The organism is Amycolatopsis melonis (genome assembly GCF_040064235.1).
GTDB lineage: Bacteria > Actinomycetota > Actinomycetes > Mycobacteriales > Pseudonocardiaceae > Amycolatopsis > Amycolatopsis melonis.
The window spans coordinates 197,298-254,754 of sequence record NZ_JBDZYD010000009.1 but is presented as its reverse complement, the minus strand read 5'-3'; the positions used below and the strand labels follow the sequence as shown (position 1 = coordinate 254,754).

47 protein-coding genes (1 of these 47 running past the window's edge) are annotated in these 57,457 nt (G+C 71.4%); 29 read left to right on the top strand and 18 right to left on the bottom strand.

All coding sequences use genetic code 11. The features are described from left to right. The 8 genes in view from ABJI51_RS24965 to ABJI51_RS24930 are tightly spaced (at most 15 nt apart) and all read left to right on the top strand, a layout consistent with a single transcriptional unit that may run on beyond the window. Positions 1-721, top strand: partial view of a hypothetical protein gene (locus ABJI51_RS24965; RefSeq protein ID WP_348953828.1) — the 3' portion only. The gene continues 1,322 nt to the left of window position 1, outside the view; only the last 721 of its 2,043 coding nucleotides appear in the window; its start codon lies beyond the left edge, outside the window; the stop codon is at positions 719-721. Positions 722-734: 13 nt separating this feature from the next. Next, positions 735-2,177, top strand: a complete 1,443-nt coding sequence (pelF, locus tag ABJI51_RS24960) for a GT4 family glycosyltransferase PelF (protein ID WP_348953827.1) — start codon at positions 735-737, stop codon at positions 2,175-2,177. Next, positions 2,174-3,595 carry a hypothetical protein gene (locus tag ABJI51_RS24955; protein WP_348953826.1) on the top strand — a complete coding sequence of 474 codons (1,422 nt, stop codon included), beginning with the start codon at positions 2,174-2,176 and terminating at the stop codon, positions 3,593-3,595. Before pelF ends, ABJI51_RS24955 begins: the two co-directional genes overlap by 4 nt. Before the next feature lie 15 nt (positions 3,596-3,610). Then, complete coding sequence (locus ABJI51_RS24950) at positions 3,611-4,606, top strand: GDP-mannose 4,6-dehydratase (protein ID WP_348953825.1); 996 nt, start codon at positions 3,611-3,613, stop codon at positions 4,604-4,606. A gap of 15 nt (positions 4,607-4,621) precedes the next feature. After that, positions 4,622-5,350 (top strand): nucleotidyltransferase family protein, encoded by a 729-nt coding sequence (locus ABJI51_RS24945; RefSeq protein WP_348953824.1) that lies wholly within the window; start codon positions 4,622-4,624, stop codon positions 5,348-5,350. Beyond that, entirely contained in the window at positions 5,335-6,192 is an 858-nt protein-coding gene (locus tag ABJI51_RS24940) for an NAD-dependent epimerase/dehydratase family protein (protein ID WP_348953823.1), read from the top strand. Before ABJI51_RS24945 ends, ABJI51_RS24940 begins: the two co-directional genes overlap by 16 nt. Further along, positions 6,189-6,842 carry a spherulation-specific family 4 protein gene (locus ABJI51_RS24935; RefSeq protein ID WP_348953822.1) on the top strand — a complete coding sequence of 218 codons (654 nt, stop codon included), beginning with the start codon at positions 6,189-6,191 and terminating at the stop codon, positions 6,840-6,842. The genes ABJI51_RS24940 and ABJI51_RS24935 overlap by 4 nt, the downstream gene beginning before the upstream one ends. After that, positions 6,809-7,606: an endo alpha-1,4 polygalactosaminidase gene (locus ABJI51_RS24930; protein ID WP_348953821.1), complete on the top strand. Its 798-nt coding sequence runs from the start codon at positions 6,809-6,811 to the stop codon at positions 7,604-7,606. Before ABJI51_RS24935 ends, ABJI51_RS24930 begins: the two co-directional genes overlap by 34 nt. A 9-nt stretch (positions 7,607-7,615) precedes the next feature. Here the strand turns inward: ABJI51_RS24930 and ABJI51_RS24925 are convergent, their stop codons facing one another. After that, positions 7,616-9,349 (bottom strand): ArnT family glycosyltransferase, encoded by a 1,734-nt coding sequence (locus ABJI51_RS24925; RefSeq protein ID WP_348953820.1) that lies wholly within the window; start codon positions 9,347-9,349, stop codon positions 7,616-7,618. 100 nt (positions 9,350-9,449) lie between these two features. On the opposite strand from ABJI51_RS24925, the gene ABJI51_RS24920 reads away from it, so the two are divergent. After that, a complete protein-coding gene (locus ABJI51_RS24920) occupies positions 9,450-9,806 on the top strand; it encodes a BlaI/MecI/CopY family transcriptional regulator (RefSeq protein WP_348953819.1) in 357 nt (118 codons plus the stop codon). Further along, positions 9,803-10,840: a M56 family metallopeptidase gene (locus ABJI51_RS24915; RefSeq protein WP_348953818.1), complete on the top strand. Its 1,038-nt coding sequence runs from the start codon at positions 9,803-9,805 to the stop codon at positions 10,838-10,840. Before ABJI51_RS24920 ends, ABJI51_RS24915 begins: the two co-directional genes overlap by 4 nt. A 9-nt stretch (positions 10,841-10,849) precedes the next feature. On the opposite strand, the gene ABJI51_RS24910 is transcribed toward ABJI51_RS24915, so the two are convergent. Further along, positions 10,850-14,083 carry an alpha-L-rhamnosidase gene (locus tag ABJI51_RS24910; protein ID WP_348953817.1) on the bottom strand — a complete coding sequence of 1,078 codons (3,234 nt, stop codon included), beginning with the start codon at positions 14,081-14,083 and terminating at the stop codon, positions 10,850-10,852. Positions 14,084-14,287: 204 nt separating this feature from the next. On the opposite strand from ABJI51_RS24910, the gene ABJI51_RS24905 reads away from it, so the two are divergent. After that, a complete protein-coding gene (locus tag ABJI51_RS24905; RefSeq protein ID WP_348953816.1) occupies positions 14,288-14,518 on the top strand; it encodes a hypothetical protein in 231 nt (76 codons plus the stop codon). Here the strand turns inward: ABJI51_RS24905 and ABJI51_RS24900 are convergent. Further along, entirely contained in the window at positions 14,508-15,989 is a 1,482-nt protein-coding gene (locus ABJI51_RS24900) for an amidase (RefSeq protein ID WP_348953815.1), read from the bottom strand. The genes ABJI51_RS24905 and ABJI51_RS24900 overlap by 11 nt on opposite strands. 87 nt (positions 15,990-16,076) lie before the next feature. Further along, positions 16,077-16,931, bottom strand: coding sequence for a DUF72 domain-containing protein (locus tag ABJI51_RS24895; RefSeq protein WP_489617905.1), 855 nt, complete (start codon positions 16,929-16,931; stop codon positions 16,077-16,079). A gap of 150 nt (positions 16,932-17,081) precedes the next feature. Between ABJI51_RS24895 and ABJI51_RS24890 the strand changes: the two genes are divergently transcribed. The 4 genes from ABJI51_RS24890 (at position 17,082) to ABJI51_RS24875 (ending at position 21,489) form a co-directional block, all read left to right on the top strand. After that, positions 17,082-18,809, top strand: a complete 1,728-nt coding sequence (locus tag ABJI51_RS24890) for a hydrogenase maturation protein (protein ID WP_348953814.1) — start codon at positions 17,082-17,084, stop codon at positions 18,807-18,809. A 102-nt stretch (positions 18,810-18,911) separates the two neighbouring features. Then, entirely contained in the window at positions 18,912-20,351 is a 1,440-nt protein-coding gene (locus ABJI51_RS24885) for a non-reducing end alpha-L-arabinofuranosidase family hydrolase (RefSeq protein WP_348953813.1), read from the top strand. A gap of 210 nt (positions 20,352-20,561) precedes the next feature. Next, positions 20,562-20,933 (top strand): hypothetical protein, encoded by a 372-nt coding sequence (locus tag ABJI51_RS24880; RefSeq protein WP_348953812.1) that lies wholly within the window; start codon positions 20,562-20,564, stop codon positions 20,931-20,933. Between the two features lie 52 nt (positions 20,934-20,985). Beyond that, positions 20,986-21,489, top strand: a complete 504-nt coding sequence (locus ABJI51_RS24875; RefSeq protein ID WP_348953811.1) for a DUF305 domain-containing protein — start codon at positions 20,986-20,988, stop codon at positions 21,487-21,489. A 43-nt stretch (positions 21,490-21,532) separates the two neighbouring features. Here ABJI51_RS24875 and ABJI51_RS24870 read toward each other — a convergent pair whose 3' ends face one another. Genes ABJI51_RS24870 through ABJI51_RS24860 form a run of 3 tightly spaced genes read right to left on the bottom strand, consistent with a single transcriptional unit; the run spans position 21,533 to position 24,840 of the window. Beyond that, positions 21,533-23,755: a heavy metal translocating P-type ATPase gene (locus ABJI51_RS24870; protein ID WP_348953810.1), complete on the bottom strand. Its 2,223-nt coding sequence runs from the start codon at positions 23,753-23,755 to the stop codon at positions 21,533-21,535. Continuing rightward, positions 23,755-24,606 (bottom strand): DUF8832 domain-containing protein, encoded by an 852-nt coding sequence (locus ABJI51_RS24865; RefSeq protein ID WP_348953809.1) that lies wholly within the window; start codon positions 24,604-24,606, stop codon positions 23,755-23,757. The genes ABJI51_RS24870 and ABJI51_RS24865 overlap by 1 nt, the downstream gene beginning before the upstream one ends. Before the next feature lie 27 nt (positions 24,607-24,633). Beyond that, the gene (locus tag ABJI51_RS24860) at positions 24,634-24,840 is read right to left on the bottom strand and encodes a heavy-metal-associated domain-containing protein (RefSeq protein ID WP_348953808.1); all 207 of its coding nucleotides are present in this window, start codon (positions 24,838-24,840) and stop codon (positions 24,634-24,636) included. A gap of 262 nt (positions 24,841-25,102) precedes the next feature. On the opposite strand from ABJI51_RS24860, the gene ABJI51_RS24855 reads away from it, so the two are divergent. Continuing rightward, positions 25,103-26,044, top strand: a complete 942-nt coding sequence (locus ABJI51_RS24855) for a hypothetical protein (RefSeq protein WP_348953807.1) — start codon at positions 25,103-25,105, stop codon at positions 26,042-26,044. A 224-nt stretch (positions 26,045-26,268) separates the two neighbouring features. On the opposite strand, the gene ABJI51_RS24850 is transcribed toward ABJI51_RS24855, so the two are convergent. Further along, complete coding sequence (locus ABJI51_RS24850; protein ID WP_348953806.1) at positions 26,269-27,633, bottom strand: MFS transporter; 1,365 nt, start codon at positions 27,631-27,633, stop codon at positions 26,269-26,271. Further along, positions 27,633-28,028 carry a hypothetical protein gene (locus ABJI51_RS24845; protein ID WP_348953805.1) on the bottom strand — a complete coding sequence of 132 codons (396 nt, stop codon included), beginning with the start codon at positions 28,026-28,028 and terminating at the stop codon, positions 27,633-27,635. The genes ABJI51_RS24850 and ABJI51_RS24845 overlap by 1 nt, the downstream gene beginning before the upstream one ends. A 93-nt stretch (positions 28,029-28,121) precedes the next feature. Between ABJI51_RS24845 and ABJI51_RS24840 the strand changes: the two genes are divergently transcribed. From ABJI51_RS24840 to ABJI51_RS24825, 4 genes are read left to right on the top strand one after another with little or no spacing between them, the layout of a single operon-like run. Continuing rightward, positions 28,122-29,138, top strand: a complete 1,017-nt coding sequence (locus tag ABJI51_RS24840) for a D-isomer specific 2-hydroxyacid dehydrogenase family protein (RefSeq protein WP_431605660.1) — start codon at positions 28,122-28,124, stop codon at positions 29,136-29,138. Beyond that, positions 29,131-30,165: a D-alanine--(R)-lactate ligase gene (vanA, locus tag ABJI51_RS24835; RefSeq protein ID WP_348953804.1), complete on the top strand. Its 1,035-nt coding sequence runs from the start codon at positions 29,131-29,133 to the stop codon at positions 30,163-30,165. The genes ABJI51_RS24840 and vanA overlap by 8 nt, the downstream gene beginning before the upstream one ends. A gap of 2 nt (positions 30,166-30,167) precedes the next feature. Further along, entirely contained in the window at positions 30,168-30,776 is a 609-nt protein-coding gene (gene vanX / locus ABJI51_RS24830) for a D-Ala-D-Ala dipeptidase VanX (protein WP_348953803.1), read from the top strand. Beyond that, positions 30,773-31,219: a GNAT family N-acetyltransferase gene (locus ABJI51_RS24825; RefSeq protein WP_348953802.1), complete on the top strand. Its 447-nt coding sequence runs from the start codon at positions 30,773-30,775 to the stop codon at positions 31,217-31,219. The genes vanX and ABJI51_RS24825 overlap by 4 nt, the downstream gene beginning before the upstream one ends. Here the strand turns inward: ABJI51_RS24825 and ABJI51_RS24820 are convergent. Next, positions 31,197-32,270 carry a sensor histidine kinase gene (locus tag ABJI51_RS24820; RefSeq protein ID WP_348953801.1) on the bottom strand — a complete coding sequence of 358 codons (1,074 nt, stop codon included), beginning with the start codon at positions 32,268-32,270 and terminating at the stop codon, positions 31,197-31,199. The two genes, ABJI51_RS24825 and ABJI51_RS24820, sit on opposite strands and share 23 nt — an antisense overlap. Continuing rightward, positions 32,263-32,943 carry a response regulator transcription factor gene (locus ABJI51_RS24815; protein WP_348953800.1) on the bottom strand — a complete coding sequence of 227 codons (681 nt, stop codon included), beginning with the start codon at positions 32,941-32,943 and terminating at the stop codon, positions 32,263-32,265. Before ABJI51_RS24815 ends, ABJI51_RS24820 begins: the two co-directional genes overlap by 8 nt. Positions 32,944-33,029: 86 nt before the next feature. Here ABJI51_RS24815 and ABJI51_RS24810 point away from each other — a divergent pair, with 86 nt between their 5' ends. Further along, complete coding sequence (locus ABJI51_RS24810) at positions 33,030-33,497, top strand: M15 family metallopeptidase (protein ID WP_348953799.1); 468 nt, start codon at positions 33,030-33,032, stop codon at positions 33,495-33,497. A 48-nt stretch (positions 33,498-33,545) separates the two neighbouring features. Here the strand turns inward: ABJI51_RS24810 and ABJI51_RS24805 are convergent, their stop codons facing one another. After that, on the bottom strand, positions 33,546-34,022 hold the full coding sequence (locus ABJI51_RS24805; protein ID WP_348953798.1) for a DUF2690 domain-containing protein: 477 nt from the start codon (positions 34,020-34,022) through the stop codon (positions 33,546-33,548). A 220-nt stretch (positions 34,023-34,242) separates the two neighbouring features. On the opposite strand from ABJI51_RS24805, the gene ABJI51_RS24800 reads away from it, so the two are divergent. The 4 genes from ABJI51_RS24800 (at position 34,243) to ABJI51_RS24785 (ending at position 42,298) form a co-directional block, all read left to right on the top strand. Next, a complete protein-coding gene (locus ABJI51_RS24800) occupies positions 34,243-40,845 on the top strand; it encodes an RHS repeat-associated core domain-containing protein (RefSeq protein ID WP_348953797.1) in 6,603 nt (2,200 codons plus the stop codon). A gap of 1 nt (position 40,846) precedes the next feature. After that, complete coding sequence (locus tag ABJI51_RS24795; protein WP_348953796.1) at positions 40,847-41,146, top strand: hypothetical protein; 300 nt, start codon at positions 40,847-40,849, stop codon at positions 41,144-41,146. Between the two features lie 120 nt (positions 41,147-41,266). After that, positions 41,267-41,929: a lytic polysaccharide monooxygenase auxiliary activity family 9 protein gene (locus tag ABJI51_RS24790; RefSeq protein ID WP_348953795.1), complete on the top strand. Its 663-nt coding sequence runs from the start codon at positions 41,267-41,269 to the stop codon at positions 41,927-41,929. A gap of 69 nt (positions 41,930-41,998) precedes the next feature. Then, a complete protein-coding gene (locus ABJI51_RS24785; RefSeq protein ID WP_348953794.1) occupies positions 41,999-42,298 on the top strand; it encodes a hypothetical protein in 300 nt (99 codons plus the stop codon). Between the two features lie 4 nt (positions 42,299-42,302). Here ABJI51_RS24785 and ABJI51_RS24780 read toward each other — a convergent pair whose 3' ends face one another. Further along, complete coding sequence (locus ABJI51_RS24780) at positions 42,303-42,863, bottom strand: hypothetical protein (protein WP_348953793.1); 561 nt, start codon at positions 42,861-42,863, stop codon at positions 42,303-42,305. 176 nt (positions 42,864-43,039) lie between these two features. Between ABJI51_RS24780 and ABJI51_RS24775 the strand changes: the two genes are divergently transcribed. Continuing rightward, positions 43,040-44,119 carry an epoxide hydrolase family protein gene (locus tag ABJI51_RS24775; protein ID WP_348953792.1) on the top strand — a complete coding sequence of 360 codons (1,080 nt, stop codon included), beginning with the start codon at positions 43,040-43,042 and terminating at the stop codon, positions 44,117-44,119. A 36-nt stretch (positions 44,120-44,155) separates the two neighbouring features. On the opposite strand, the gene ABJI51_RS24770 is transcribed toward ABJI51_RS24775, so the two are convergent. The 3 genes from ABJI51_RS24770 to ABJI51_RS24760 all read right to left on the bottom strand — a co-directional run bounded on the left by ABJI51_RS24770 (position 44,156) and on the right by ABJI51_RS24760 (position 49,234). Continuing rightward, complete coding sequence (locus tag ABJI51_RS24770) at positions 44,156-46,951, bottom strand: beta-galactosidase (RefSeq protein WP_348953791.1); 2,796 nt, start codon at positions 46,949-46,951, stop codon at positions 44,156-44,158. A 193-nt stretch (positions 46,952-47,144) separates the two neighbouring features. Then, positions 47,145-47,933, bottom strand: coding sequence for a hypothetical protein (locus ABJI51_RS24765; protein WP_348953790.1), 789 nt, complete (start codon positions 47,931-47,933; stop codon positions 47,145-47,147). After that, positions 47,930-49,234: a right-handed parallel beta-helix repeat-containing protein gene (locus ABJI51_RS24760; RefSeq protein WP_348953789.1), complete on the bottom strand. Its 1,305-nt coding sequence runs from the start codon at positions 49,232-49,234 to the stop codon at positions 47,930-47,932. Before ABJI51_RS24760 ends, ABJI51_RS24765 begins: the two co-directional genes overlap by 4 nt. A gap of 108 nt (positions 49,235-49,342) precedes the next feature. On the opposite strand from ABJI51_RS24760, the gene ABJI51_RS24755 reads away from it, so the two are divergent. After that, positions 49,343-50,404 (top strand): Dyp-type peroxidase, encoded by a 1,062-nt coding sequence (locus tag ABJI51_RS24755; protein ID WP_348953788.1) that lies wholly within the window; start codon positions 49,343-49,345, stop codon positions 50,402-50,404. Between the two features lie 117 nt (positions 50,405-50,521). Here ABJI51_RS24755 and ABJI51_RS24750 read toward each other — a convergent pair whose 3' ends face one another. After that, positions 50,522-55,384: an SdrD B-like domain-containing protein gene (locus ABJI51_RS24750; RefSeq protein WP_348953787.1), complete on the bottom strand. Its 4,863-nt coding sequence runs from the start codon at positions 55,382-55,384 to the stop codon at positions 50,522-50,524. Between the two features lie 295 nt (positions 55,385-55,679). Here ABJI51_RS24750 and ABJI51_RS24745 point away from each other — a divergent pair, with 295 nt between their 5' ends. Beyond that, on the top strand, positions 55,680-55,856 hold the full coding sequence (locus tag ABJI51_RS24745) for a hypothetical protein (protein ID WP_348953786.1): 177 nt from the start codon (positions 55,680-55,682) through the stop codon (positions 55,854-55,856). Here the strand turns inward: ABJI51_RS24745 and ABJI51_RS24740 are convergent. Next, positions 55,846-56,499 (bottom strand): response regulator, encoded by a 654-nt coding sequence (locus ABJI51_RS24740; protein WP_348953785.1) that lies wholly within the window; start codon positions 56,497-56,499, stop codon positions 55,846-55,848. The genes ABJI51_RS24745 and ABJI51_RS24740 overlap by 11 nt on opposite strands. Before the next feature lie 35 nt (positions 56,500-56,534). Between ABJI51_RS24740 and ABJI51_RS24735 the strand changes: the two genes are divergently transcribed. Then, positions 56,535-57,215, top strand: coding sequence for a hypothetical protein (locus ABJI51_RS24735; RefSeq protein ID WP_348953784.1), 681 nt, complete (start codon positions 56,535-56,537; stop codon positions 57,213-57,215). Positions 57,216-57,457 lie beyond the last annotated feature (242 nt).

The window sequence follows — 57,457 nt, the reverse complement described above, 5'->3', positions numbered from 1 at the left end:
CCCGAACTTCGTCAACGCGCTGGGTCCCGACGGGGTGAAGTGGCTGGGTCTCGACGCCTCGCGCGAAGCGGCTCAGCGGCCGGTCGGCGCCGCGCTCGGCGTGCCGAGGCACCCGATCAACGTGTTCTACAACGTGGCCACGAAACGCGACGAGGTGTCGGAATACAACTGGCTCTACACCTCGGCGGCCAACGGCGGCAGCGGAATCTGCGAAAGCAGCTCGACGACGACGTGCATCGCGCCGCTCGACCCGAACACCGGATGGGATTCCTACATCCTGCCGCAGCAGATCCAGATCACGCTCGGCTACGTGCTGCAGAACGACCCGCGGCCGTTCTACATGCACCAGTCGAACCTGGTCCAGGACCGGCTGGCCTACCCGGTGATGGGCGGGGTGCTGTCGGCCTACCGCGGCGTGTTCGCCACGAACACGCCGGTCGTCAACGCGACGCTCACCCAGGAAGGCCAGGCCCTGCAGGCCCAGGACCGCTGGACGGCCACGCAGGGCGCCGGCACCGTGTCGGGGTACGTCCAGGGCACGACGGTGGTCGTCACCGGGCCGTCCGGGACTTCGGTGCCGCTGACGGCGCCTGCCCAGACGAAGCTCGGCAACGCCACCTTCGGCTCGCAGTACGCCGGGGAGCGGTCGGACTACACGACGCTGGGAACGGCCGGGGCGAAGCTGACGCTGCCCGCCGCCCTGTTCCCGACGTCGCCGTGATCCGGGTGGACCGATGAAGGTCGCGCTGATGACCGAGGGCACCTACCCGCACCAGTTCGGCGGGGTGAGTGTCTGGTGCGACCAGCTGGTCCGTGGGATGCCGGGACACGACTTCCACGTGGTCGCGCTCGTCGCCACCGGCGCCGAGCGGCCCGCGTGGGAACTGCCGGCGAACGTCGCTTCGCTGGTCGGGGTGCCCCTGTGGGGCGCGGGTCCGGCCGGGCGCAGGCCCGGCCGGACGGCCCGCCGCCGGTTCGCGCCGCTGCTGGCCGAGCTGACCGGCGTCCTGGCGGACGGCTCCGCCGGGGCGGCCGGCCGGTTCGGTGAGATCCTGCGGGCGCTTTTCGAGTACGCGCAACAGGAATGCCTCACCGGGGCGTTCGGGACGGACGAGGCGTTCGAGCTGTTCACCCGCCTGTGGTGCGGGAGCAGGGCGGACACCGGTCCGGTGCGCCCGAGCCTCCAGGACGCCTTGACCGCCATGCAGCTGCTGGAGCACTCCCTGCGCCCGCTGTCCCATCCGCCGGAGTACGCCGACGTGGCGCATGCGGTGACCAACGGGCTCGGCGTGCTGCCCGCGCTCACCGTGAAGTGGCGGCACGGCAGGCCGGTGATCGTCACCGAGCACGGGATCTACCTGCGGGAGCAGTACCTGCACGCCCGCCGTGGCCCGTACCGGTGGCCGGTGAAGGCGCTGTACCTGAGGTTCCTGCACCACCTCTGCGCGCTCGGCTACCGGGAAGCGGCGGTCATCACGCCGGGGAACGTCTACAACACGCGGTGGGAGCAGCGGCTCGGTGCCTCCGGCGCGGTGATCAAGACCGTCTACAACGGAGTCGACCCGCAGAACTTCCCGGCGTTCGAAGGAGAACCGGACGTCCCGACGATCTCGTGGGTGGGCCGCATCGATCCGATCAAGGACCTCGAGACGCTGATCCGCGCGTTCGCCCTGGTGCACGAGGCGATGCCGGCGGCGCGGCTGCGCCTGTTCGGGTCGCCGCCCGGCGGCCGCGAAGGCTATCTGCGGCAGTGCAAGGACCTCGCGGCCGAACTCGGCGTCGGCGAGGTCACCGGCTTCGAAGGGCGGGTCGAGAACATCCGGGACGCCTACGAGGCCGGGCACGTCGTCGTGCTGTCCAGTCTCTCCGAGGGTTTCCCGTACAGCGTGCTCGAAGCGATGACGTGTGGCAGGCCGTGCGTGGCGACCGACGTCGGCGGCGTCACCGAAGCCATCGCGGACACCGGGCTGGTGGTCCCGCCCCGCAATCCGCGGGCCATGGCCGAGGCGTGCCTGCGGCTGCTCGGCGACGGCGAACTCCGCCGCCGCCTCGGCTCCGGCGCCCGCGCGCGGGCACTGGAGTACTTCACCGTGGACCAGGCCGTCGAGACGTTCGACGAACTCTACGAGCGGATCGGCTCCGGGCTTCCGCTGCACTACGCGGAGGTGGCCGGATGAGCGCGGGCACCCTGTCCGGCCTGCAGCAGGCCGCGCCGCCGTCCGGCCTGCCGGGTCACCCGGCCCCGGCGGACGGGATCACCGGGCTCTGCGAGCAGTTCGCCGACGTCTGCCGCTCAGCGGCCGACGCGCTGGAGATCGCCGCGGCACTGGAGTTCGACGGGCTCAACGACCAAGCCGTCAAGGCGAAGTACGGCTACGCCGACGTGTTCGACCTGGCCGAGGAGCTGCACCGGCGTGTCCCGCTCGACCCGGCCGAACCCCCGGCGGAGCCGGACCCCTGGCGGCTCGGCCCGGGCCGGCCCACCCTGCACGGACTGCTCTACAGCCTGCCCGCGCTGTTCTTCCCCGCGGCGGCGGGACTGCTGAGCGGGCCCGCGTCGATCACCGTGCTGCTGGTGTCGATGCTGGTCTCGTGGTCCGCCAGCCAGGGCCTGGCCTACCTCGGCTACGTGCGGCTCGGCCGGGGCGACGACGCCGCGACCAAGCGGACGCTGCGCTACGGCTTCGCCGTCGCCGCGCTGGGTGTCGCGGTCGCGCTGGCGGTCGCGGGGCTGGTGACCGGGGCGCGGACGACGGCGCTGGTCTTCGGTCTCGGCCAAGGGCTGTACCTGCTGGGCGCGACCGTGCTTATGGTGCTGCGGGCCGAACGGCTGCTCCTGCTGGTGCTGGCCCCGGGTTGCCTGGCGGGCGCGGGATTCCTGGCGCTCGGACGGCCCGCGGGCCTCGCCGCGGCCGTCGGGTGGGTCCTCGTGGTGACGCCGCTGCTGGGCACCGCGCTGGCCTTCCGGCTGACCCGAGGCGGCGGCGGACGGCCGTTCGTGCGGACGGAACTCGCCGCGGCCGTGCCGAGTGCGGTGTTCGGCCTGCTCGCCGCCGCGCTGATCGCGTTCCCGGTCGTGCCGTCGTGGGGTGCCGGGCCGGGCGGGGTGAACACCGGCGCGCTGCTGGCCGCGGTCCCGCTGTCGCTGTCCATGGGCGCGGCCGAATGGACGCTGTTCTGGTATCGGCGCCGCAGCAGGCGGCTGCTGCGGTCCACCGGCCGCCTGCGGGTGTTCGGCCGCCGCGTCCGGCTCGTCCTGCTCGCCGCCCTGACCCAGTACCTCGTGGCGACCGTGCTGCTGATCGCGGCGGCGACGGCGCTCGCGTGGACGTCCGGGCTGGCGGGGCCGGACCGCGGCACCGCCGGCCAGATCGGGGCCTACCTGGCGCTGGGCGGGGCGATGTTCCTGGCACTGCTGCTGCAGACCATGGGGTCCCGGATCGTGCCGCCCGCCGCCTGCGCTGCCGCGTTCGCGGTGGAGCTGGCCTGCCGCGGGTTCGGGGTGCGGGCGCAGCTGGCCGCCATGGCCGGGCTCCTGTTGTTCCTCTGTGTGTACGCATTGGCCGTCCTGGGCAAGGCGTCGAGGCACTTCTAGAGAAGGGATCGATCCATGACGGGACTGGCCGTCGTCACCGGCGCCGAGGGCTTCATCGGTTCGCACCTGGTGGAAGCGCTGGTGCGGCGCGGGCACCGGGTCCGTGCCATGGTGCTCTACAACATGTACAGCTCGCAGGGCTGGCTGGACACCGTCGATCCCGGGATCCGCGAGCAGGTCGACGTCGTGTTCGGCGACGTCCGCGACCCGGCGAGCGTGCTGCGGCTCGTCGAGGGCGCCGAAGTCGTCTACCACCTGGCCGCGCTCGGCTCGATCCCGTACTCCTACGCCGCGCCACGGTCCTTTGTGGACACCAACACGATCGGCACCCTGCACGTGCTGGAGGCGGTGCGCGCGTGCCGGACGCCCCGGCTCGTGCACACCTCGACCAGCGAGACCTACGGCACCGCGCGGACGGTGCCGATCACCGAGCAGCACCCGCTGCAGGCGCAGTCCCCGTACGCCGCGTCCAAGATCGCCGCGGACAAGCTGGTCGAGTCCTACCACCTGAGCTTCGAGGTGCCCGCGGTCACGCTCCGGCCGTTCAACACCTTCGGCCCGCGGCAGTCGGCGCGGGCGGTGATCCCGGCGGTCATCACGCAGCTGGCGGCCGGTGCCCGGCAGCTGCGGCTCGGCGCGCTCGCGCCGACGCGGGACTTCACCTACGTGACCGACACGGCCGAGGCGTTCGTCGCGCTCGGCACCGCGCCGGCGTCCGCGGTGCTCGGCGAGCAGTTCAACGCGGGCACCGGCGCCGAGGTGGCGATCGGCACGCTCGCGGCGGACATCGCGCGGCTGATGGGCCGCCAGGCGGACATCGTCGAGGACACGCAACGCCTGCGCCCCAAGGACTCCGAGGTCATGCGGCTGGTCTGCGACGCGTCGAAGCTGACGCAGCGCACCGGCTGGCGCCCGCGGCAGACCCGCGACGAGGGCCTGCGCAAGACGATCGAGTGGTTCTGCGAGCCGGGCAACCTGGCGCGGTACCGGCCCGGCGAATACAACCAGTGACACGAGGAGGCGACCATGCACGCGGTGATCCTGGCCGGCGGCAAAGGCATCAGGCTGCGTCCCTACACGACGCGCCTGCCGAAACCACTCGTGCCCATCGGGGACGAGTTCTCCATTCTCGACATCGTCCTGAGCCAGCTGGCGCACTGCGGGTTCGACCGGGTGACGCTGGCGATCGGGCACCTCGGCGAGCTGGTCCGCTCCTACGTGGGCGACGGCAGGCGGTGGGGCCTGGACATCGGCTACCACCAGCAGGGTTCCGCGCTGGGCACGATGGGCCCGGTCCTGGAGCTGCTCGACCAGCTGCCCGAGGAGTTCCTGGTGATGAACGGCGACGTGCTGACCGACATCTCCTACCTCGACCTGCTGCACCGGCACCGTGAAAGCGGCGCGCCGCTGACCGTGGCGACCTACCAGCGGCAGGTACAGGTCGACTTCGGCGTCCTGTCCACAGAGGACGGTGTGGTGGTCGACTTCGTCGAGAAGCCCAAGCTGGACTACCGGGTCAGCATGGGTGTCTACGGGCTGAGCCGCCGGACCCTCCTGCCCTACACACCCGGGCTGCCGTTCGGCTTCGACGAGCTGGTCCTCGACCTGCTGGCCCGGCACACCCCGCCGCACGAGTACGCGTTCAGCGGCTACTGGCTCGACATCGGCCGTCCCGACGACTACGACCGCGCCAACGCCGAGTTCGACCTCATCAAGGAGTCCCTGCTGAAAGGCGCGCGATGCGCGTCCTGGTGATCGGGGCCGCAGGCTTCCTCGGCGGGCACGTCCGGCGCGCGGCGGCGGCGCGGGGCTTCGAGGTGGTCGCGCCCGGACGCCGTCACCTCGACCTCGCGACCGGCAGGGCGGAGCTGGCCGGGCTGGTCGCGGCGATCGCGCCACGGGCCGTCGTCAACTGCGCGGGCGCGGTGACCGGCGACGCCGCGGCGTTGAACGCGGCGAACGTCGCCGGCACGGAGAACCTCGTGCGGGCGCTCGGCCCGGGCGTCCGGCTGGTCCACCTCGGTTCGGCCGCGGAGTACGGCCGGGGCTCGCCGGGCGTGCCGGTCACCGAAGCCGCGGAGCCCCGGCCGCTGAACCCCTACGGCGTGACCAAGCTGGCCGGGACGCGGATCGTCACGCAGGCCCGCGCGTCCGGGCTCGACGGCGTCGTGCTCCGCGTCTTCAACCCGGTCGGGGCCGGCGCGCCCGCCAGCGGGCTGCCGGGCCGGGCGGCCGCCGCCCTGCGGAAGGCCCTGGCCGACGGCGGTGACCTGCGGCTCGGCCCGCTCGACGCGGTCCGGGACTTCGTCGACGCCCGCGACGTCGCCGACGCGGTGCTGGCGGCGCTGACGGCACCGGACCTGCCGCCGGTGCTGAACATCGGCAGCGGCCATGGCGTGCCCGCGCGGGCGCTGGTGAAGGAACTGCTGGAAGTCAGCGGCGCGGGCTGCGCGGTGTACGAGGACGCGCCGGGGTCGGCACGGTCGGCGGACGTGCCCTGGCAGCAGGCGGACATCACCCTGGCCACGCGGGTCCTGGCGTGGCGGCCCCGGCGCGGGCTCGCGGACGCGGCCGCCGACCTGTGGCGGGCATCGTGACCAGGCTGGTCGTCCCGGCCTACTTCCACCCGGCCGTCCGCCGGGACGACTGGGCGGAGCTGGCCCGCAACCCGGCCCGGATCCGGCTCGTCGTGCTCAACCCGGCCAGCGGCACGGGCCCGCTGCTCGACGACGTGTTCCTGGGACCGCTGGAACGGCTGGGCGAAGCCGGGATCGAGGTCGCCGGCTATGTCGACACCGGCTACGGGAGCAGGCCGGCCGCCGAGGTGGTCGCCGAGGCGGGCCGTTACGCCGACTGGTACGGCGTCGACGGGGTGATGTTCGACCGCGTTTCGGCGTCCTTCGACGATCTCGGCCACTACGCGTCGCTCGCCAGGGCCGTGCGGGCGATCGGCGTCCGCACGCTCGCGTTCAACCACGGCGCACACCCCGCGGAGGCGTACGCGGAGCACGCCGACCTCCTCGGCACGTTCGAGGGCCCGTTCACGTCCTATGTGGACGCCGGCATCCCCCGCTGGGTCCGGCGCTGGCCTGCGGAGCGGTTCGCCCACCTCGTGCATTCGGTGCCACCGGGGTACTTCGCGGAGGTGCAGCGGCTCGCGAGCCGCCGGAACGCGGCCAACGTCTTCGTCACCGACCAGGGGGGACCCAACCCATGGCACTGCCTGCCCGCCTCACTCGTTTCGTAGCGGGCTGCGCCCTGCTCACCGTCCTGTCCGGCGCATGCGCGGCAGCACGGCCCGCAACCGGCCGCTGGGTCCCGGCGCCGGGCACGACGTGGCAGTGGCAGCTCGGCGGCAAGGTCGACACGGGCGTAGACGCGGAGGTCTACGACATCGACGGAGTGGACAACGACGCCGAGGTGGTCGCCACCCTGCACGCGGCCGGGCGCCGAGTCGTCTGCTACGTCAACACCGGCGCGGCCGAGGACTTCCGGCCCGACGCCGCGGCGTTTCCCCCTGCGGTGAAAGGGAAGCCCGACGGCTGGCCGGGCGAGCAGTGGCTGGACATCCGCCGCCAGGACATCCTCCGCCCGATCATGGCGGCCCGGTTCGCGCAGTGCCGGGAGAAGGGCTTCGACGGAATCGAAGCCGACAACGACGACGGTTACGCGGCGGACACGGGCTTCCCGCTGACGGCCGCGGACCAGTTGTCCTACAACCGGTTGCTGGCCGGGCTGGCCCACGGGCTCGGCCTTTCGATCGGGCTCAAGAACGACTTGGGCCAGGTGGAGGACCTGCTGCCGGACTTCGACTTCGCGGTCGACGAGCAGTGCGCCGAATTCACCGAGTGCGAGCGGCTGGCGGCGTTCGTCAAGGCGGGGAAGGCGGTTTTTCACGTGGAGTACAACCTCGAGCTGACGCAGTTCTGCGCGGAGACCACCGCGCTGGGGTTCAGCTCGATGCGCAAGAACCGCAGCCTCGACGCACCCCGCTGGCCGTGCCCGGCGTGAGACGTCCGGTCACCCCCGGCAGTCGAACAACGTCATGCCGCCCGGGGTTCGGAGGTGGACCGGGGCGCAGTGGGCGCGGGCCCAGGCCGCGCGTTCTCCGAGTACGCCCGGCAGGCCCGGCACCGCCGTCAGATACAGGAACCGCAGCTGTTCCTCGCGAACCAATTCCGCCACCTCAGCCAATTCCGGGTACGGCGAGAAGCCCGTGAACCCGCCCATCGGGAGCACGCTGTACCCGGCCGCGAGGTACGGCGACGCGGTGCTCGCGTCCCCCGTCGCGAACAGGAAACGCTCGCCCGCGTGGTGAGCCCGCAGGTAATCCAGCAGTTCCGGGTCGATGTCCGACCCCGGCAGGGGCGCGTCGATCGGGGGTACCGGCCCGGTTGGGGGCATGCCGAGGATGCGGGACAGCGTGATCCGGGGATCGGCGACGCCGAAGACCGCGACGGCCGTCTGCGGGCCTGCGACCGGGTTGGCCGTGTGCATCGAGTTGCGCGGTACCGCGGGCGTGATCGCGATCCAGGCTGCCGGTCCCGCCAGCAGCACCACCGCGCCCGCCGCCGCGGCTCCGCGGCGATGTCCCCACACCGCCACGCCGAGGGCGGCGACCGCCACGAGCCAGCCGGGGCCGCCCGCCCGCGTCATGATCACCGCGGCGGCCGCGGCGGACAGGACGCCGCCGGCCGGCAGGACCCAGCGGAGGCCGGTGCGTTCCCGCCACCACTTCCAGGCCGGGGGCACTCCGGCGCCGATCGTCGCGGCCAGTGCCGGGGCGAGCAGCGTTGTGTAGTACGGGTGGAGGCCCGGCAGGAAGCTCAGGACCACCACTGCGGTGAGCAGCCAGCCGCCCCAGAGTGTCCACAGTGGATCTTTGCGGGACGTCCACCAGCAGGCGGCCGCGAGGACCAGCGCGAGCGGGAGCAGCCAGCCTGCCTGGCCGCCGAGCTGGTCGTCGAACAACCGCAGCGGCCCGGGTGGCCCGCCGTACGGGGCGCCGTCGCCGGTCAGTCCGCGGTCGAGGCCGTTGTAGCCGAACACCATTTCCCACCACGTGTCGCCGGGGCTGCCGTCGACGTGCGGGCGTTCGTCTCGCGGGACGAAGCCGACTGCCACCAGCCACGCCATCGACACCACGAGCGCCGTCCCGCCCAGGACCGCCGCCCGGCGCAGCCGTGGTCCCGGTGCCACCAGGCACGCGGCGAGCAGGGCCGGCAGGACGACCCACGCCTCGACCATCTTGACCTGGAAGCCCACACCGACCAGGGCGCCGGACACGACCAGCCAGCGGCCGTCGTCGAAGGCGCGGGTCAGCGCGTAGGCGGCCGCCACCAGGCACAGCACCAGGAGCGGGTCGACCAGGTTGACCCGCGCGGCCGCGAACGTCACCGGAGAGGCCAGGAGCACGACGGCGGCGATCACGCCGGCCCGGGTCCCCGCCCAGCGGCGGACCGCCGCGAACAGCAGCGGCACCGTCGCCGTCGCGGCGAGGGCACCCGGCAGCAGCAGGACCCAGGCGTGGAATCCCAGCACCCGCACGAAGAGCGCCTGCACCCACAGCCCGCCCGGCAGCTTGTCCACCGTCATGCTCGCGGCCGGGTCGAGCGCGCCGAAAGCGAACGCCGACCAGCTCGTGCTCATGCTGCGCACCGCCGCGCTGTAGTAGTAGTGCGTCCCGCCCCGGAGCAGTCCCCAGCCGTGGAGACAGCCCGCCACCAGGGTCAGCACGACCGCCGGCCGCCGCATCGCATCCCCTCCTTCACTACGTGTCGTAGTACTACGAGAAGTAGTACTACACGCGACGCGGACGTGTCTACTACGCTGTGTCGTGACGAACGGAGGGCCGATGGGGAAGCTCGGCGAGCTGGAGCGCGCCGTGATGGACGCGCTGTGGGGCCGGGACAGCCCGGTCAGCGTCCGCGCCGTCCACGAGGCGCTCGCCGACCGCGGGCTCGCCTACACGACGGTGATGACCGTGCTGTCCCGGTTGGCGGACAAGGGTTTCGTGCGCCGGGAACGCGACGGCCGCGCATGGCTGTACGCGCCGGCCGCGAGCCGCGACCAGTACGTCGCCGAGCTGATGTTCGAGGCACTCGGCGAGACCGGCGACCGCGACGGCGCACTGACGCACTTCGCCCAGGCGGTGAGCGCCGAGGAGGCCGACGTCCTGCGCAAGGCACTCACCCGCAAGCGACGGCCGTGATCTACGTCCTCCACCACGTCGCCGCGCTGATGCTGGCCGGACTCGCGGCAGGCTACCTGCGGCGGGCGCGGTGGCCGAGCCTGCGGCCCCGGCTGGCGGTGGCCCTGTGGCAGGCGATCGCGCTGACGATCGTCGTCTCGGCCGTCAGCGCGCTGCTCGCGCTGGGGCTCATGCCGCTGCGCCGCGGCATCCTGCCCGGCCTGCTGTCCTTCGCCGCGGCCGGGCCGGATCCGCTCGGCATGCCGGCGATCACCGCCGGGCTGGCGCTGGCCGCCGGGCTCGTCGCGCAGCAGCTGTGGTGCGCGGTCCGCGTCGCCCGGCAGCGGGCACGGCACCGCAGCCTCCTCGCGCTGCTCGCCGAGCCCTGCGACGGCGCGCTGGTCGTGGACCACCCGCTGCCGGTCGCCTACTGCGTGCCCGGCCGCACGGCCGAGATCGTGCTCAGCACGGGCGCCCGCCGCCTGCTCACCGACGGCGAGCTGGCCGCGGTCCTCGCCCACGAGCACGCCCACCTGCGCGAACGGCACGACCTCGCGCTCGCCCCGTTCACCGCACTGGCCCGGCTGTTCCCCGGCTGCCGCAGGCTGAGCGCGGACATCCAGCTGCTGCTGGAAATGCGCGCCGACGACCGCGCCGCCCGTCGCCACGGACGCGAGGCCGTCGCCACGGCATTGGAGAAGTTCCGCGCCCACGGCGCGACGGCCACCCCACCGGGCACGCTCGGCGCGGCGGCGGAGACGCTGGGCGCGGCGGCAACCACCCCACCCAGCAGCCTCAGCGCCGCAACCACTCCACCCGGCACACTGGGCGCGGCGGCGGAGACGCTGGGCGCGGCGGCACCCACCCCACCCGGCACACTCAGCGCGACAGCCACCCCACCCGCCACCCTCAGCGCCACAGCAGCCACGACGTCCCGGATCGACCGCCTCCGCCGCCCACCTGCCACCGGCCCGCGCCTCCTGCCCGCGCTGGTGACCGCCACCGTCGTCACCGTGCTGGCGACGCCCCTCAGCCTGCTGCTCACCCCGTTCTGAGTCCCGCCGCTACTTCCGGGCACTGAAGCGGTACTGGCCGGAGCCGACGACCACGACGGTGGCCTTCTTCGCCGGGTCGTACCGGACGTCGAGGACGCCAGGCGCCGACCGGAGCTGCTTGCCGGACTCGGTCACGGATGCCGCGCCGCCCGAGGGGATCACCACCTCGGCCGTGGTGTTCACCGGCACCGTCACGGTCATCGTCAGGCCGTCGCCGGTCAGCGCCCACGCGTTGGACAGCTTTCCGTAGACCGTGTCGATCGCGCCCTCGGCGTGGGTGAGGCCGCCGCCGATGTGGGGCTCGACGATGCTGCGGTGGTAGCCGGCTTCGGCGATCCGGAGGCCGCCGATGTACTGGTGCATCCAGTCGGCGACCGCGCCGTAGGCGTAGTGGTTGAAGGAGTTCATGTCCACCGGGCCGAACGTGCCGTCGGGCTGGATCGAGTTCCAGCGCTCCCAGACCGTCGTCGCGCCCTTGCCGATCTCGTAGCCCCACGACGGATAGTCCTTTTGGGACAGCAGCGTGTAGGCGAGGTCGTCGCGGCCGATGTTCGTCAACGCCGGGAGCAGCCACGGCGTCCCGATGAACCCGGTCCTCAGGTGGTTGCCGCTCTGGGCGAGCTTCGCCACGTACTTCTCCCCCGCCCTGGCCTTCAGCGCCGGGTCGGTGATCAGGTCCATGCCGAGCGCGAGCGCGTAGCCGGTCTGCGAGTTGCCCCGCACGGTTCCGTCGGCCGCCACGTAGGCGTTGGTGAACGCCGCGCGGACGTCGGCGTGGAGCTTGGTGTACTCGGCCACTTCGGCGGTCCGGCCGACCGCGGCGGCCATCTCCGCCATCATCCGGACGTCCTGCGCCCAGATCGCGGTCCCGAGAACACCCTGGTCGGACGGGTCGTCGAGGTTCAGCCAGTCGTTGGTGAAGAACGTCAGCCGCCCGGTTTCCAGGTTGTCCGGCCCGGCGCTCGCCCGTGCGTAGGCGAAGAACCGGCTCATCGCGTCGTAGTTCTCGCGCAGCACCCGGGCGTCCCCGTAGGCGTGCCACAGCGAGTACGGCACGGTGATGAGCGCGTCTTCCCAGCCGACGCCGCTTTCGTCGAACGCGCCGTTGGTGGACGGGACGACGGCCGGGATGGACCCGCTGCCCTTCTGCTCGTCGCGGACGTCGGTCAGCCACTTGCCGAGGAACGCCCGCATGTCGCTGAGGTAGGCGGCGGTCGGGGCGAAGATGTTGATGTCGCCGGTCCAGCCCAGCCGCTCGTCCCGCGCCGGGGTGTCGGTCGGGATCGAGAGGAAGTTGCCCCGCGCTCCCCAGGCGACGTTGCTCAGCAGCTGGTTCAGCATGCCGTCGGACGTTCCCAGCGTCCCGGTGCGGCGCAGGTCCGAGCCCCACACGACACCCTGGACGTCCGCCGCGGACGGCGGTGTGGCGAGCCCGGTGACCTCGATGTAGCGGAACCCGTGCTGGGTGAACGCCGGCTGGTAGGTGACCGTGCCGTCCCGGTCGAAGCGGTAGTAGTCGGTGGCGGTCGCCGCGCGCAGGTTCGCCACGTACATCGTGCCGTCGGGGTTGAGCACCTCCGCGTGCCGCAGCTTGACCGTCTCCCCCGCCTTGCCGGTGATCTTCACCCTGGCGACGCCGACCATGTTCTGGCCGAGGTCGTAGATCGTGACACCCGGGGCCGGGCTGGTGACGGTTTTCGTGGCGAGCACCTGGGTTTCCCGCACCGGCTCGTCCGGCTGCGGGGACAGCTTGGCCGTGTCCGAGGGGCGCACGGCGACCGGTGCCCACGCCGCGTCGCCGAACCCGGCGTCCGCCCAGCCCGGCTGCTCGAACCGGGCGTCGTAGGTCTCCCCGAGCTGGTTGTCGGTCGCCGCGAACGGGCCGGTGTGCCACTTCCAGTCCGGCGTCGTGTCGACCCACTGCGTGCTGCCGTCGGTGTAGGTGATCTTCAGCCGGGCCACCAGCGCGAGGTCGGTGCCGTACTGCCCCTTGCCTGCCAGCCCGATCTTCCCGGCCCACCAGCCGTCGCCGAGCGCGGCCCCGAACCCGTTCGCCCCGGCCCGGACCAGGCCGGTGACGTCGTAGGTCTGGGACTGGATGCGCTTGGCGTACTCGGTGTAGCCCGGCGCGAGGAACTGGTCGCCGACCTTGCGGCCGTTGAGGGTCAGCTGGTACACCCCGTGCGCCGACGCATAGACCCGGGCCTGCGCCACACGTTTGCCCGGCGTGGTCGCGAACGACGTCCGCAGCAACGGCCCGGCCGCGTCCCGGCCGGTCCACAACGCGTCGGTGTCCCCGGCCACGGTCAGTTCACCGGTGCCGATGCTGCCACCGGTGAACGGGTTGGGCACGGCCATTTCCGCGTTCGCGAGCACGGTTCCGTCCGGTTTGGACACCGTGAACTTCCCGACGGTGACCGATTCCGCGCCGTAGGTGCGCAGCCCGGCGCGGCCGCTCGCGAAGTCCGTGACCGTCCGCGTGTCGACGACGACACCGTCCAAAGTGGTCCGGACGGTGTCGCCCTCGACGGTGTAGGCCACGGTGTGCGTCCCGGCCAGCAGCCCGGCGCGGGTGAACCCGAACGGCCGCAGGTCCACTTCGGCCAGCACCGAGTAGCCGCCGTTCACCCGGCGGTGCGGCCGGAGCATCGGCACCGACGTCGCCGAATCGCCGACGTTGAGCTGCCACATGTAGGCGTTGCCGGCGTCCCGGGCACGCAGGAAGGTCCCGAACGCGATGTTGTTGAGCCGGAAGGACTCCGTGACGGTGTAGTCCGTCCACTGCTCGTACGACGGCGACGGCTTGCCGATCCACGCCGCGGCACCCCAGTCGGCCGCGGTGAGCAGCCCGGTCTCGAACCACGCGGGCGCGCTCCAGCGGCTCGGCGTGCCCCGGTCGTCCCAGATCCGGACACGCCAGAAGTACCGGGTGCCGGAGGCCAGCGCCGGTCCGCCGTAGGCGACGTCGACCTGCCGCGCGGACTTGACGCGCCCGGAGCGCCAGACGCCGTCGGTGCCGGGCGCCGATCCGACCTGCAGCTCGTAGGCGGTCTGGGTCACCGCCCGGCGCGTCGAGGACGACTGCCAGCCGAAGACCGGCGCCGCACCGGGAATCCCCAGCGGGTTCACGCGGCCGTTCACCGTGAGCCCGGCGACGACGACCGCTTCCCCGGCCGGGGTGGCGTCCGAAGTGCCCGGCAGCAAGGTGAAAACCATCAGGACGACCAGCAGCAGGGCTCTCATGCGGCGCCGCCTTCCAGCCTGCCCCACTCGGGGCCGTCGGATTGAAACGATTCAACCGGTGGAAACTTCCGTGAGACTAGGTGACCTGGACCACAACCGTCAACTGTCGCCGGACTGCGACTTCCGCCGTTCGGCAGACAAGGACGTCCCTTTCATGATTGTTTGTCCCCGCACGTGTCCACGAAGAGAACGGGGGAGACACAGGTGAAGAGGAAGATCGCGGCGGCCGCCGCCGTCATGGGGGCGCTGGCGTCCACCATTGCGTTCGCGCAGCCCGCGAGCGCGGGCGTGGACCCGAGGTACTACTACGAGTCCAGCTGGCCGGAGGAAGGCGACTGCCAGATCAACGGCTACTTCGGGCAGCAGGACGGCCGGTGGTCGGCCTACTACTGCTCCGCGTCGACCTGGTCGTGGGACCTCTACATCAAGCCGTAGGCACCCGGGGTGGCCTTCGCTGCGTGGCAGGAAGGCCACCCCGTTCCGGGGCACGGAAGCCGCCGATCTCCGCTTCGAGCAGCTCGGCCAGGCGCAGCGGGGTGCGGTCCTCGAACATCGGGCCGACGAGCTGCGCCCCGACCGGCAGGCCCTCCGGCGACCGGCCCGCGGGCACGGCGGTGGCGGGCAGGCCCGGCATGGTGGCCAGCCCGGCCCAGACGAGCTGGTCGAAATAGGGGTACTCGGCACCGTCGATGGCGATGCGCCGGTCCAGCGGGTTCGGGTGGTGGTCGTGCGGGAACGCGGGCGTCGGCGTGACCGGGCACACCACCGCGTCGAATTCGGTGAACAGCTGCCGCCAGCCGTGGCGGTGGGCCTCGCGGCGCCGGTCCGCCTGCAGCCATTCCTGGTGGCTGAACGTCATGGCGCGCAGCCGCACGGCGTCGAGGCTCTCGTCGTCCGGGTCCGGCTTCCGCAGCGATTCGACGGGAAACCGGGCCACGGCACCGGAAATCAGCAACTGCATGTAGAGCCTCGCGGCCTCCGACAGATCCGGGAGCAGCGGGCTGTGCCGTTCGACGCGGGCGCCGCCGCGGTCCAGCGCGGCCGCCACCCGGTTCACGCCCTCCCGCACCGCGGCGGCGGTCGGGATGAGCGGGTGCTCGTCGAGGACCAGGACGCGGAAGTCGCCGAGCCGCTCGTGACGGGCGGGCGGCAGGGCCAGCCGGTGGGCCAGGCCGTAGGTCAGCGGGTCGGGTCCGGCCATGACGTCGAGCAGCAGCGTGAGATCGCGGGCGGTGCGCGCCATCGGCCCGACGACGGCGAGGTCGGGGACGACCGGCCAGGCCGGTTCGGTCGGCGGGACCATCCCGCGGTGGGCGGCCAGCCCGAGCGTCGGCTTGTGCGCGTAGACACCGCAGAAATGCGCGGGAGTGCGCAGTGAGCCGGCGAGATCGGAGCCGATCGACAGCGCACCGAACCCGCACGCCAGTGCCGCCGCCGACCCGCCGGACGAGCCGCCCGGCGTGCGGGTGTGGTCCCACGGGTTGACGGTCGTGCCGTAGATGGCGTTGAAGGTCTGGATGTCCTGCAGCCCGAGCGGCACGTTGGTCTTGCCGAGCACCACCGCACCGGCGGCCTTGAGCCGCGCCACCTGGACGGCGTCCTCGCCGGGCACGAAGTCGCGGTACGGCGGGATGCCCCAGGTCGTGGGCAGGCCGGCGACGTCGTAGGACTCCTTGACGGTCACCGGAACGCCCAGCAGCGGCCGCTCTTCACCCCGCGCCCGTGCCCGGTCGGCGCGTTGCGCGGCCGCCCGCGCCCGCTCGAAGTCCGGCACGCAGATCGCGTTGATCGCCTGGTCGTCCCGCTCGATGCGGGCAATGGCCTCGTCGGTCAGTTCCGCCGACGTCACGGCACCGGCCCGCAATGCGCTGAGAAGTTCTTCGGCGGGGTGAAAGCTCCATTCCATGAATCCGACGCTAACGGACCGCCCGCGCGGGCACGAAATATTATTTCGCGCAACAAGGACACGAAATTCCGGATTGCGCAAGAGTGGTCAGAACAGCGTCGCGGGCTCGACCGGCTCCGGCTCGGGCAGCTTGTCGAGGCCGGGCACCAGCGCACGGACGTCCTCGTAAAACCGGCGCGCGAGCAGGGGCGCGTCGTGATTGTCCGGTGTGTGCACGAAAACCGTCGGGGACCGGCCCTCGCGCAGCCACGCGGCCACCACCTCGGTCCACGGCTGCCAGCCCGCCGCCGTCTCCTCCGCCGAATCGCGGCCCAGGTACCGGACGATCGGGTCGTTCGTCAGCGCCCGCGTGCGCCGGGGCAGCCGCGGCTTCCGCGCCCATGACTCCTGTTCCGCCTCGCTGACCGGCGGGCTCCGGAAGAACACCGTGGTGTCGAACGGCACCCACTCCGCCTCCGCCGTGGCGAGGGCGCCCTCCAGCAGCGACGTCGCACCCGCGTCGGTGAAGAACCCCGGGTGCCGCACCTCCACGGCACGCCGGAGGCCCGCGGGCAGGCGGCGCAGGAACCGCGCGAGGACGTCGACGTCCGCGGGGCCGAACGAGCCCGGCAGCTGCGTCCACAGGACCGCCCGGTCGCCGAGCGGTGCCACCGCGTCCAGGAACGCCCGCATCTCCGTCTCGACGCCGGTGAGCCGCCGCTCGTGCGTGACGACCTTGGGCAGCTTGACCACGAACCGGAAGTCCGGGCCGGTCTGCTGCGCCCAGGTCGCCACGGTGTCCCGGGCGGGCGTCGCGTAGAAGGTCGTGTTGCCCTCGACCGCGGTGCACCAGCCGGCATACGCGCGCAGGCGCTCCCTCGCCGGCAGGGACTGCGGCACGAACCGCCCCAGCCACGCCTTGTGCGTCCACATCGCGCAGCCGATCCGCAGACGTCCCGGCATGTCAGCTCCCCTCGACGGTCAGTGAAAAACTACTGCACCGCCGCCGCCGGGAGCCCGGTTGGCCGAAGGCAGTTACCCCGTTGGCCGCGTCGCATCCGTTGGTGTGTCGGGTAACGTCGATCGGTCGTCCCGGCGGCGAGCGGAGGCCCGGTGAGAATCCTGTTGCTGTGCTCGGCCTTCAACGGCCTCAGCCAGCGTGCCTGGCACGCCCTGCGCGCCCGCGGCCACCACGTCACCGTCCGGACCGTGCACGATCCGCGGGACATCGCCACCGCGGCGGCCGCGGCCGATCCGGAGCTGATCGTCTGCCCGTTCCTGCGGCAGCGGGTGCCCGAGGTGGTCTGGCGCAGCCACCGCACGATCATCATCCATCCCGGTCCGGAGGGCGACCGCGGCCCGTCCGCGCTCGACTGGGCGATCATGGACGGCGAGCCGACCTGGGGCGTGACCGCCCTGCAGGCCACCGGCGACCTCGACAGCGGCCCGGTCTGGGGCACGCGGACGTTCCGGATGCCGTCCGATCCGCCGCGCAAGAGCACCCTCTACAACACCGAAGTGTCCGACGCCGCACTGAGCCTGATCCGCGAAGTGGCGGCCAAGGCCGAGGATCCCGGGTTCACGCCACGGCCCCAGCGGCAGCGGCCCGGCGCCGTCCGCCCGCTGGTCCGGCAGGCCGACCGGGCGTTCTCCTGGGCCGACCCGACCGGGCACATCCTGCGCCGCATCCGCGCCGCGGACGGCCGTCCCGGCGTGCACACCGAGCTGGCCGGTGTCCCGGTCGCGGTGTTCGACGCCCATCCCGGGGACGCCCCGCCCGGCGAGCCCGGCACCGTCGTGGCACGCCGCCAGGACGCCGTGCTGGTGCGGACCGGCGACGGCGCGCTGTGGATCGGGCAGGCACGGCGGCTGGCGCCCGAAGCGCCGGGCACGACCGTGAAGCTGCCCGCCGCGCTCGCGCTCGGGGACGGCGTGTCCGGCGTGCCGCAGATCGCGGGCCCGCCGGAGCTGCGGGAAATCGGCTACCGGCGGGTGGGCAAGGTGGGGTGGCTGCGCTTCGCCTTCTACAACGGCGCGATGAGCACCACGCAGTGCCGCCGGCTCACCGCGGCCGTGCGGCACGCGGCCGCGCAGGACACCGCGGTGCTGGTCCTGGCGGGCGGCGAGGTGTTCTCCAACGGCCTGCACCTGGGGGTCATCGACGCCCATCCGGCGCCTGCCGCGGAGGCGTGGCGGAACATCACCGCGATCGACGACGTCTGCCGCGAGATCATCGGCTGCACCCGCCAGCTCGTGGTGTGCGCGCTCGGCGGCGACGCGGGGGCGGGCGGGGTGATGCTGGCGCTCGGCGCCGACCGGGTGATCGCCCGCAACGGCGTCCTGCTCAACCCGCACTACCGGAAGATGGGCCTGTACGGCTCGGAGTACTGGACGTACGTGCTGCCGCGGCGGGTCGGCGACGAGCGGGCGCAGCGCCTGACGACCGACTGCGAACCGGTCACCGCCGCCGAAGCGGCCGCGATGGGGCTCGTCGACCAGCTCGCCCCGGCCGGCCGTGACGGCTTCGCCGAAGCGGTGCTGGCCTACGCGACCGACCTGGCCGGCAGTGGCCGCGCGAGAGCCCTGCTCAGGCGCAAACGGGCCGTGCGGGAGGCCGACGAGCACCGCAGGCCGCTGGAGACCTACCGGGTCCGGGAGCTCGCCGAAATGAGCCACGACATCTTCGACGACCGCCACGGGTTCGCCCGCGCCCGGCGGGCGTTCCTCACCGGACGTCCGGCCGGTGGGCCCGGCCGGGATCACCCGCCCGTCCGTGGCGGTGTGACCCGCACGCTGACCGGTGTAACTTTCAGTCCTTCGCGAGCCCGGGACATGCCCTGAAGCGGCGAAGTCCGCGCGGTGATTGACAATTCTTCACCCACCAGCACAGGCTGACGCACCCATGTTAGCGGTAACAGTCGTCCGGGCTGGGAGAAGTTCGTCATGAACCGAAAAAGAATCGGCCGCAGCGGCCGATCCCTGATCGCTTTGCTCACCGCCGCGGCGACCGTCGCGGCCGGGGTTCTGCTGGGGGCCAACGACGCACTGGCCGATTCCACCGGCGCCCTGCGCGGAGTCGGCTCCGGCCGGTGCCTCGACGCGCCGAACCAGGCCGACGGAACCGCACTGCAGATCTACGACTGCTCGGGCGGGGCGTCCCAGCAGTGGACGGCGACCTCCGCCGGGCTGCTGACGGTGTACGGCAACAAGTGCCTGGACGTCCCCGGCAGCGCGACCACCGCCGGGACCCGGGTGCAGATCTGGACCTGCCACGGCGGCGCCAACCAGCAGTGGCGGGTCAACGCCGACGGCACGGTGGTCGGGGTGCAGTCCGGGCTCTGCCTGGACGTCACCGGCGCCGCGACGGCCAACGGCACCGCGGTGGAGATCTGGACGTGCAACGGCGGCAGCAACCAGAAGTGGACGGGCCTGTCGGGCACCCCGCCGACGACGACCACGACGACCGGCGGCAACACCGGCTGCTCGCTGCCGTCGACGTACCGCTGGAGCTCCTCGGGCGTGCTGGCGAACCCGAAGAACGGCTGGGTGTCGCTCAAGGACTTCACCAACGTCGTCTACAACGGCAAGCACCTGGTGTACGCGTCGAACGTCTCGGGATCGTCGTACGGCTCGATGGCCTTCACGCCGTTCACGAACTGGTCCGACATGGCTTCGGCGGGCCAGACCGGGATGAGCCAGTCCGCGGTGGCGCCCACGCTGTTCTACTTCGCGCCGAAGAACATCTGGGTGCTGGCCTACCAGTGGGGTGCCTGGCCGTTCATCTACCGCACGTCGAGCGACCCGACCAACCCCAACGGCTGGTCGTCGCCGCAGCCGCTGTTCACCGGCAGCATCTCCGGTTCCGGCACGGGCCCGATCGACCAGACGCTGATCGCCGACAGCCAGAACATGTACCTGTTCTTCGCCGGCGACAACGGCAAGATCTACCGGGCGAGCATGCCGATCGGGAACTTCCCGGGCAACTTCGGCTCGAACTACACGACGATCATGAGCGACACGCAGGCCAACCTGTTCGAAGCGGTCCAGGTCTACAAGGTCCAGGGCCAGAACCAGTACCTGATGATCGTCGAGGCGATGGGCGCGGGCGGCCGCTACTTCCGCTCGTTCACGTCGTCGAGCCTGAGCGGTTCGTGGACCCCGAACGCGGCGAGCGAAAGCAACCCCTTCGCGGGCAAGGCCAACAGCGGCGCATCGTGGACGAACGACATCAGCCACGGTGACCTGGTCCGCACCAACCCGGACCAGACCATGACGGTCGACCCGTGCAACCTGCAGCTGCTGTACCAGGGCAAGTCCCCCTCGGCAGGCGGTCCTTACGACCAGCTGCCGTGGCGGCCGGGCCTGCTGACGCTGCAGCGCTGATCGCTCCGGGAGCACGAGGAACCCCAGCCGCCCAGCGGCTGGGGTTCCTTTTTGGTCCGTTCGGGGCATCTTCGTAACATCTGCTTCAAGAAGAGCTGGGTGACGATGATCGCGAAAGTACTCGAGGACGCTCCCGGCGACGGCGTCTGACCGGGCCGGAGCAGGCCCCAGCCACTGACCCGGCTGCCACGCCATTGCTACGGTGGTGACGTGACGGCGAAGCGGTTCGGCCACATACGGCAGGTCATCTTGCTGTGCGCGCTGGCCTTCTGCGTCGTCGCGATGCATCACGTCAGCCCGGCGTCCGGGATGCCGGACACCCCCGCCTCGGCCGTGTCCGTCTCCGCGATGCAGGCGCCCGCCCACTCCGATGGGCATGGCGACGGGATGCACGACGTCCTGCATCTCTGCCTGGCCGTGCTCGGTGCCCTGCTCGTCGCGCTGGTCGCCTTGCTCGTCCTGCCGATCTTCGGCACGCTCCTCTTCCGGGCCCCCGGGCCGCGTGGTTCTCCGCGTCCCGGACGTCCGCCCGACCGGACCGGGCACACCATCCTCACTTCTCTGTGCGTGCTGCGTACGTGATCGGCCGCGTTCCGGCCCATTCACGTATTCCCCATTCAGAGAAGGATTTGTCATGCGCAAAATCGTCATCCTCGGCGGGCTCGCCCTCGCCGTGTTCCTCGGCGGCTGCAGCACCACCGGCACCGCCGGCCACAACGCGGACGACGTCGCGTTCGCCCAGCAGATGATTCCGCACCACCGTCAGGCGCTCGACATGGCGAAGCTCGTCCCGTCGCGCAGCACCGACCCGAAGGTCGCCGATCTCGCGAACCGGATCGAAAAGGCACAGGACCCCGAAATCCGGCAGATGGAGGGCTGGCTGTCCGCCTGGGGCGCCGGGAGCGGCCACGAATCGATGCACGGGGACGACATGGGCCGGCTCGAAGCCGCCAAGGGCGCGGAGTTCGACCGGCTGTGGCTCGGCTCGATGATCAAGCACCACCAGGGTGCCGTCGAAATGGCCAAGACCGAACTCGCCAAGGGCAGTGACGCCGGCGCGAAGGACCTCGCCCGGAGGATCATCGACGCCCAGCAGGCGGAAATCACCGAAATGCAGGGGCTGCTCGCCCGCAGCTGACCAGCGGCCGCCGGGGCAGCGAATGCCCCGGCGGCGTGGTCGGTCAGGACGTGGCGCGCGAGGTGAAACCCCGCAGGCGCAGGCTGTTGCCCACCACGAACACCGAGCTGAACGCCATCGCCGCGCCCGCGATCATCGGGTTCAGCAGGCCCGCCGCGGCCAGCGGCAGCGCCGCCAGGTTGTACGCGAACGCCCAGAACAGGTTGCCCTTGATCGTGCGCAGCGTGCGGCGGGACAGCCGGATCGCGTCGGCCACCGCGCGCAGGTCGCCGCGGACCAGGGTGATGTCGCTCGCCTCGATCGCGACGTCGGTTCCGGTGCCCATGGCCAGCCCGAGGTCGGCCTGGGCCAGCGCCGGCGCGTCGTTGACGCCGTCGCCGACCATCGCGACGACCTTGCCCTCGTCCTGCAGCCGCTTGACGACGTCGAGCTTGTCCGACGGCAGCACCTCGGCAATCACCTCGTCGATGCCGGCTTCCGCCGCCACCGCCCGCGCGACCGCGGCGTTGTCCCCGGTGAGCAGCACCGGGTGCAGGCCCAGCTCGCGCAGCTGGGAGATCGCCTCGGCCGACGTCGGCTTCACCGTGTCGGCGACCAGGAGCACGCCGCGCGCCGCGCCGTCCCAGGCCACCGCCACCGCGGTGTGCCCGCGTTCCTCCGCCGCGGCCTTCGCGGCGGCGAGGTCGTCCGGCAGCGGCCGGCTCCAGTCCTCGAGCAACGCCGTGCGTCCGATGAGGACCGCGTGTCCCTCGACGATCCCTTGCACGCCAAGGCCTTCCACGTTCGTGAAGTCCTCGACGGCGGGCAGCTCGCCGGTCCGTTCGCGGGCCGCGCGGGCGATCGCCGTGGCGATCGGGTGCTCCGACGCGTCCTCGAGAGCGCCCGCCAGGCGCAGCAGCTCGGTCTCGTCGACGCCGTCGGCGACGTGGACGCCGACCAGCGTCATCCGGCCTGCGGTGACCGTGCCGGTCTTGTCGAGCACGACGGTGTCGACGCGGCGCGTGGACTCCAGGACCTCCGGGCCCTTGATCAGCACGCCCAGCTGCGCCCCGCGGCCGGTGCCGACCAGCAGCGCCGTCGGCGTGGCCAGCCCGAGCGCGCACGGGCAGGCGATGATCAGCACGGCGACCGCCGCGGTGAACGCGGCCGCCGTGCCGGCGCCGGTGCCGAGCCAGAAGCCGAGGGTGGCGGCCGCCAGCCCGATGACGATCGGCACGAACACCCCGGACACCCGGTCGGCCAGGCGCTGGACCTCGGCCTTGCCGCTCTGGGCGTCCTCGACCAGCTTGGCCATCTGCGCCAGCTGGGTGTCCGCCCCGACCCGGGTTGCGCGCACGACCAGCCGCCCGCCCGCGTTGACCGTCGCCCCGGTGACCGCGTCGCCCTCGCCGACCTCGACCGGCACCGATTCGCCGGTGAGCATCGAGGCGTCGACGGCCGATTTGCCCTCTTCGACCACGCCGTCGGTGGCGATCTTCTCGCCGGGCCGCACGACGAACCGGTCCCCCACGGCCAGCGCCGACGTCGGGATGCGCACCTCGGCGCCGTCCCGCAGCACGGCGACTTCCTTCGCGCCCAGCTCCAGCAGCGCACGCAGCGCGGCACCGGCGCGGCGCTTCGACCGCGCCTCGAAGTAGCGGCCGGCGAGGATGAACGTCGTGACACCGGCGGCGACCTCGAGGTAGATGTTGCCCGCACCGTCCGACGGCGCGATCGTCAGCTCGAACGGGTGCACCATGCCCGGCAGGCCCGCGGTGCCGAACAGCAGCGCCCACAACGACCACGCGAACGCGGCGAGCACGCCGAGGGACACCAGCGTGTCCATGGTGGCCGCGCCGTGCCGGAGGTTCGTCCACGCGGCACGGTGGAACGGCCAGGCACCCCAGGTGACGACCGGCGCGGCCAGCGTCAGCGAGATCCACTGCCAGTACGTGAACTGCAGTGCGGGCACCATCGCCAGGAGGATCACCGGGACCGCGAGGACGGCGCTGGTGATCAGGCGCTGCCGCAACGGCTTCGTCGGATCGTCCTCGCCCTCCGGCTCTTGGGGCTGCTCCGGCTGGGGCAGCGTCGCGCTGTACCCGGCGGCCTCGACCGTGGCCACCAGGGTGGCCGAGTCGACGCCCTCGGGGGCCTGCACGCGCGCCTTTTCGGTGGCGTAGTTGACCGAAGCGGTGACGCCGTCGAGCTTGTTGAGCTTGCGTTCGATGCGGTTCGCGCACGACGCGCAGGTCATGCCGCCGATCGCGAGTTCGATCTCGGTCATCACGCCCTCCCCGCCGTCGGCACGGTGAACTCGGCGGTCCGCACCACGTCGCCGTGCTTGAAGTCGAGGAACAGCCGGTAGGTGCCCTCGCTGGGAACTTCGGCGGCGAACTTCACCTGCGCCCCGTCGGCGCCCGCGGGATGGACGTGCAGGTAGGCGAGGTCGCCTTCGCGCAGCGCGACCAGGTGCCCGGAGGCGCCGAGGTAGGGCTGCAGCCCGGCGACCGGAACGCCGTCGCGCGAGACGGTCAGCGTCAGCGGCGACGTCTTCCCGGCGGTCAGGTCCCCGGCGAGTTCGACGGTGTAGCCGTCGACCTTCGCGACGCGGCTGGGTGCGTAGCTCGCCGGCTGGTAGTCACCCGCGACGGACAGGTCGGTCCCGAGGGTGACCGGCTTGCCACCGGCAGGCGCGAAGTCGGCGAACGCCCGGTAGGAACCGGCGGCGGACAGGGTGAGCGGAACGCTCCAGGTGCCGTCCGGCGCCATCTCGGGATGGACGTGCCGGAAGCCGGCGGTGTCCCGGCGGACCACGATGAGGTGCAGTTTCTTTTCGTGTTCGACGTCGAAAGCGGTCACCGGCCTGCCGTCCGGCCCGGTGATGGTGAAGGAGAACCGGCCGGGCGTGGGAGTCCGGTCGGCGACGGAGAAGGTGTAGCCGTCCCGGCTCGAGGCCAGCCCGCCCGGCAGGTCGTCCACCGGGGCGGCCATACCGGCGTGTTCGCCGGCGTGTTCCTCGACGTGTTCACCGGTCGCCGCCGGTTTTGGGCCCGCGGCGTTCCCGACGGCGAACCCGCCGGCGGCGAGCAGGACGAGCGCCCCGCCGAACACGGCGAGCCGTGCTGTGGTGTTCATGTCTGCTTCCTCGTATGAAGGCCGGGCCTACCCGGCAAGCTGGTACCCGGCTTCTTCGACGGCGGCCTTGACCTGCGCGTCGTCGACCGGACGGCTACTGGTGACGGTGACGGCCCCGGTGGGCAGGTCCACCGCGACCTCGGTGACGCCATCGATGGCGCCGACCTCTTCGCTGACCGAGGCCACGCAGTGCGAGCAGGTCATGCCGGTGACGGTGTAGGTGCTGGTGGTCATGGCGTCCTCCTTCGGTTGAGCTGAGGATGACAGTACCCCTAGGGGGTATGGGTTTCAAGTGACTCAGGTCTCGCCTCCACCCCCGGCTCCGCGCGCGAGGGAGCCCGCTGTCCGTCACTTACGTGTACCGAGATCGCCGCCCGGAATCACAGGCGAAAACGTCGCCTGTCCAGCTGCGATTCGCAGCCCGGAGGTTACGAAGCGCTCTCTTCGGTTTACGAGCAGTCAACACCCCGCCTACCATCGGCTGACTTGCAGGTACGTGTCGAAGCTGTATGCGCGAAAGGCTCCGGCGATGCTGAAGAGTCTTATTGAGTGGTTCGACAGACAGTTACTGGCTCGCGGGGCAGCCGCGACGGTTCGCTCGATCTTCGCGGTTCTGGGCTTTTCGGTGGCCGTGGCGGCGGTTCCGGGCGTGCCGGCGATCAAGCTCTCCGCGCTGCTTCTCATGATCCTGCTGGCGCTGACTTTCGCATTGGTGTTGTTGCATGACCGCGCGCGGCTGAAGCAGCAGGCCGACGAAGATCGTTTCCTGCTGTCACGGTACTGCCGGTTCCTGGGGGAACGACATGGCTACGTGGCCCGGGTGCTCAGCTGGCGGCAGGCCGCGGTGATCGCCGCGGACGGCAGCGCCAAGGAGGTCATCCGGATCCACGCGGTGTCGATGCGCCGCGAGCTGTATTTTCTCCCGCTGAAGTTCGGGGCCCGCTGGGAGCAGCCGAAAGCAGTCCAGAAGCAGGTCCGGGTCAAGGTGCGGAGCCTGCTGCTGGAGGAAAAACGCGGCACTTCGTGGCGCGCCACGGTCAATTGGCTGACGGATGGCCGCTTCGAGCTGATTTGCCACCTGCGGGCGCCGGTGAAGATGGGCGCGGACATCAAAGTGGAGATCGAATGGTTCTGGCCGGGCAAGTGCGCCCCCTTGGTCAAGCGCCGCGAGCCCGAGGAGTTCGTATTCAAGTTCAACAAGCTGATGCCCGTCGAGTTCGCGGAATACCGGATCACGCTGCCGGTCGGGCACGAGGCCTACTGCGAGCCGATCGGCTTCGAGGAGCCGAGCGACTCCTTCGAGATTCGGTGCACGGAGAACCCGAACGAGAGCAAGACCTACACCTTCACGGGATTGGGTCTCACTCCCGGCCGGGAACTCGGCATGCGCCTCGAGGTGAAGCCTCGCGACGCAGCGCGGATGTTGATCGAGGACTGAGCAGGCTTCAGCCGCCGTTTTCTCCGCCGAGCTTTGTCATGGTGAATTTCTCCGGATTCAGGGGTGGCCGTCGGACCGGCAGGCCCTCCGGCGGCTCTGGTCGGCCGGCAGCGGCCGACCGCGTCAAGTTGCGCGCAACGTATCGTGCCTGCCGAAGACCCGCGACCTCAGGGTGGCTGATTCATTCGTCAGGGGAACCCGCCCCCCCCCCGGTGCTGCCGTGCTCATCGGGTCGCCGTGGTCGGTTCCCGGGCCCAGTGCCCGGTCGAAACGAGGCCGAGCAGCACCGTCACCACCCCGCAACCAGCCAAGACGGTCCACGCAACCCAGCTCGGCGCACCGCTCGCCACGAGCGAACCGCACACCGCCACACCGATCGCGCCGCCGGTCTGGCGGCAGGTCGAGGCGATCGCCCCGGCGACTCCGGCCTGGTCACGCGGCATTCCCGCCAGGGCGGCGTTGGTCATCGGCGTCCCCACCAGTCCGAATCCCGCCCCGAACACCAGATAGGCGCCGATGAGGTACCCCATGCCCGTATCGGGTCCGGTTCCGGCGAGCAATCCGGCTCCGGCGGTCAGCAGCACCCCGGCCAGCACGAGCGGCAGCCGGGCGCCCCGGGCCGCCACGATGCGGCCCGAGATCGTCGCGCAGGCTGCCCCGGCGGCGGCCATCGGGATGGTGAGCAGGCCGGCGCGCAGTGCGCTGAAGCCGCGGACTTCCTGCAGGTAGAGGGTGTTGAGGAAGAGGAACCCGACGACGGCCAGCAGGGCAGCCACCGCGATGACCGCCGCACCGGAGAAGGCCGGGCTGCGGAAGCACCGGACGTCCACCAGCGGCTCGGCGCGCCGCCGTTCCACCACGACGAGCCCGGGCACGGAGACGGCGGCCACCGCGAACAGCGCGACGATCACCGGCGAGCCCCAGCCGAGCCGGGGCCCTTCGATGACGGCGGCGGTGAGCGGGCCGAGGAAGGTGACGACGAGCAGCTGCCCGAGCGGATCGAACGACCGTGGCCGCGCGGCCCGCGACTCGGGCACGAACTTCCGCGTGAGGACGATGGCCACGATCCCGATCGGCACGTTGACCCAGAAGATCGAGCGCCACCCGAAGCCGCTGACCAGCAGCCCGCCGAGCACGGGCCCGCAGGCACCCCCCAGCCCGGCGACGGCACCCCAGGTGCCGACGGCCCTGGCGCGATCCCGCGGGTCGCCGAAGGTGGTGGCAATGATCGACATGGCAACGGGATTCAGCATCGCCCCACCCACCGCCTGCAGCGCACGGGCGGCGATCAGCACCCCGAGGGTCGGCGCGAGGCCGCAGAGGAAGGAGCCGAGCGAGAACAGCCCGAGCCCGGCCTGGAACACCCGCCGCCTGCCGAACCGGTCGGCGACCGAGCCGGAGAACAGCAGCAGGCAGGCGATGACGAGGACGTAGGCATCGACAATCCACTGAAGCCCACTGACCGGCGCGTGCAGGGCCTGCCGGATCGAGGGCAGCGCCACGTTGGCGATCGTGGTGTCGAGCCCGGCCACGACGACGCTGAGGCAGCAGGTGAGCAGCACGACGGTCCGCTCCCGCGGCGACAGCATCAGCGGAGTTCCAAGGCTTGCCGGAGATCGCCGCCGTCGCGTATCAGGACCGCAGTGCCCGGCAGGTCATCAGGCAGCTCGCCGCGCTGGGCTTCGGCGGTGAGCAGCCACGGGCCGCCGGGGACCATGATGACGGCGCCGGCCCGGACGGCGAACTCGGCAAGCAGGTCGAGCGGCTGCCCCGCCGAGAAATGGTTGATCATGAAGCCGCTGAAGGTTCCGGGCGTCACGTCGGCGTGGATGTCGGCCTCGCCGCCGTCCGGGGTGTGCACGTGCCAGTGATGACGCGCAGAGTCCGCCCGGTCGACGTACGGCAGGAACACGGCGAAGGCCGACGACGGCATCGGGGCCGCGTCACCGCCGGCGAAGGCCTGGGCGAACAGGTCGTAGCTCATGCCGCAGGCTAGCGGCTTCCTCCGGCCACATATCGCCCGTATATCGGAAACCGCATACGGGCCCGCAACATGCTCCCGTCTTGACTCGGGGGTATGACCGACAGCGAACCAGCGCGCCCCGGGGGCCGGGTGCTGGTGGACTTTCCCGGCACCGGGATCACCGTCTACGGGTGCGGCCCTGACGAGGCCGGCCTCTTCCGGGAGATGGCTTCCCGGTGCGGTGTCGCCGCGACCATCACCGAAGCCGGCGTCACCGAGGACAATGCCGTGCTCGCCGTCGGGAACCGGTGTGTCAGTGTCGGGCACAAGCACCGGATCACCAACGCGACCCTGCGGGCTCTCGGCAAAGCCGGTGTCGAATACATCTCCACGCGGAGCATCGGGTGCAACCACATCGATGTCGAATACGCCGCGAGTGTCGGCATTGTCGTGGAAAACGTCAGCTATTCGCCCGACAGCGTGGCCGACTACACCCTGATGCTCATGCTGATGACGCTGCGGGATGCGAAATCCGTGCTGCGGCGGACGGATGCCCACGACTACCGGCTCAGTGCCGTGCGCGGGAAAGAACTGCGGGATCTGACCGTCGGGGTCGTCGGTACCGGGCGGATCGGTGTTGCCGTCATGGATCGGCTGCGGGGGTTCAGGTGCCGGGTGCTTGCCCATGACAGCCGGCCGCGGAACTCCGCCGACTATGTTCCGCTCGACGAACTGCTGCAACTGAGCGACATCGTCACCCTGCACACCCCGCTCACGCCCGAAACGCACCACCTCCTCGACCGGTTCCGGATCGCGCAGCTGAAGCCCGGCGCCGTCGTCGTCAACACCGGGCGTGGTCCGCTCGTCGACACCGAAGCCCTCGTCGCCGCGCTGGAAAGCGGGCGGCTCGGGGGTGCCGCGCTGGATGTCGTCGAAGGGGAAGAAGGGGTCTTCTACGCCGACTGCCGCCGGAAACTGCCGGAAAGCAGCCTGATCGCGCGGCTGCAGGAAATGCCGAACGTGCTCATCAGCCCGCACACCGCCTACTACACCGACCACGCCCTGCGTGACACCGTCGAAAACAGCCTCCTCAACTGCCTGAACTTCGAAAGCGGGAACCAGCATGGCTAAACTGAAGATCGCGATCCTCTTCGGAGGCTCTTCCGAAGAACACCCCGTCTCCGTCAAGTCGGCGCAGGAAATCGCGCGGCACGTCGACACCGAAAAGTACCAGCCGTACTACGTCGGGATCACGATGAGCGGGGCCTGGAAACTCTGCGACGGACCGGCCACCGACTGGGAGACCGGTCCCTGCCGCCCCGCCGTGCTCTCCCCCGACAGCAGCGTCCACGGCCTACTCGTCTTCGACGAGGGCCGGTACGAAACGATCGGCCTGGACGTCGTGCTGCCCGTGCTGCACGGCAAGTCCGGTGAGGACGGTGCCATCCAGGGTCTGCTGGAGCTGTCCGGCATTCCCTACGTCGGGTGCGGCATCGCCAGTTCCGCGCTGTGCATGGACAAGTCGCTCGCCTACGTCGTCGCCGCGAACGCCGGGATCGCCACACCGGAGTTCCGGATCCTCGACGGCGACGAGAAGGCCGATCCCGCGGACTTCACCTATCCCGTCTTCGTCAAGCCCGCCCGGTCCGGGTCGTCCTTCGGCGTCAGCAAGGTCTCCCGCGGGGAAGAGCTGGCGGAGGCCGTCGCGGTCGCCCGGCAGTACGACTCGAAGGTTCTCGTCGAAGCCGCCGTCCAGGCCGCCGAAATCGGCTGTGCCGTGCTGGGCAACGACCCGGACCTGACGGTCGGCGAGGTGGACCGGGTTGCGCTGTCGCACGGCTTCTTCCGGATCCACCAGGAGGAGAACCCCGAGAGTGGCTCGGAGAACGCGACGTTCGTCGTGCCCGCCGACATTCCGCCGGAGCAGCGCGCGCTCGTCCAGGAGACGGCGAAGGCGATCTACCGCGCGCTGGGCTGCCGTGGACTGTCGCGGGTGGACATGTTCCTCACCGAGGACGGCCGGGTGATCCTCAACGAGGTCAACACCCTGCCGGGCATGACCTCCTACAGCCGCTACCCCCGGATGATGACCGCCGCCGGCATCGGTCCGTCCGAAATGGTCGACCGGCTGGTCGCGGCGGCGCTGGCGGAGAAGTGACGATGAACGACGACTTCGTCTTCGTCGACGAGTTCGTCCCCGGCCTCCGCTGGGACGCCAAGTACGCCACCTGGGACAACTTCACCGGCAAGCCGGTGGACGGCTACCTCGCCAACCGGGTGATCGGCACGCGGGCGCTGTGCGCGGCGCTGGAACGGGCACAGGAGAAGGCCGAGACGCTCGGCTTCGGCCTTCTCCTGTGGGACGGCTACCGCCCGCAGCGTGCCGTCGACTGCTTCCTGCGCTGGGCGCAGGAACCGGAGGACGGCCGGACCAAGGCACGCCACTACCCGCGGATCGACCGGGCGGAGATGTTCGAGAAGGGTTATGTGGCCACCAGGTCCGGGCACAGCCGGGGCAGCACCGTCGACCTGACGCTCTACCACCTGGCCACCGGCGAGCTCGCCGCGATGGGCGGGCACCACGACCTGATGGACCCGGTGTCCCACCACGGCGCGAGCGGGATCACCCCGGCCGAAGCGGCCAACCGACGGCACCTGTGCTCCATCATGGAGTCCTGCGGGTTCCGCCGGTACGACCGCGAATGGTGGCACTACACGCTCAGCGGCGAGCCCTATCCGGACACCTACTTCGACTTCCCCGTCGCATGACCACCGTCCGCCCGGCCCGCGCCACCGACGTGCCCCGGCTGACCGTGTTGCTGGCCCAGCTCGGCTACCCGAGCGAACCCGACGCGGTGGCCGCGCGACTGGTGTCCGTTGTGGACGGTGCCACCCGTGCGGTGCTCGTCGCGGTGAACGGATCCCGTGTGGACGGTTTCGTCACCGTCGAGCGGCGGCTGGTGCTGCACGACGACGCCCTCGGCGAGATCACCGGGCTGGTCGTCGACACCGCCGCCCGCCGCTCCGGCGTCGGCCGCGTCCTGGTGGCCGCCGCCGAAGCGTGGCTGGCCCGGCGCGGCCTGCGCACCGTCGTCGTCCGGTCGGACGTCACGCGCCCCGAATCGCACCGGTTCTACCAGGACATCGGCTTCCGGCGGACGAAGACGTCGCACACCTACCGCAAGGAGATCACGACGGCAGCCGCACGGTGACGCGGAGGCCGCCGCCGTCCCGGGGTTCGAGGGCGAGGGTGCCGTCGTGGGCGCGGACGATGCTCCGGACGATGGCCAGGCCCAGCCCGACGCCCGCCTGGTCGGTGCGGATGCGGCCGGTGCCGCGCCGGAACGGCTCGGCGAGCGTCGCGATCAGCTCGGGCGCCAGCGGCTCGCCGGTGTTTTCGACGGTGAGCCAAGCGGATCCGGCACCGGCCGACGTGGTGAGCCGCACGGTGCCGCCGTCCGGGACATTGTGGACGATCGCGTTGTGCAGCAGGTTGGTGGTCATCTGCAGCAGCAGTGCCGGTGAGCCGGACGCGGGCGCCACCTCCCCCGCGGTTTCCAGGCTGACGCCGCGTTTTTCCGCCAGCGGCAGCAGCGTTTCGGCGGCCTCTTCGGCCAGCAGCGACAGGTCGGTCTCCTCCGGGGTGAACGACCGCTGGTCGGCACGGCTGAGCAGGAGCAGCGCCTCGGTCAGCTCGATCGCCCTGGCGTTGACGACGTGGAGGCGCTCGACCAGCTCGGCGGGGTCGTGGCCGCGATCGCTGCGGGCGACGTCGAGCAGCGTCTGCATGACCGTCAGCGGGGTGCGCAGTTCGTGCGAGGCGTTGGCGGCGAACCGCTGCTGCTCGGCGACGAGCGCTTCCAGCTGCGCGAGCATGGTGTCGAAGGCGTCGGCGAGCTCGCGGAACTCGTCGTTGCGGCCCGGCAGCCGGATCCGGTGCGACAGCGAGCCGGTCGCGGCCGTGCGGGTGGCGGCGGTGATGCGGTTGAGCGGGGCGAGCATCCGGCCGGCCAGGAACCAGCCCCCGGACAGGCCGAAGACCAGCAGGAACAGCAGCACCGCGACCGCGGCGGGCGCGAAGGCCCGGATCAGCTCCCGGCCCGGCGGGGAGATCACCACGCCCAGGGTTTCCCGCCCCAGCTGCTGGTAGGCCAGCAGGAACACGCCCATGGCGGCGAGCAGCAGGACCCCGGCGAGCATGACGAACCCGGTGTAGCTGAGGGTGAGCTTGAGGCGGACGCTCAGCCCGGGCCGCCTAGCCACGGCCGTCCCCCGGCGCGACGTCGATGCGGTAGCCGACGCCTGCCACGGTGGCGATCACCCACGGCTCGCCGAGCCGCTTGCGCAGGGCCGAGACGGTGATCCGCACGGCGTTGGTGAACGGGTCGGCGTTCTCGTCCCACGCCCGTTCCAGCAGCTCTTCGGCGCTGACGACGCCGCCTTCGGCCGCGACCAGGACTTCGAGCACGGCGAACTGCTTCCTGGTCAGCGCGACGTACCGGCCGTCCCGGTAGACCTCGCGGCGGAACGGGTCCAGCCGCAGCCCGGCCAGCTCCCGCACCGGCGGCCGGTTGTGCGCGCGCCTGCGGTCGAGCGCGCGCAGCCGGAGCACGAGTTCCCGCAGCTCGAACGGCTTGGTGAGGTAGTCGTCGGCGCCGAGTTCGAACCCGCTGGCCTTGTCGTCGAGCCGGTCGGCGGCGGTGAGCATGAGGATCGGCATGCCGCTGCCGGAGGCGACGATCCGCGCGGCGATCTCGTCGCCCGACGGGCCGGGGATGTCGCGGTCGAGGACGGCGATGTCGTAGGCGTTGACGCTCAGCAGTTCCAGGGCGGTGTCGCCGTCGCCGGCGATGTCGGCCGCGATCGCGGCCAGGCGCAGCCCGTCGCGGATGCCTTCGGCCAGATAGGGTTCGTCCTCGACGATCAGCACGCGCACCCGTTCGATCCTACGAGCCGGGGATATCGCGGGCATATCGGAAACGCGATACGGGCTCGCAATGGCCCGCTGCCTTGACTGGTGGTATGACCGACAGTGAAGGCACGAAACACGGCGCCGTTCCCGACGGCACGACGGTCTTCGACGACGGCGTCCCTGCCGTGGCCAACTTGGATCCGGCCCTGCTCACGGCCCTGCGCCAGGCGGCGAAGGCCGCGGCGGACGACGGCGTCGAATTCGTCGTCAACGGCGGCTGGCGTTCCCCGGAGTACCAGGCCCGGCTCCTCGCCGGCGCGATTTCCCGCTACGGGTCGGAAAGGGAAGCGGCCCGCTGGGTGGCCACCCCGGAGACGTCCCCGCACGTGTCGGGAAACGCGGTCGACATCGGCCCGCCAGCGGCCCGGACATGGTTGTCCCGCCACGGCGCGGCCTATGGGCTGTGCCAGATCTTCCGGAACGAGCCGTGGCACTACGAACTGCGGCCCGAAGCCATCGAGCACGGGTGCCCGCCGATGTACGCCGACCCGTCGCAGGATCCACGGATGCGGCGGTGACCGGAGCCCGCCGAGCCCACCCCCAGGCCGCTCGGCGGGCCCGCGCGCTCAGCCCATGCTCGTGACGTGCCAGTCGGTGCATTCGTACGCGTCGGACGAGTGGCAGGAGCGGACCAGCGCGTTGGTCGTCATCGGCGTCCACACCGCGTCGCAGGGGACGCCGGTGCCGTTGTACCAGCAGTTCCCCGACACCCGGGTCTCGTAGTACGAGCTGTCGCTCGACGCCTGCGTCCACGCGGTGTAGTCGCGGTTGTTGCGGGCCGGGGTGATGCGGGTCCAGTACGCCCCGCAGTCCGGGGAGAACCGCAGCTCGACGTACGAACCCCAGTGAGCCGTGAAGCTGTCGAGCGTGTACGCGCCGGACGAACAGCCGGACGCCTGCGGGTCCAGGCCGCGGCAGCCGGCGTGTGAGCAGCTCGCCGTGGTGCTCGCGGAGGCCACGCCCGTCGTGGCCGTTCCGAGCGAAAGCGTCGTGACGAGCAGGGCCAGAATCCCGAAAGCCCGGGCGAGCAGCGATCTGTGCACGTTCGATCCCCTTTTCCGTGGTGCGTCGAGCGGGCCCAGCGTGCGGCCGGACGCCCTGGCGGTCAAGGGTTTCGGCCCTGGCTGAAACCGGTCGGGACGTTGTGCTGCGAGTCACGGCCGGGCATGGTGTTCCTCCCTCGAATGGGAGTTCCGCGGCGGCATTTTTTCCTTTACTGTCCGCTCCGCGCAGAAAGCGCCTCATGGGGACTTGGGGGATCGAATGCCTCGAAAATCCGCGCCCGCAGCACGTCCGAGATCCAGCTGGATCGCCGCCCTGCTGCCGGCCGTCCTGCTTGCCGCCGGGGTGTCGCCCGCCGAGGCGGCGCCCGCGCGCGCTGCCGCCGTCACGGCCAAGCCGGGCGGGACGGCCGCGGACTTCGGGCCCGGCGCGGCCGCTTCGGCGGACGTGCTGGTCGACGGCTTCGGCGACGGGGCCGGCTACCACCTGCAGGTCGCGCGGGAGAAGTCCGGGTTCGCCTGGCAGGACCTCGCCGTGCTGCGCCCGGCCGGGCTCGACGACGAGTCGTGGACGGGCTACCAGTGTGTCTCCGGCGACGGGAAGTTCGCCGCGGTGGCGATCCTGCCCCGCACCGCGGTCAACCTGAACACCGCGCGGGACCACGGGGCGTTCGCCTACTCCGTGGACCTGTCCTCCGGCGCGGTCCGCCCAGTCGCCGCCGGGGTCGGCCTGAAGTACCACTCGCCGGGCTGCGGCACCGGCGACGACGCGGTGTTCACCCTGAACCCGGGGACCGACCAGGCCAGAACCCAGCTGCTCACCGTGGACCTGCCCACCGGCAAGGTGCTTTCCAAGTCCACTGTGGACGGGCAGGTGACGTCGGCCGTGCCCACGGGCGAAGGCGTCGTCGGTGCGGCGGGCCCGACACTGGTCAAAGTGGACGGCAAGGGGAAGCTCCAGCGGATCGCGCAGCTCGACGGCGCCGCCTACGAGCTGCGGCCCGCCGCCGACGGCGGTGTCGACTTCCTGACCCTCCACAGTGGAGCACCGGCGGCGGGGATCCGGCACGCCAAGGACGGCCGGGTCACGAAGCTGGGCTCCGGTCCTGCCGCATCCCTGCGCCTGTTCCAGGGCCGCGCCGGACGCACCGTGGTCGGCGGCGCCGAGCGCGTCGAGCCGGGTACCGCGCTGGTCCAGGTCAAGACGGCGGCGCTGCCGAAGGGCGTGACGGCCGTTTCCCTCGACGGCGACGCCGCGATCGGCCCGGCCGCCGACCCGCTGCGCGCCGAGCCGGTCCTGCTGGCCACGAAGACCGGCGCCGTGCTGTCCCGCCCGCGGGCCGCGGCCAGGGCGGTCCCGGACACCTCGGTGGCGCAGTTCGTGCCCGAGGGCGCCGGGAAGGAACCCCGGCCCCGCGTGGGCAAGCCGGAGCCGAAGGGCGACACCGCACCCACCAAGACCACCCAGGCACAGCCCCAGGCCACCCAGGCGCAGACCCCGGCCTGCTCGGTGCCGCGGCTGGACCGCAACCGCCAGGTGCCGCAGCCGTCGCCGGAGCAGCTCAGCTGGGCCGTGCAGATGGCGCAGCAGAACCTGCTCACCGGCTCGCTCGGCCGCCCGGCCAACTTCGCCAACCTCGGCCTGAACCCCTATGCGTCCAATTCGGACTTCCCGAAGATCCCGCTGAAGCACCCGGACGGTGACACCTGGGACTCGGTGCCCCGCTCGGTGATGCAGGCGATCATGGCCCAGGAAAGCAACTACAGCCAGGCGTCCTGGCACGCGATCCCCGGCATGGCGGGCGGCCCGCTGGTCGCCGACTACTACGGCGCCCACGGCGACATCGTCTCCATCGACTACGGCTCCGCCGACTGCGGCTACGGCGTCACGCAGGTCACCACCGGCATGCGGGCGGGCGACAACAGCAGCTACTCCCCCAACGGGCAGACGAAGATCGCCGTCGACTACGAGGAGAACATCGCCGCCGGCCTGCAGATCCTCCAGTCGATCTGGAACCAGCTCTACGACGCGGGCATCACCGCCAACGGCGGCAACCCGCGCTACCTCGAGAACTGGTACCTCGCGGCGTGGGCGTACAACAGCGGCATCCAGCCGAACGCGGCCAACGGCAACACCACCGGCTGCACGCCCGGCCCGTCCTGCACCGGGCCGTCCGGCACCTGGGGGCTGGGCTGGACGAACAACCCGGCCAACCTCGACTACCCGCCGAACCGCCGTCCCTACCTGCAGGACACCTACGACGACGCCAAGCACCCGTCGAGCTGGCCGTACCAGGAACGGGTGATGGGCTGGATGGGCAGCCCGATCATCCGCGGCGGCGTGCGGGCGTTCGCCCCGCCGGACTACCGCGGCGGCGCGAACTGGCTGCGGATCCCGCCGACCACGACGTTCTGCTCGCCCGACAACCGCTGCGACCCGAACGCGACCAACCCCACCAACCCGGGCGCCAGCCACTGCATGCTCGACAGCTTCCAGTGCTGGTGGCACCAGCCGGTCACCTGGGTGAACAACTGCGCGGCGAACTGCGCGGTCAGCAGCTACAGCGTCGGCGCCGGGTCCACCGAGCCGCGGGTGGCCAACCCGCACCCGCCGACGTGCGCGCTCGACGGCAAGGTGCCCGACGCGGGCAACGGGCCGCCGATCATCGTCGACGAGCAGCCGAGCCCGCCGGTCAACCTGGCCGGCTGCGGCGCGGCGAACTGGTCCAACGGCGGCACCTTCGACTACGCCTACGGCACGAACTCCGCGGGCGACCCGATCGGCGCCGTCGACACCCACCAGCTGAGTTCCGGCTTCGGCGGCCGGATCCTGTTCACCCACACCGAAGACGGCAGCAACCCGGCGCTGATCAACACCGGCACCTGGACGCCGAACCTGCCGAAGCTGCAGTACTACAAGATCAAGATCCACATTCCCGCGCTCGGCGCGTCGGCGACCAACGTCGTCTACCAGATCAACCCCGGCGGCGGGGTGAGCCCGTGGAAGATCCGGGTCAACCAGCACTGGGACTCCGAGGAATGGGTCACCATCGGGACGTTCGCCATGCAGAACGGCGGCAACGTCCAGCTGTCCAACAAGAGCACCACTCTCCCGGGTGCCGGTGACCTGCTCTACAACTTCGACGTCGCCTACGACGCGGTCGCCTTCATCCCGATGGGCGGCACGCCGGGCGCGCCGATCGGCGGGCCGCCGGGCATCCAGGACGCCCCGAACGGCAGCAATCCCGCGTTCGTCCAATGTGGCTGCAGCAGGCGGACCGAAGGCGACCCGGTCGACACCGCGACCGGCTACTTCGGCGAGACGTTCACCGACCTGGCGACCCCGGGCCGCGGCGCACCGCTGAAGTTCACCCGCACGTACGCCTCCGCGCTGGCCGACCCGAACGGTCCCGGCAAGGCGCTGGCCGCCGACGGGCCGTTCGGCTGGGGCTGGACTTACTCGTACAACGCGAGCGCCAGGACCGACGGCGCCACCGGCAACGTCACGCTGCGCCAGGAGGACGGCTCGTCGGTCACGTTCCTGAACACCTCGGGCAGCTACGCGCCGTCGGCGCCGCGCTATGACGCGACCCTGGTGAAGTCCGGTTCGACGTACGTGTTCACCCGGCGCGGCAAGGACGTCTTCACCTTCGACGTGGCGACCGGACGGCTGCTCTCGCAGACCGACCTCGCCGGGACGAAGGCGAACCCGCCGTACGCGACCACGCTGGCCTACGACGGCGCCGGGCATCTGAGCACGATCACCGAGCCCGCCGGCCGCAAGTACACGCTGACCTGGACCGGCTCGCACATCACCGCGCTGGAGGACACCGCGGGCCGCAAGGTGACCTACGGCTACGACGCCGCGGGGAACCTGACCGACGTCTACGGCGTCGGCACCACCCGGACGCCGTCGCTCAAGGACGACGACCACACGGTGTTCGGCTACGCGCCGGACACGCACCTGATGACGACGCTGCGCACGCCGCGGCACTTCGGCAGCACCGCGACGCCGGTGCCGGTGACCACGAACGTCTACGACAGCGCCCAGCGGGTGAAGACCCAGACCGATCCCACCGGGCACACGACGACGTTCACCTACGGCCCCGACGGCGGGCTGCAGGCGGGCCAGACGCAGGTGACCGACCCGACCGGCCGCAAGACGCTCTACACCTACGCCAACGGCCTGCTGGTCTCCGAGACCAAGGGCGCGGGCGGGCCGGACGCCGGGACGTGGAGCTACACCTACGACCCGGTGACGCTCGGCGTGTCCACGCTGTCCGACCCGAACGGGCACACGCGGACGTTCAGCTACGACGACCACGGCAACCTCGTCTCGGCAGGCGACGCCAACGGGTTCACCACCGCGTTCGCCTACGACGACCACGGCAACCTGCTGACGTCGATCGACCCACGGGGGGTGCGCACCACCAACGGCTACGACGAGCCGGGCCACCTCCCGGCAGGCGCGGCGGGCGAGCGGGTGCTGACCTCGACCACGGTCGCGGGGCAGGACGCCGCGCGCAGGACCGAGTTCTTCCACGACGACGCGGCGCACCCGGCCGACCGCAGCCGGGTGCTCGACGCCGGCGGGAACACGACGACGCACGCCTACGACGCGTTCGGCAACGTCGTCGCCACGACCGACCCCGAAGGCGGGAAGCTGCAGTTCGGCTACGACACCGGGACGGGACGGGTGACGTCGATCGTCAGCCCGTCCGGGTCCGCGGCAGGCGTCGGCCCCGGCTGCGTGCCGCCCGCGAAGGGCTGTTCGGCCGTCCGGTACGACGCGCAGGGTCACGTCACCGGCACCACCGACCCGCTCGGGAACACGACGGCCACCGGGTTCGACGCCGACGGCAACAAGGTCTCCTACACCGACGAGCTGAAGAAGACGACGCAGTTCGCCTTCGACGCCACCGGCAGGCCGGTGAAGACGACCAGGCCGGACGGCACGACCGAGGTGCTCGAGTACCACCCGGACGGCACGGTCGCCGCGCAGGTCGACGGCCTGAACCGCCGGACGGTGTTCGGCTACGACGGCCAGGGACGACGCACCGTGGTCACCGACCCGGACAACCGGAGCACGACCACGAAGCTCGACGGCGTGGGCAATCCGCTGACGGTGACCGATCCGGCGGGCCGGGTCACGACCAACGGCTACGACGCCACCGACCACCTGACGTCGGTGTCGTACTCCGACGGCGTCACCCCGAAGGTCACCTACGGCTACAACGCCGCCGGGCAGCGGACGTCGATGACCGACGGCACCGGGACGACGACCTGGGACCTGAACGCGTTCGGCGAACCGGTCGGGATCACCCGCGGCTCCGGGGCGAAGATCGGGTACGAGTACGACAAGACGGGGCACCCGACGGCGATCACCTATCCCGGTGGCGCCGCACAGAAGGTGGTCCAGACCTTCGACAAGGCGGGCAGGCTCGCCACCGTCACCGACTGGAACGCCAACCGCACCGGGTTCGGCTACGGCCCGGACGGCGACCTGAAGACGACCACCTACCCCAACGGAACGGTGGTGACCAACGGGTTCGACGACAGCGGCACGCTCACGTCGTCGACGCTCAAGGCGGGCACGGCCACGCTGGCCTCGCTGACCTACGGCCGCGACGCGGCGCACAAGCTGTCGGGCTTGACGCCGTCCGGCCTGCCGGGCGCGGCGCAGACCTACGGCTACTCGCCGCGGGGACAGCTGGCGTCGGCGACGACCGGAGCGGCCACGGCACAGTACAAAGTGGACGCCGCGGACAACCCCGTCGGGCTCGGCGCGGCAACCCTGGCGTTCGACCCGGCGAACCAGCTGTGCTGGACGCTCCCGTCGGGCACGGTCGCGAACCCGGACTGCGCGGCCCCGCCGTCCGGCGCCACGAAGTACGAGTTCGACAGCCAGGGCAACCGGAAGAAGGCCACCCCGGCCACCGGCGCCGCCACGGCGTACGGGTACGACCAGGCGAACCGGCTCACTTCGGTGACCGGGCCGTCGAACGCCACCTACCGCTACGACGGTGACGGGCTGCGCACCGGCAAAACCGTGGGCACGGCGTCGACCGCGTTCACCTGGGGCGCGGGCCCGGTGCCGAACCTGCTCTCGGACGGCACGTCGAGCTACGTGTACGGCCCGAACGGCGCGCCGATCGCCCAGCTCGGGTCCGGCTCGACGCTCTGGTTCTTCCACGACCAGATCGGCTCGACGCGGGCACTGACCGACAACGCGGGCAAGATCGCGGGGACCTACTCCTACGCCGAGTACGGGGCGAGCACGCACGGCGGCACGGCGGCGACGCCGCTGCAGTACGCCGGCCAGTACACCGACGCCGAAACCGGTTTCGTGTACCTGCGTGCCCGCTTCTACGACCCGGCGACGGCGCAGTTCCTCACCGTGGACCCGCAGTTCGAGCAGACGGACTCGCGCTACGCCTACGCCGAGGGCGATCCGCTGAACAAGGTCGACCCGGACGGCAAGTGGGCCTTCCTGGCGGCACTGCTCGCCCCGGCGGCGGCGATCTCGCTGCTGGCGACCGCGGTGGCCGTGGTGATCGTGGTCGTGGTGGTGGTCGCCATCATCGACAAGGCGGTCGACTACTACGCGGCGAGCAGCAACCGGTCGAACGCCCACCAGCCGGTACCGCCGCCCACGTCCCTGCCGGGGCTGGGCAATCCCGCCCGCGTATCGCCCAAGAACGGCCGGGCGCGGTGGGAGGACAAGAAGAAGATCTATGAATGGGACTCGAAGAAGGGCGAGGTAGAGTGCTACCGCAAGAGCGACGAGGAGCACCTCGGCGGCTTCGACCCGGACACCGGTGACCAGACCAGCAAGCCGGTGAAGAACCGCCGCCCCGGGAGATGACGTGTGGCAGCTGTACGGGTTTCATGCCGATGAAACCCTGGCAGTCGAGCAGGACCTGAAGCACCTCACCGGCGCGCGCGCCGGTGAGGTGCTCGGCCTCGGCCCCGAGGTGGTCTACGACGGCGAGCACCGGGTCGACGGCGAGCAGGTCGCCCGCCTGACCGGGGCCGAGCCGCAGCCCGGCGTGTCGTACTACCTCGGATACCGCGTCACGTACCTGCCGATCTGGGAAACCGGCACCGAACCGCGGTTCTTCTGGCGGGACGGGAAACCGGTCGTCGCGGGGCCGGTCCGAAATTAACCGAAACCATCGCTCGACGTCTCGTTGAAGTTTGCCCGATTCGCGTATACCCTGAGGCGCACGCTGGGAGCGCTCCCAGATGGATCACCACCGCTCATCGCCGAGAATGGAGACCCATCCATGCGTATGCGCACTGCCGCCGGCTCCCCCGCCCGGCGGAGAAGCATCTTCGTCCTGATCGCCGCCGTGCTGGCCGGCCTGTTCGCCTGGGCCCCGCCCGCCTCGGCGCACGGCACCATCGTCGGCCCCGCCACCCGCGCCTACCAGTGCTGGAAGGACTGGGGCAGCCAGCACACGAACCCCGCGATGCAGCAGCAGGACCCGATGTGCTGGCAGGCCTTCCAGGCCAACGCCGACACGATGTGGAACTGGATGAGCGCACTGCGGGACGGCCTCAAGGGCAACTTCCAGGGCTCGACCCCCGACGGTCAGCTGTGCAGCAACGCACTGTCCCGCAACAACTCCCTGAACACCCCGGGCCCGTGGCGCACCACCAGCATCGGCAGCACGTTCTCGATGCACCTGTACGACCAGGCGAGTCACGGAGCCGACTACTTCCGGGTCTACGTCAGCAAGAACGGCTACGACCCGGCCACCCAGCGCCTCGGCTGGGGCAACCTGGACTTCATCACGCAGACCGGGAAGTACGCCCCCGCCAAGGACATCACGTTCACCGTCCAGACGTCCGGCGCCTACCGCGGCCACCACGTCGTGTTCACGATCTGGCAAGCGTCGCACCAGGACCAGACGTACATGTGGTGCAGTGACGTGAACTTCGGCTAGGTACCGGGGAAAGCGGCGGCGGGTGCGGTCCACGCACCCGCCGCTTCGCCGTTCGGTACGGTGCCCCACATGCCCCGAGACCACACCCGAGCCGCGGTTACGGCCCTCGGCGGCCTGCTGGTCGCGCTGGGGGTCGCCGCCGGGGGCGCACTGCTGCTGCTTTTCGCCCTGACCCGCGGTCAGCGCGACTGGACGGGCTCCGGAGGCACGTTCGCGGTGCTCGGCGCCGCGGCGGCGTGGACTGCGCTTGCCGGGACGGTGGCCGTCTGGACTGCCCGGCGTGCGGATGGCCGGATGCTGTTGCGGGCCGGGGTGCCCTGTCTTGTGCTCGGCGCCGCCCCTGCCGTGGCGTTCCTGCTGTGGCGCTGACCGGTCACCAGCAGTGGGCGGAGAAGTCGTCCAGCCGGGCCATCCTGAGCCGGCCCGGGCCGCCGCCGTGGAGGAACACGCGGTAGTCCAGCTGAGCGGTTCCGCCGAACGTCGACGCCGTCACCCCGAACGGCAGCTGCTGGTAGCCGCCGGCGTTGAGCCGGTACTCGGCATAGTTGCGGCGCCGCCAGTCGTAGACTCCGGAGCCGTCCGGGTCCAGGCCCCAGACCTCCAGCACCATGAACGTGTCGTCCGTGCTGGGCTTCGCGTAGATCTGCGCCGCGCACTGGCCTGCCGAGCGGGGGAAGAAGATGCTCCTGGCCAGCGCCGAACCACCGTTTTCCGCCAGCAGCCAGCCGTTGTTCGCGCCGGTGCGGGCCAGGCCACGGCCGATGTCGAAGCCGTTGCTCCCGTCACCCCACGGCACTCCGCCCCAGCGGTCCGCCGGATTGCCTTCGAAGCTGTCGTCGACCGTCGTGTCCGCGTGCGCCTGGCCGGCCAGCAGCCCCAGCGACGCCACCGCGGACAGCAGGACCGCTCCCAGCCGCCATGTCAGTCGTTTCAACGCCGTTCCCTCCTCCGGACGATCTTGGTGACTCCAGTGCACCAGGCAGCGGCCCGGTCCGGGCCCGGTCAAAGTGCGGCCGATCGGGCAGGAAAACGCACCCCGGCGCAGGTGTTGACCTCTACCTAACTCCAGGTTTTACAGTTGGTCTCACCAACGAATTCCCGGAGGTTCCCATGATCACCCCGTTCCGCATCGCCGTCCCCCAGGCCGACCTCGACGACCTCGCCGACCGTCTCGCCCGTACCCGCTGGCCCAACGAAGTCAGCGACGCCGGCTGGGACTACGGCTTCCCGCTCGCCCGGCTGCGGGAACTCGCCGAGTACTGGCGGACCGGCTACGACTGGCGCGCGCACGAGGCGAAACTCAACCAGCTGCCGCACTTCACCACCGAGATCGACGGCCAGAACGTCCACTTCGTGCACGTCCGGTCAGCCAACCCGGACGCGCTGGCGCTCGTTCTCACCCACGGCTGGCCCGGGTCGTTCCTGGAGTTCCTCGACGTGATCGAGCCCCTCTCACGGGACTTTCACCTGGTCATCCCGTCCATCCCGGGGTACGGCTTCTCCGGGCCGACCCACGAACGCGGCTGGGACAGCACGCGGATCGCGCGGGCGTGGGCCGAGCTGATGCACCGCCTGGGCTACGAGCGTTACGGTGCGCAGGGTGGTGACTTCGGTGCCGGCATCTCGCTGGCTCTCGGGGCGGTCGCGCCCGAGCACGTCGTCGGTGTGCACGTCAACTACCTGCCGACGCGGCCCGTCGAGGGTGTTGCACTGTCCGAATCGGACGAAGCGCGGGTGGACAAGGTGCGGCAGCTGATGGCGAACCGCCCGCCGTACCAGGCCTTGCAGGCACTCACGCCGCAGACGATCGGCTATGCCCTGACCGACTCGCCGGTGGCGCAGCTGGTCTGGATCGCCGAGCGCTTCGCCCACTGGACGGACCCGCGCTCGCCCATCGCCGACGAGAAGATCCTGACGAACGTCTCGCTGTACTGGCTGACCGCGACGGCGGCCTCCTCGGCGCGGCTGCACCACGACACCCCGCGGGGCACGGGTGCGCAGTGCCCGGTCCCGGTCGGGGTGGCGGTGTTCCCGCACGACATCACCCAGTCGGTCCGGCCGCTGGCCGAGCGGCTGTACGACATCCGGTACTGGTCGGAGTTCGACCGTGGCGGCCACTTCGCCGCGATGGAGGCGCCGGACCTGCTCGCCGGGGACGTCCGGGACTTCTTCCGCAAGCTCCACGCGTAACGGGGACAGGCCCGGCGACGGGCCTGTCCCCCCGGCCTACCTGAGCCCGCCGGTCCAGTGGTTGCCCAGCGCCACCAGGCTCACCGGCACCGGGCTCCCCGCCCCGCCGTCGGCCGAAACGACCGCCAGAGTGAGCGTGTTCGACGACTTGAGGATTCCGTTCGGCAGCACGAAGTCCCGCTGGGGCCCGCCACTCACGTACTGCCCCATGTTCCACCCGTTCAGGAACACGAACACCCGGTACTTCCCGGCCCGCTCGCCGAACCGCAGCGCGACCGAGACGTCCTGGTCCTTCGGCGTGTCCAGGCGGAACCCCGTGCGGTACCACGAAACACCGGGTTCCACTGTGGACGGCGGGCGGTCCCGCCAGGCCGGTCCGCCCGGCAGGTGCCAGCCCTGGCGCTCGCCGTACAGCCCGCCGGCGTTCAGCGGACCGCGCTCGGCGTCCGCGACCGCTCCCCGGATCTTCCACGCGATCTTCGCGTCGCCGACCGACGCGCCGAACAGGCCGCGTGGCTGCTTGAACCGCGTGTCGTCGGCCGTCCAGTCGTCGTTGTGGCCCATGTTCGTCACCAGCACCGACAGCCGCGCGGGCTGGCCCTTGACCAGGGTTCCCGCCGGGACCGCGAAGTCGCCGCGGCCGGGGTCCGGGTTCACCGGTGCGTCCGAATCCGCCTGCGTTCCGCCTGCCGCCGAGCCGAGGTAGCGGCCGTTGAGCCACACCAGATAGCTTCCGCCCTTGCCCGTGATCGCGTTGAGCGACACCGTCTTCTCGGTTCCGTCGGCGACGAAGTCACCGCGGTACCAGACGTTTCCGTAGTGGTAGCCGTACTCGTCGGCGTAGAGCACCGGCAGCGTCTTGGGCTTGGTCGGGCTCGCGGTCGTCGTCTTGTCCGCGACCGTCCAGCCGTCGTCGCCCGTGGCGGGCGGCTCGGCGCGGTACCGCCAGTCCGTCAGCTCCGGCAACGTCACCGCGCGTGGCCCCGGCAGCGAGCCCAGCAGCGAACCACTCGGGGTGCGGCGCGTGGCGACGTACCGTCCGTCGACGACCAGGTGCCGCGCCGGGGCGAACACCTCCACCTCGCCCGCGGCGTCCGTGTCCGCCCGCAGCGCCAGCCGGTCGCCGTCCAGGCGGGCGTCGCGCACCAGGGACGTGCCGTTGACCAGGACCGGTCCCGCCTCGGTGTTCATCCGCCAGAAGCGGGCCGCGGACTCGTCCGTGCCGAGCAGGAGCAGCAGCGGCGGCCGCCCGCCGCCGGAGACGAGCACCCTGGCCAGCCCGTGGTGGGTGTAGTCCAGGCGCAGGTCCTTGCCGTCGAACGAGCTGCGCACGTCCCCGTCGAGCACCCGGACCGACGGCGCCGACGCGTACCGCAGCACCGTCCTCCCCTGCTCACCTTCGCGCCCGTAGAGCACCGCGACGTCACGGCCGCCCGTGGTCACGTGGGTCAGGATCTCCGACGTCGAGTACACCAGCCGCTGGCCGCCGAGGTCGTAGCCGGCGACGAGGATCTTCGCGTCGCGGCCGCCGACCCGGACCGGGACCTGGTAGTCGCCGTCCGGAGTCGACCAGTCGAGCGTCGTCGTCACGTCGGTGTCCGTGCGGCGGTCCGGATGGCGGACCAGGACGAACTGCGTCCGCGTGTCCGGGTTGGCCCGCGCCTGGGTGAACACGGCCGGGTCGGCGGGCTTCGGCGCCGCCGCCGGGTCGGTCTTGGTCAGCGGCGCCATCGTGGTCATGAAGTAGGCCTGGCGCTTGAACTCGTCGTACTTCGTGGTCAGACCGCGGGACTCGGTGATCGCCGCGCCGTAGTCGTAGGAGGTGTAGACGTCGTTGGGCTGCGGCAGCCAGCCCCACGACGTGCCGCCGTAGAGCATGTAGTAGCTGAACATCGTGGCGCCGCTGCCGATGGCGTTCGACTTGTAGTAGACCTTCATGTAGTCCGGGCCGGTCAGCTCCCGGCACTTGTCGTAGCCGGCCCCGGCGCTGTCGATCGCGCCGCCCTGGTACTCGGCGGCGTAGACCGGGGCGTCGTCCCGCAGCCGCCGCGTGACGCCTTCGCCCCACGTCCCCCACGTGCCCGGGTCGGCGCAGTTGAACGCCTGCGGGTAGTCGTCGACGCCGGGGATCTGGACCGCGCCCGGCCCGGACGACCAGTTCGCGAGGTCGGCGTTGCAGCAGTTGTTGTGCACGATCGGCACGTCGATGCCGTCGGCCCTGGCCTGCTGCTGGATCTGCGTCATGTAGGCCGGGTCGACGTTGACGGCGTACTCGTTCTCGGCGTTGTAGGCGATCACCGAGCCGCCGCGGGTGACCTGGTGGCGGGCGATGATCGGGTTGATCTTGCCGAGCCATTCCCGGTAGGCGGCGGTGTAGCCGGGGTCGCTCGACCGCGCGCGCCCGTCGACCGTCTTGAGCCACGCGGGAAAGCCGCCGCCGGTGGTCTCGGCGTTGATGTACGGGCCGGGCCGGGCGATGACGTACAGCCCGAGCTCCTCGGTCATCCGCAGCAGCCGGTCGACGTCGCGGACGCCGCTGAAGTCGTAGACCCCCGGCGCCGGCGAGTGGTAGCCCCAGTGGAAGTACAGCGAGACGCCGGTGAACCCGGCCGCGCGGATCTTCTCGAGGACGTCGCGCCACAGCTGCGGGCTGGGCAGCCGGAAGTAGTGGAACTCGCCGGACCACAGCAGGACCCGGCGGCCGTCGACGGTGAGCGAGTACCGGTCGTACCCGACGTGGTGTGCCTGCGGGGCGGCGGGCGCCGCGCTCGCCGTCGCCGTGGGGGCGGCGACCAGGCCCAGCAACATCAGGACAGCGACGAAGATCCGCATCGGTACCTTCCCACGTCGGGGCCACAGTGATCCAAAGGAACGGTAAGGCCCCGCCGACGCCCGGCGCAACGCCTTGACCGCGCCCGATCCGCCGCCATAGGGTCGAGCTGTTCCCTTGTGCCATCGACGATATTCGACTCCGGCCGTCGATTTTGTTCGACGTCGCCGACCGGCCACAGTGGACTGAACGGCCTCAGCGGGGGAAGACGGACACCGGGGCGGGCACCGGCGGCCCGGCCGCGGCGAAGGTGACGACGACGGGGTCCGGCCGGTCGCCGATCCGGGCCTCGACCCGGCGCAGTGCGCCACCCGCGTCCAGCCAGTACTGCACCCGCGCCGCGGTCTGCGCCGCGCGGGCGGGCTGCGGGCCGTCGAGCACGTCGACCGGGGTGCCGTCGACGCTGTCGGTGCGGACCCAGCGGGCCGAGCTCTGGCGCAGCAGCTGGACGTTGTCCGGCCGGTCGGTGCCCAGCCCGAGCAGCAGCCGCAGGGCGGTGTCCAGCTCCGGGCCCGGCTGCAGCGGCCGGAAGTGCCAGCGGTCGGGAGGCGGCGGGTCGGTGGCGAGCAGGCCCGCCCCGCCCCGGAACGCCACCGCGGACGGCGTCCACTGGAGCAGACCGGCGGAGGAGTCGTCGTGGCGGCCGCCGGTGCTCATCTCGGCGTAGCCGAGGTGTTCGACGAAGTCGACACGCCCGTGCAGCGCGATCGGCCCGGCCCCGGTCGGCACGGTGGCGGTGAAGTTCGCGGTCCGGGTGCGGTAGTTGGTGAAGCGGACCAGCGCGAGCCGTTCGGCTTCGGCCGCGGACAGCGGCCGGGGCTCCGGGGCGCCACAGGCCGCCACCAGCACCACCGCGGCGAGGGCCACGAGACGGCGGCCCATGCCCTGGCGCCAGGTCCCGGCACCGGACGTCAGGAAAGAGTCGTTCATGACGTCCGGCGTCATGAACGAGTCGTTCATGACGTCCGGCGGGCGGCCGTTCACCGCTTGACCCCCGCATACTCGGCAAGCAGAGCAGGCTCCGGCACGCCGTAACCGGCGAGATCGACCGGCCCCGGCAGGTCGCGCGCGGGCCGTGGTGGGGCCGTCGCCGCGTCCGGGAGGTCCGGTTGCGCGGGTGGTGCCGTGACGTCCGGGAACGGCACTCCGCGTGGTGCCGGCGGCAGGGTCAGCCGCACCCCCGCGGCCGTGGCCGGGTGGGACGGGCAGGCCATCGTCCCGGCTATCCCCGCCGGGGCCGTGCTCGTCAGGACGTTGTCCTGCAGGCAGTTCCCGCTTCCCGGGGCCCGGTCCGAAGCCGCGTACGCCACGTCCACGCCGTTGGCCGACAGCACGTTGCCCACCAGCTGGTTGTCCAGCGGTGCCAGGTCTTCGGCCGACGCCAGCGCGATCCCCGCGCCCGGGTTGCCGGTGACGAGGTTGCGCGCCACCAGGTTGCGCGTGCCGCCCGCGATGCCGATGCCGACGCCGAACCCGCCGTCGGCCTGGGCGGGACTGCCCGGTTCCGCGTTCGACGCCACCACGTTGCCCACGATCGCCGCGTCGCGCTGCGGGACGAACGCCTCCTGGTAGTCGGAGTTCGTCGACACGCCCACCCGGTTGCCGGCGAACCGGTTGCCCACCACGGCCATCCGTCCGGACGCGTTCGTGCCCTCGTAGCCGACGGCGTTGCGCTCGGCGACGTTGCCGCGCACCACGATGTCGCAGGGGCTGCACTGGCCGACGTAGAACCCGGAATCCGCGCTGCCGGACGCGTAGCTGTGCTCGATCAGCCCGTGCTGGGAATCGAACGCGTACACGCCGTACAGCCCGTTGTTGCTCGCGGTCACGTACGAGACGCGGAAGCCCTGCACCGGCGGGAACTCGGCCGGGTTCAGCCGCGTGTAGCCGTCGCTGCCGCGGGCCAGCCCGCCGGACTCGTCGGCCATCCCGGTGACCAGGACGCCGTTGAGCGTGTGGTTGCGGACGGTCAGGTTCTCCACCGCGACGCCGGGCGCGGTGACCACGATCCCGTTGGGGCGGCGGACCTCGCCGTCGAACACCACACGGTTCCGGTCGGTGCCGCGCAGCACCAGGTCGGGCACGGTGACGCGCACCGATTCGTGGTAGACGCCGGGCGAGACGAGCACGAGGTCACCCGGACGGGCGGAGTCCACGGCCTGCTGGACGGTCGGGGCGTCCTGCGGCACCCGGATGGTCGCGGGACCGGCGGTGTCCGGCCGGGGACCGGAAGCGCACCCGGCCGCGGCCAGCACGCAGAGCAGGACGACGGGAAGCGCACGCACGGCGAAACAATAGGAGCACGGGCCGCCGGGATGGCCCAACGACGCGAAATGCCACCTGGTGGAGTGACATCTGTCGTTCCCGGCGGCGGGAAACGGCACAATCCGCGCGTGGTCACTCCCCTGTCCCGCCGTTCGGTGCTGCTCGGCGCGGGCGCCGCCGGGCTGCTGTCCGCCTGCTCCTCCGCCGCCGCCACCGACCCGGACGTGGTCGCCGCCTTCGGCACGCAGCAGGCCGGGATCGCCCGGCCGTCGCCACCGCAGCGGCACGTCGACCTGTCCGTCTGGGACGTTCCCGGCGACGTCCGGCTCGCCCCGCTGCTGGCCGCGCTCGGCAGGCGTGCCGCGGCGCTGTGCGCGGGCGGCGACTCGGCGCTGGCGGACCTGCCCGCCGCCCGGCTCACCGTCACCGTGGGCCTCGGCCCGCGGCTGGTGCCGCCGGGCCTGCCCGGGTCGCAGGACCTGCCGGTGTTCCCCGGCGACCAGGCCGACGACGCGCACCGCGGCGGCGACCTGCTGCTGCAGGTGTGCGCGGACGAGCAGCTGACCGCGGCGCTCGCGGTGACCGAACTGACCGCCGGGACCGGACTGGCCCCGCGCTGGCGGCGGACCGGCTTCCGCGGACCGTCCGCTTCGGACGGTTCCGCCCGCAACGTGCTCGGCTTCGCCGACGGGATCGTGCTGCCCAAGGGCGACGCGGAGCTGGCCGCCAACGTGTGGCTCGACGGCCCGCCCGCGGTCCGCGGCGGCACGATCGCGGTGGTCCGCGCGATGCGGCTGGACACGGCGGCCTTCCACGCGCTGCCGGTGTCCCGCCAGGAGCAGGTCATCGGCCGCCGCAAGGCGACGGCGGAACCGCTGTCCGGCCCGGACCTCGACCTCGGCGCGAAAACCCCGGACGGCGAGTACCTCATCCCGGCGGACGCCCACGTGCGGCGGGCCCACCCGCTGACCGTGGGCGCGGGGGTGATGCTGCGCCGCTCGTACAACGCCGACGACGGCCTGCTGTTCATCTCGTTCCAGAAGGAACTGCGCACGTTCGTGGCCACCCAGCACCGGATGAGCGAAGGCGACGCCCTCCTGAAGTTCGCGACGACAACGGCGTCGGCAACGTTCCTGATCCTGCCGGGCTTCAGCCCGGAAGTCCCCCTCGGCCAAGCCCTCCTCGGCTGAAGCCCACCAGAAAAGCCGTGAATGGCCCATTCACGGACTTGAAGTCTGTGCATGGGCCATTCACGGCTTGACGGTCAAGGGGTGGGCACCCCCGGAAGGGCGCCCACCCCCGTGCGGTCACTCGGTCCGGCGTGCCCGCCGGGCCGCGATCAGCGCGGCGATACCCGCCGCCACGGCCAGGCCGCCGAGGGCGGCCAGCCAGTCACCCGGGAACCCGGTGCTCGACAGCGGCCGGGCCTTGGCCGGGCCCGACGCCGTCAGGAGACCGGCGTCCAGACCCAGGTCCTCGCGCTTCGCCGGGCCGACGGTCACCAGCGGGGTGCACCCGTCGGACGGCTGGGCGTCGGAGTCCCTGGTGTCGTCGGGGCCGGCGTCCGGCTTGGTGAGCTTGCGGTCACCGGTGTCGAAGCACACCTTGTACGACCCGTCGGGCAGGTCGTCGAAGAGGTACTTCCCACCCCGGTCGGTCTTCGTGTCCGCCAGCTGCTTGCCGCTGCCGTCCTTCAGCACCACCGGGATGCCCGGCACGCCCGGCTCACCCGGGTCCTGCAGGCCGTTGCCGTTGACGTCGGACCACACGAAGTCCCCGATCCGGTTCCGCGGCGCGACCAGGCCCGCGTCGAGGGTCAGGTTCTCGCGCTTGCCCACGCCGAGCGGGACGTCCGGGGTGCACCCGGTCGCCGGATCGGCGTCGGAGTCCTTCGCGTCGTCCCCGGCGTTCGGCTTCGTCCACTGGTAACCCGCGTACTGCACGGGCACCTTCGCCCGGTCGAAGCAGACCCGGTACGTCCCGTCGGGCAGGTTGTCGAACAGGTACTTCCCGTCCGGGCCCGTGGTCGTCGTGGCGATCTGCTTGCCGCTGCCGTCCTTCAGCACGACCGTGACGTCCGGCACGCCCGGCTCACCCGGGTCCTGCAGGCCGTTGCGGTTGACGTCGGACCAGACGAGGTCACCCAGCCGGTTCGGCGGCGCGACGAGTCCCGCATCCAGGGTCAGGTTCTCGCGCTTGCCGACCCCGAGCTGCACGACCGGGGTGCAGCCGGTCGCCGGATCGGCGTCCGAATCCTTCGCGTCGTCCCCGGCGTTCGGCTTGGTCAGGCGGTAGTCGGCGACCGGCGCCGGCAGCTGCTTGACGCCGAAGCAGACCTGGTACGACCCGTCCGGCAGGTTGTCGAACAGGTACTTCCCGTCCGGACCCGTCTTCGTCGTCGTGATCTCCTTGCCGCTGCCGTCCTTCAGCACGACCGGAACATCCGGCACACCCGGTTCCCCGGCGTCCTGCAGGCCGTTGGCGTTGCGGTCGATCCACACGAAGTCCCCGAGCCGGTTGCGGGGCTGGACCAGACCCGCGTCCAGGGTCAGGTTCTCCCGCGCACCCGGGCCGAGCCGCACCACGGGCGTGCACCCGCTCGCCGGATCGGCGTCCGAATCCTTCGCGTCGTCGCCGGCGTTCGCCTTGGTCCACAGCCAGTCGGCGTACTGCGCCGGCAGCTTCGTCCGGTCGAAGCAGACCAGGTACGCGCCGTCCGGGAGGTTGTCGAACAGGTACTTCCCGTCCGGCCCGGTGCTGGTGGCCGCGATCTGCTTGCCCGTGCCGTCCTTCAGCACCACCGGAACGTCCGGCACACCGGGCTCACCCGGGTCCTGCAGGCCGTTGCCGTTGGTGTCGGCCCACACGAAGTCGCCGAGGCGGTTCGGCGGCGAGACCAGGCCCGCGTCCAGGGTCAGGTTCTCGCGCTGGCCCACGCCGAGCGGCACCACCGGGGTGCAGCCGGTCGCCGGATCGGCGTCCGAATCCTTCGTGTCGTCCCCGGCGTTCGGCTTGGTCAGCCGGAAATCGGCCACCGGTGCGGGCAGGTGCGCGATGTCGAAGCACACCTGGTACGACCCGTCCGGCAGATTGTCGAACAGGTACTTCCCGTCCGGCCCCGTCTTCGTCGTCGCCAGCTGCTTGCCCGTGCCGTCCTTCAGCACCACCGGCACGTCCGGCACACCCGGCTCACCCGCGTCCTGCAGGCCATTGCCGTTCGTGTCGATCCAGACGAAGTCGCCGAGCCGGTTGCGCGGCGCGACCAGGCCCGCGTCGAGGGTGAGGTCCTCGCGCTTGTCCGGGCCGAGCGTCGTCACCGGCGTGCAGCCGGTGGAGGTGTCGGCGTCGGAGTCCTTCGTGTCGTCGCCGGCGTTCGCCTTGGTCCACAGCCAGTCGGCGTACTGCGCCGGCAGCTTGGTCCGGTCGAAGCAGACCTGGTACGAACCGTCGGGCAGCTTGTCGAACAGGTACTTCCCGTCCTGACCCGTCTTCGTCGTCGCCAGCTGCTTGCCGGTGCCGTCCTTCAGCACGACGGGCACGTCCGGCACGCCCGGCTCACCGGCGTCCTGCAGGCCGTTGCCGTTCGTGTCGGCCCACACGAAGTCGCCGAGCCGGTTCGACGGCCGGATCCCGGCGTCGAGGGTGAGGTCCTCGCGCTTGTCCGGGCCGAGCGTCGTCACCGGGGTGCAGCCGGTGGCGGGGTCGGCGTCGGAGTCCTTCGTGTCGTCCCCGGCGTCCGGTTTCGTCGCCACGTAACCGGCGTACTGCGCGGGCAGCGTCTTCAGGTCGAAGCAGACCTGGTACTGCCCGTCCGGCAGGTTGTCGAACAGGTACTTCCCGTCCGCGCCGGTCTTCGTCGTCGCCAGCTGCTTGCCCGTGCCGTCCTTCAGCACGACCGGCACGTCCGGCACACCGGGCTCGCCCGGGTCCTGCAGGCCGTTGCCGTTGGTGTCGGCCCACACGAAGTCGCCGAGGCGGTCCCGCGGCGCGACGAGCCCCGCGTCGACGGTGTGGTCGACCGAACCCGCCGGGCCCATCGTCACCTTCACGGTGCCGGTGGCCGGGTCGGGATCGGAGTCGAGCGTGGGGTTCCCGCCTGCCTTCGGCACTGTCCACTTGATACTCGACAACGGTGGCGCGCCAGGCAGCGTGGCCGTGTTCACGCCCGAGTAGTCGAACTTCACCGTGTAGCAGGTACCGGCCTTCAGCCCGTCCGCGGCGCCGAAGTAGTACTCGCCGTTGGCCCCGGTGGTCTTCGTGGCCAGTGCCGCTCCGGTCCCGTTGCAGGGCAGCAGCAGCACCTTGGCCCCGGCGACCGCCGGCTCGGCCGGATCCTGGACGCCGTTCCCGTTGGTGTCGAACCACACCCGGTTGCCCAGCTGGACCGGCGCGTTGTCGCACAACGCCTCGAGGTCGGCCAGGCCGTTGGCCTTGGCCCACCCTTCGGTGCTCGAATCGTTGATGAGGTAGCTGTTCGAGTAGTCGGCGTTCATCATCGTGCCCTTGGCCCGGTCGAACCACCCGATGCCGCCGGTGTTGATCGCCGTCGGGTCCATGATCGTCGCGGGCATCCGCGCGGCGGGGTACACGACGGCGATGCCGCCCTGCGCGGTTTCGTTGTGCGGCTTGCCGTGGGTGGTGTCGCTGAAGTACTCACCGGGGTAGTACTCGGCGACGTCGGTCGGCTCGCCACCGCCGTTGGCGTCGGCGGTGTTGTTGCTGGGACAGCCCGCCGACCCTTCCCACACGTAGCTTCCGTTGGCCTGGCGGCAGACCCGGTTCAGGTCACCGCCGCTGACGGTGTCGAACTTGTCGGCCGACGCCGACGACGGCGGCATGTCGTGCCCGCCCTGGTCGCCGAACCGGTCGCGGAAGCCGAGCACGAGGTCGCCCCCGGCCTCGGCGCGGATGTCGGTCAGCAGCGGCTCCGCGTGGGCCAGCAGGTGCCCGGCGCGCGGGGCGGGCGGCTGGTACTTCGACTGCCACGGGTTCCAGAAGTTCGTGTCGCTGCCCTGCCACAGGGTGTCGCCGCGCTTGAAGTCCAGCGGGTGGTCGACGAGGACCGCGCCGAACGTGCCCGCGGCGGCGTCGAAGGCCCGGACCACCACGCGCATGTCGGACAGCTTCTGCGTCGATTCGCCGGAGCACACCCCGCCGACGAAGACGACACCGTCGTGGACACCGAGCCCACCCGGCCGCCAGTCCCCGGCCGCGGGACAGCCCGGGTCCGGAATGGGGTAACTGGCCTTCGGCGCGGTCGCGGTCGCCGCGGTCGCGTCGTAGGTGTAGAGCTTGCGGTCGGCCAGGTTCACCACGAACAGCGTGCTGCCGTCCTCGCTGATCCGCATCGCGCCGAGGCTTTCCTTGCCCACCACGTTCACGAACGGCAGGTCGAAGTCGGTCTGCATGGCGTGCGCGGTGGTGCCGGTGTTCGGCACCTTGGTGAACAGGGAGGTGGCCTTGGTGGCGGTGTTCGTCACGTAGATGCCGCCGGTGCCGCCGGGACCGTAGGCGGTGGCCCGCTTGGCGAACGCGCTGGAGAAGACGCGCTTGTCCTGCTTGCGGTAGGCGATGCCGTAGACCGTCCCGGTGTCACCCTGGGTGGCCAGCTGTGCCGGCTTGGTCGTGGTGCCGCGCGCGGTGAACGGGAAGGTGATCAGCGAGCGCGCCGCGGGATCGATGCCGGGCGCGATGCCGTTGCGCTGGCAGGCGGTGACCAGGTCGGGGTTGTCCTGGCAGTAGTCGGCTGGATTCCACACCCCCATCGTCAGCGCGGCGGCCTTGCCGCCGGAGACGTCGACGAAGTCGGTGAGGCTGCTCAGCGAGCCGCCCGCCGGGGCGGGCTTGAGGTACGGCATGGACGCCGGGATGCTCGCTTCGACGCGGTACTTGCCGCCGGCCAGGCCGGTGGTCGCCACCTTGACGGTGCCGTCGGCGCCGGTGGTGCCGGCGGCCGTGGCGCCCGCGGGGTCGGTGACCTTGACCGGGATCCCGGCCACGCCGGTCTCCAGCGCGGGCTCGTAGTTGCCGTTGCCGTTGAGGTCACGCACCACACGGACGGTCAACGCACCGTCCGAGGCGTCGGCCAGGGCAGGCCCGGCCGTGGCAACCCACGGCACCACTGTCGAGGCGAGCAGGAGGACCGCCCCGAAAGCCAGTTGTCTCTTCAATTTCACTCCACACAGCCGGGCCCGGTCGGCCACTGTCCAATGCAGACGGATGTGGTGAGCTTAGAAGCGGGACAGAGTGAAACACCTGGTGAAGCCGGGTGAATGAACTGCGGCTCTTCGTGATTTCAAACCACCCGATCGAGCGTAGCGTCCCCCACCGGGGGAAGTACGCGCCGTGACCGGCGATACAAAAGGCGTCTCCACCCTGATCTCCACCCGGCGGAGGTCCTCTTCCACCCGGGTGCGGCCCTAGCGTTCTCCCGGTCGCTGGTCGTCGATTGCGAGGGAGCCCGTCATGGGTGAGGTCATCGGATTCATGCTGCTGCGGTACGCCCTGATCGGCGGCGGGATCGTCCTGCTGATCCTGCTGCTCGGCGTGGTCGTGTTCGCCCTGAAGAAGGCGGGGCGTTACGAGCAGGCCAAGCAGTTCGTCGAGCGCCACGGCCGGCGCGACGAGGACCCTAGGTGGTGAGGCCGCGGCTGGTGGCGTAGCGCATGGCCTCGATCCGGTTGCGCACGCCGATCTTGGCGAAGGCGTTGTTGATGTGCGTTTTCACGGTCGCCTCGGCGATGAACAGCTCGGCCGCGATCTCCCCGTTGCTCAGCCCGGTGGCGATCAGGCCGAGCACCTCGGCCTCGCGCGCGGTGAGCCCGTCGGGCAGCGCTTCCCGGCGCGGCCGCCCCGCCCCGGCCAGCGCGGTCGCGACCTGCCGCGAGACGTCGGCGCCGAAGGTCAGCTGCCCGGCGGCCACGGCCCGCAGCGCGGCCCCGATCTCGGCCCGGCCGGCATCCTTGGTGAGGTACCCGCGCGCCCCGGCGGCGAGTGCGCCGGTGATCGATTCGTCGTCGGCGTAGGTCGTCAGCACCACGACGGCGACGCCGGGGTGTTCGCGGGCGAAGCGTGCGGTGGCCTCGGTCCCGTTCAGCACCGGCATGTTGAGGTCCATCAGCACGACGTCGAGCCGTTCCAGCCGCGCGGCCAGTTCGAGCGCGGCGGCCCCGTCGGCGGCCGACCCGGCCACCTCGACGCCGTCGACCAGCCCCAGCAGGGCAACAAGGCCTTCCCGGACGGCCTGCTGGTCGTCCACCACCATCACCCGGATCGGTTCCCCCATGACCGCAGCTTATCGGCGGCCGGAAGAATGGCCGGATGACACTCGACGGAGTGAAACCGCACTGGTGGCGCATCGCCGTCCTGGTGCCCGCGGTGGTCATCGCCGCGTTCTCGTGGAAGCACGTGATCGCCGGGACGTTCGCGCTGCTGCCGGTGGTGGTGTGGTGCTCACTGGCCCGCACGCCCCGCACCGGCTTGGCGGTCGGGGCGGTCCTGCTCGCGCTCATGGCGTGGTTCGTGCTGCCACGCGAACTGGGCCTGGCCGGGAGCTGGGTCCCGGCGAAGATCGAGGTCTACTGGCTCCACACGACGTTGGCGGCAGTCGTGTGCGCGATCGCCGCCCGCCGCGGCGGTGCCCGCCTGGCGTCACTGGTGTGCGCGGGATTCCTCTTCGCTGGGGCCTCCCTGTTCGCGGCGTACGAGGCCCCACCGGGAGACGAGGGCGTCACGCCCGCCCCGGCCCAGCTGGCAATCACCGAGCAGCGCTTCGACTGCGGATCCCACCAGTGCTGGCAGGTCGTGGAGACCGCTGGTACCGGGGCGCCCGAGGTCCTCCGCGAGCACCTGCTGGCCAGGAACTTCACTCCCGCGCCGGCCCTGGACACCCGGGTCTCCCGGTTCTGCCGGACCACGGGCCTGGTGGTGGACCACAAGGTGTGCGCGGACGTCACTTCCTTCGCCCCGGACACGGCCCGCCTGGAGTGGTACGTGAACTGACCTGGATCCAACGATCGGCGCGCGGGCTGAAAGGGACTTTCCTGGCGTCTGACGCGAGGAAAGTCCCTTTCGCCGCGCCAGAGGAGACGAAAGCGCCTTTCAGCCCACCTGGACCACCCAGGCGCACCCCGCAGGTGGCCGGGTGGTCCGGATGGCCGGGTCTGCCGCCGCCAAGAGGTCGTGAGTGGTAATTAGGGGTGTAAACCACCATAAAAACCAACAAAAACCCCCCCCCCCACCCC

What these genes read in the sequence shown, in the direction of transcription:
- ABJI51_RS24860 (WP_348953808.1), bottom strand. Translation starts at nt 24,840, where the DNA reads ATGACCACCAGCACCTACACCGTCACCGGCATGACCTGCTCGCACTGC.
- ABJI51_RS24895 (WP_489617905.1), bottom strand. Translation starts at nt 16,931, where the DNA reads ATGCCGGGACGTCTGCGGATCGGCTGCGCGATGTGGACGCACAAGGCG.
- ABJI51_RS24775 (WP_348953792.1), top strand. Translation starts at nt 43,040, where the DNA reads ATGATCACCCCGTTCCGCATCGCCGTCCCCCAGGCCGACCTCGACGAC.
- ABJI51_RS24850 (WP_348953806.1), bottom strand. Translation starts at nt 27,633, where the DNA reads ATGCTGTCGCCGCGGGAGCGGACCGTCGTGCTGCTCACCTGCTGCCTC.
- ABJI51_RS24930 (WP_348953821.1), top strand. Translation starts at nt 6,809, where the DNA reads ATGGCACTGCCTGCCCGCCTCACTCGTTTCGTAGCGGGCTGCGCCCTG.
- ABJI51_RS24955 (WP_348953826.1), top strand. Translation starts at nt 2,174, where the DNA reads ATGAGCGCGGGCACCCTGTCCGGCCTGCAGCAGGCCGCGCCGCCGTCC.
- ABJI51_RS24900 (WP_348953815.1), bottom strand. Translation starts at nt 15,989, where the DNA reads ATGGAATGGAGCTTTCACCCCGCCGAAGAACTTCTCAGCGCATTGCGG.
- ABJI51_RS24910 (WP_348953817.1), bottom strand. Translation starts at nt 14,083, where the DNA reads ATGAGAGCCCTGCTGCTGGTCGTCCTGATGGTTTTCACCTTGCTGCCG.
- ABJI51_RS24870 (WP_348953810.1), bottom strand. Translation starts at nt 23,755, where the DNA reads ATGACCGAGATCGAACTCGCGATCGGCGGCATGACCTGCGCGTCGTGC.
- ABJI51_RS24770 (WP_348953791.1), bottom strand. Translation starts at nt 46,951, where the DNA reads ATGCGGATCTTCGTCGCTGTCCTGATGTTGCTGGGCCTGGTCGCCGCC.
- ABJI51_RS24865 (WP_348953809.1), bottom strand. Translation starts at nt 24,606, where the DNA reads ATGAACACCACAGCACGGCTCGCCGTGTTCGGCGGGGCGCTCGTCCTG.
- pelF (WP_348953827.1), top strand. Translation starts at nt 735, where the DNA reads ATGAAGGTCGCGCTGATGACCGAGGGCACCTACCCGCACCAGTTCGGC.
- ABJI51_RS24825 (WP_348953802.1), top strand. Translation starts at nt 30,773, where the DNA reads ATGACCACCGTCCGCCCGGCCCGCGCCACCGACGTGCCCCGGCTGACC.
- vanA (WP_348953804.1), top strand. Translation starts at nt 29,131, where the DNA reads ATGGCTAAACTGAAGATCGCGATCCTCTTCGGAGGCTCTTCCGAAGAA.
- ABJI51_RS24885 (WP_348953813.1), top strand. Translation starts at nt 18,912, where the DNA reads ATGAACCGAAAAAGAATCGGCCGCAGCGGCCGATCCCTGATCGCTTTG.
- ABJI51_RS24945 (WP_348953824.1), top strand. Translation starts at nt 4,622, where the DNA reads ATGCACGCGGTGATCCTGGCCGGCGGCAAAGGCATCAGGCTGCGTCCC.
- ABJI51_RS24845 (WP_348953805.1), bottom strand. Translation starts at nt 28,028, where the DNA reads ATGAGCTACGACCTGTTCGCCCAGGCCTTCGCCGGCGGTGACGCGGCC.
- ABJI51_RS24810 (WP_348953799.1), top strand. Translation starts at nt 33,030, where the DNA reads ATGACCGACAGTGAAGGCACGAAACACGGCGCCGTTCCCGACGGCACG.
- ABJI51_RS24950 (WP_348953825.1), top strand. Translation starts at nt 3,611, where the DNA reads ATGACGGGACTGGCCGTCGTCACCGGCGCCGAGGGCTTCATCGGTTCG.
- ABJI51_RS24785 (WP_348953794.1), top strand. Translation starts at nt 41,999, where the DNA reads ATGCCCCGAGACCACACCCGAGCCGCGGTTACGGCCCTCGGCGGCCTG.
- ABJI51_RS24920 (WP_348953819.1), top strand. Translation starts at nt 9,450, where the DNA reads ATGGGGAAGCTCGGCGAGCTGGAGCGCGCCGTGATGGACGCGCTGTGG.
- ABJI51_RS24875 (WP_348953811.1), top strand. Translation starts at nt 20,986, where the DNA reads ATGCGCAAAATCGTCATCCTCGGCGGGCTCGCCCTCGCCGTGTTCCTC.
- ABJI51_RS24735 (WP_348953784.1), top strand. Translation starts at nt 56,535, where the DNA reads ATGACACTCGACGGAGTGAAACCGCACTGGTGGCGCATCGCCGTCCTG.
- vanX (WP_348953803.1), top strand. Translation starts at nt 30,168, where the DNA reads ATGAACGACGACTTCGTCTTCGTCGACGAGTTCGTCCCCGGCCTCCGC.
- ABJI51_RS24840 (WP_431605660.1), top strand. Translation starts at nt 28,122, where the DNA reads ATGACCGACAGCGAACCAGCGCGCCCCGGGGGCCGGGTGCTGGTGGAC.
- ABJI51_RS24925 (WP_348953820.1), bottom strand. Translation starts at nt 9,349, where the DNA reads ATGCGGCGGCCGGCGGTCGTGCTGACCCTGGTGGCGGGCTGTCTCCAC.
- ABJI51_RS24800 (WP_348953797.1), top strand. Translation starts at nt 34,243, where the DNA reads ATGCCTCGAAAATCCGCGCCCGCAGCACGTCCGAGATCCAGCTGGATC.
- ABJI51_RS24940 (WP_348953823.1), top strand. Translation starts at nt 5,335, where the DNA reads ATGCGCGTCCTGGTGATCGGGGCCGCAGGCTTCCTCGGCGGGCACGTC.
- ABJI51_RS24745 (WP_348953786.1), top strand. Translation starts at nt 55,680, where the DNA reads ATGGGTGAGGTCATCGGATTCATGCTGCTGCGGTACGCCCTGATCGGC.
- ABJI51_RS24740 (WP_348953785.1), bottom strand. Translation starts at nt 56,499, where the DNA reads ATGGGGGAACCGATCCGGGTGATGGTGGTGGACGACCAGCAGGCCGTC.
- ABJI51_RS24790 (WP_348953795.1), top strand. Translation starts at nt 41,267, where the DNA reads ATGCGTATGCGCACTGCCGCCGGCTCCCCCGCCCGGCGGAGAAGCATC.